General features: G+C 45.5%; 60 protein-coding genes and 1 pseudogene (1 of these 61 cut by a window edge). 27 read left to right on the top strand and 34 right to left on the bottom strand.

Annotated elements, in window-relative coordinates; genetic code table 11:
- Both QUB30_RS12290 and QUB30_RS12285 read left to right on the top strand, forming a co-directional pair.
- Positions 1 to 88, top strand: the end of a protein-coding gene (locus tag QUB30_RS12290; RefSeq protein WP_333333524.1) for a chromophore lyase CpcT/CpeT. The gene continues 512 nt to the left of window position 1, outside the view; 88 of the gene's 600 nt are visible here — the last part of the coding sequence; its start codon lies beyond the left edge, outside the window; it ends in the stop codon at positions 86 to 88.
- 99 nt (positions 89 to 187) lie between these two features.
- Positions 188 to 418: a CpeR family transcriptional regulator gene (locus QUB30_RS12285; protein WP_333241291.1), complete on the top strand. Its 231-nt coding sequence runs from the start codon at positions 188 to 190 to the stop codon at positions 416 to 418.
- A 128-nt stretch (positions 419 to 546) separates the two neighbouring features.
- On the opposite strand, the gene QUB30_RS12280 is transcribed toward QUB30_RS12285, so the two are convergent.
- Positions 547 to 1,137: a phycobiliprotein lyase gene (locus tag QUB30_RS12280; RefSeq protein WP_333333522.1), complete on the bottom strand. Its 591-nt coding sequence runs from the start codon at positions 1,135 to 1,137 to the stop codon at positions 547 to 549.
- Positions 1,138 to 1,288: 151 nt separating this feature from the next.
- On the opposite strand from QUB30_RS12280, the gene QUB30_RS12275 reads away from it, so the two are divergent.
- From QUB30_RS12275 to QUB30_RS12245, 7 genes are all read left to right on the top strand, one after another.
- Positions 1,289 to 2,137 carry a pentapeptide repeat-containing protein gene (locus QUB30_RS12275; RefSeq protein WP_333333520.1) on the top strand — a complete coding sequence of 283 codons (849 nt, stop codon included), beginning with the start codon at positions 1,289 to 1,291 and terminating at the stop codon, positions 2,135 to 2,137.
- Between the two features lie 436 nt (positions 2,138 to 2,573).
- Positions 2,574 to 3,821 carry a glycosyltransferase gene (locus tag QUB30_RS12270; protein WP_333333518.1) on the top strand — a complete coding sequence of 416 codons (1,248 nt, stop codon included), beginning with the start codon at positions 2,574 to 2,576 and terminating at the stop codon, positions 3,819 to 3,821.
- Between the two features lie 185 nt (positions 3,822 to 4,006).
- Entirely contained in the window at positions 4,007 to 5,362 is a 1,356-nt protein-coding gene (locus QUB30_RS12265) for a glycosyltransferase family 2 protein (RefSeq protein ID WP_333333516.1), read from the top strand.
- A 115-nt stretch (positions 5,363 to 5,477) separates the two neighbouring features.
- Positions 5,478 to 5,621, top strand: coding sequence for a hypothetical protein (locus tag QUB30_RS12260; protein ID WP_333333514.1), 144 nt, complete (start codon positions 5,478 to 5,480; stop codon positions 5,619 to 5,621).
- Positions 5,618 to 6,409 carry an ABC transporter permease gene (locus tag QUB30_RS12255; RefSeq protein WP_333333512.1) on the top strand — a complete coding sequence of 264 codons (792 nt, stop codon included), beginning with the start codon at positions 5,618 to 5,620 and terminating at the stop codon, positions 6,407 to 6,409. The genes QUB30_RS12260 and QUB30_RS12255 overlap by 4 nt, the downstream gene beginning before the upstream one ends.
- Positions 6,410 to 8,482, top strand: a complete 2,073-nt coding sequence (locus QUB30_RS12250) for a Wzt carbohydrate-binding domain-containing protein (protein ID WP_333333510.1) — start codon at positions 6,410 to 6,412, stop codon at positions 8,480 to 8,482.
- 173 nt (positions 8,483 to 8,655) lie between these two features.
- Positions 8,656 to 11,082 carry a sulfotransferase gene (locus QUB30_RS12245; protein ID WP_333333508.1) on the top strand — a complete coding sequence of 809 codons (2,427 nt, stop codon included), beginning with the start codon at positions 8,656 to 8,658 and terminating at the stop codon, positions 11,080 to 11,082.
- 56 nt (positions 11,083 to 11,138) lie between these two features.
- On the opposite strand, the gene QUB30_RS12240 is transcribed toward QUB30_RS12245, so the two are convergent.
- The 5 genes from QUB30_RS12240 to QUB30_RS12220 form a co-directional block, all read right to left on the bottom strand.
- Positions 11,139 to 12,362, bottom strand: coding sequence for an NAD(P)/FAD-dependent oxidoreductase (locus tag QUB30_RS12240; RefSeq protein WP_333333507.1), 1,224 nt, complete (start codon positions 12,360 to 12,362; stop codon positions 11,139 to 11,141).
- Between the two features lie 7 nt (positions 12,363 to 12,369).
- Complete coding sequence (locus tag QUB30_RS12235; RefSeq protein ID WP_333333504.1) at positions 12,370 to 12,738, bottom strand: aspartyl protease; 369 nt, start codon at positions 12,736 to 12,738, stop codon at positions 12,370 to 12,372.
- Positions 12,735 to 13,091 carry a hypothetical protein gene (locus QUB30_RS12230; protein ID WP_333241311.1) on the bottom strand — a complete coding sequence of 119 codons (357 nt, stop codon included), beginning with the start codon at positions 13,089 to 13,091 and terminating at the stop codon, positions 12,735 to 12,737. Before QUB30_RS12230 ends, QUB30_RS12235 begins: the two co-directional genes overlap by 4 nt.
- A 69-nt stretch (positions 13,092 to 13,160) precedes the next feature.
- Positions 13,161 to 15,071, bottom strand: coding sequence for a 1-deoxy-D-xylulose-5-phosphate synthase (gene dxs, locus QUB30_RS12225; RefSeq protein ID WP_333333502.1), 1,911 nt, complete (start codon positions 15,069 to 15,071; stop codon positions 13,161 to 13,163).
- A 440-nt stretch (positions 15,072 to 15,511) separates the two neighbouring features.
- Positions 15,512 to 15,745: a hypothetical protein gene (locus tag QUB30_RS12220; RefSeq protein WP_333333500.1), complete on the bottom strand. Its 234-nt coding sequence runs from the start codon at positions 15,743 to 15,745 to the stop codon at positions 15,512 to 15,514.
- Positions 15,746 to 15,879: 134 nt separating this feature from the next.
- Here QUB30_RS12220 and QUB30_RS12215 point away from each other — a divergent pair, with 134 nt between their 5' ends.
- The 3 genes from QUB30_RS12215 to QUB30_RS12205 are packed head-to-tail and all read left to right on the top strand — an operon-like array spanning position 15,880 to position 16,545.
- A complete protein-coding gene (locus tag QUB30_RS12215) occupies positions 15,880 to 16,092 on the top strand; it encodes a helix-turn-helix transcriptional regulator (protein WP_333139226.1) in 213 nt (70 codons plus the stop codon).
- A gap of 10 nt (positions 16,093 to 16,102) precedes the next feature.
- On the top strand, positions 16,103 to 16,315 hold the full coding sequence (locus tag QUB30_RS12210; protein ID WP_333333498.1) for a helix-turn-helix transcriptional regulator: 213 nt from the start codon (positions 16,103 to 16,105) through the stop codon (positions 16,313 to 16,315).
- A gap of 17 nt (positions 16,316 to 16,332) precedes the next feature.
- On the top strand, positions 16,333 to 16,545 hold the full coding sequence (locus QUB30_RS12205) for a helix-turn-helix transcriptional regulator (protein WP_333333496.1): 213 nt from the start codon (positions 16,333 to 16,335) through the stop codon (positions 16,543 to 16,545).
- A gap of 679 nt (positions 16,546 to 17,224) precedes the next feature.
- Here the strand turns inward: QUB30_RS12205 and QUB30_RS12200 are convergent.
- From QUB30_RS12200 to QUB30_RS12185, 4 genes are all read right to left on the bottom strand, one after another.
- Positions 17,225 to 18,187 (bottom strand): pyridoxamine 5'-phosphate oxidase family protein, encoded by a 963-nt coding sequence (locus QUB30_RS12200; protein ID WP_333333494.1) that lies wholly within the window; start codon positions 18,185 to 18,187, stop codon positions 17,225 to 17,227.
- A gap of 34 nt (positions 18,188 to 18,221) precedes the next feature.
- Positions 18,222 to 18,821 (bottom strand): glutathione S-transferase, encoded by a 600-nt coding sequence (locus tag QUB30_RS12195; RefSeq protein WP_333333492.1) that lies wholly within the window; start codon positions 18,819 to 18,821, stop codon positions 18,222 to 18,224.
- 154 nt (positions 18,822 to 18,975) lie between these two features.
- Positions 18,976 to 19,242 (bottom strand): SDR family oxidoreductase, encoded by a 267-nt coding sequence (locus QUB30_RS12190; protein WP_333333490.1) that lies wholly within the window; start codon positions 19,240 to 19,242, stop codon positions 18,976 to 18,978.
- Positions 19,243 to 19,465: 223 nt separating this feature from the next.
- Positions 19,466 to 21,580 (bottom strand): thioredoxin domain-containing protein, encoded by a 2,115-nt coding sequence (locus QUB30_RS12185; protein ID WP_333333487.1) that lies wholly within the window; start codon positions 21,578 to 21,580, stop codon positions 19,466 to 19,468.
- 127 nt (positions 21,581 to 21,707) lie between these two features.
- On the opposite strand from QUB30_RS12185, the gene QUB30_RS12180 reads away from it, so the two are divergent.
- Positions 21,708 to 23,282 carry an outer membrane protein assembly factor BamB family protein gene (locus tag QUB30_RS12180; RefSeq protein WP_333333485.1) on the top strand — a complete coding sequence of 525 codons (1,575 nt, stop codon included), beginning with the start codon at positions 21,708 to 21,710 and terminating at the stop codon, positions 23,280 to 23,282.
- Positions 23,283 to 23,753: 471 nt separating this feature from the next.
- On the opposite strand, the gene QUB30_RS12175 is transcribed toward QUB30_RS12180, so the two are convergent.
- Positions 23,754 to 23,975 (bottom strand): hypothetical protein, encoded by a 222-nt coding sequence (locus QUB30_RS12175; RefSeq protein WP_333333484.1) that lies wholly within the window; start codon positions 23,973 to 23,975, stop codon positions 23,754 to 23,756.
- Between the two features lie 1,052 nt (positions 23,976 to 25,027).
- Here QUB30_RS12175 and QUB30_RS12170 point away from each other — a divergent pair.
- The 5 genes from QUB30_RS12170 (at position 25,028) to QUB30_RS12150 (ending at position 30,259) form a co-directional block, all read left to right on the top strand.
- Positions 25,028 to 25,840 (top strand): PEP-CTERM sorting domain-containing protein, encoded by an 813-nt coding sequence (locus tag QUB30_RS12170; RefSeq protein WP_333333482.1) that lies wholly within the window; start codon positions 25,028 to 25,030, stop codon positions 25,838 to 25,840.
- A 53-nt stretch (positions 25,841 to 25,893) separates the two neighbouring features.
- Positions 25,894 to 26,763 (top strand): PEP-CTERM sorting domain-containing protein, encoded by an 870-nt coding sequence (locus tag QUB30_RS12165; RefSeq protein ID WP_333333480.1) that lies wholly within the window; start codon positions 25,894 to 25,896, stop codon positions 26,761 to 26,763.
- A 1,032-nt stretch (positions 26,764 to 27,795) separates the two neighbouring features.
- A complete protein-coding gene (crtA, locus tag QUB30_RS12160) occupies positions 27,796 to 28,632 on the top strand; it encodes a cyanoexosortase A (protein ID WP_333333478.1) in 837 nt (278 codons plus the stop codon).
- 169 nt (positions 28,633 to 28,801) lie between these two features.
- Positions 28,802 to 29,299 (top strand): 2TM domain-containing protein, encoded by a 498-nt coding sequence (locus tag QUB30_RS12155; protein ID WP_333333476.1) that lies wholly within the window; start codon positions 28,802 to 28,804, stop codon positions 29,297 to 29,299.
- Between the two features lie 564 nt (positions 29,300 to 29,863).
- A complete protein-coding gene (locus QUB30_RS12150; protein WP_333333474.1) occupies positions 29,864 to 30,259 on the top strand; it encodes a hypothetical protein in 396 nt (131 codons plus the stop codon).
- Positions 30,260 to 30,528: 269 nt separating this feature from the next.
- Here QUB30_RS12150 and QUB30_RS12145 read toward each other — a convergent pair whose 3' ends face one another.
- The 9 genes from QUB30_RS12145 to QUB30_RS12105 all read right to left on the bottom strand — a co-directional run bounded on the left by QUB30_RS12145 (position 30,529) and on the right by QUB30_RS12105 (position 36,977).
- Complete coding sequence (locus QUB30_RS12145) at positions 30,529 to 31,533, bottom strand: CHAD domain-containing protein (RefSeq protein ID WP_333333472.1); 1,005 nt, start codon at positions 31,531 to 31,533, stop codon at positions 30,529 to 30,531.
- Positions 31,534 to 31,959: 426 nt separating this feature from the next.
- The gene (gene petJ / locus QUB30_RS12140) at positions 31,960 to 32,298 is read right to left on the bottom strand and encodes a cytochrome c6 PetJ (RefSeq protein ID WP_333333470.1); all 339 of its coding nucleotides are present in this window, start codon (positions 32,296 to 32,298) and stop codon (positions 31,960 to 31,962) included.
- A 125-nt stretch (positions 32,299 to 32,423) separates the two neighbouring features.
- Positions 32,424 to 32,924, bottom strand: a complete 501-nt coding sequence (gene psbV2 / locus QUB30_RS12135) for a photosystem II cytochrome PsbV2 (RefSeq protein ID WP_333333468.1) — start codon at positions 32,922 to 32,924, stop codon at positions 32,424 to 32,426.
- Between the two features lie 154 nt (positions 32,925 to 33,078).
- A complete protein-coding gene (gene psbV / locus QUB30_RS12130; RefSeq protein WP_333035576.1) occupies positions 33,079 to 33,567 on the bottom strand; it encodes a photosystem II cytochrome c-550 in 489 nt (162 codons plus the stop codon).
- A gap of 145 nt (positions 33,568 to 33,712) precedes the next feature.
- Positions 33,713 to 33,904, bottom strand: coding sequence for a hypothetical protein (locus QUB30_RS12125; RefSeq protein WP_006633443.1), 192 nt, complete (start codon positions 33,902 to 33,904; stop codon positions 33,713 to 33,715).
- A 383-nt stretch (positions 33,905 to 34,287) separates the two neighbouring features.
- Complete coding sequence (gene accD / locus QUB30_RS12120) at positions 34,288 to 35,238, bottom strand: acetyl-CoA carboxylase, carboxyltransferase subunit beta (protein ID WP_333333466.1); 951 nt, start codon at positions 35,236 to 35,238, stop codon at positions 34,288 to 34,290.
- Between the two features lie 129 nt (positions 35,239 to 35,367).
- Positions 35,368 to 35,589 (bottom strand): hypothetical protein, encoded by a 222-nt coding sequence (locus QUB30_RS12115; RefSeq protein ID WP_172185103.1) that lies wholly within the window; start codon positions 35,587 to 35,589, stop codon positions 35,368 to 35,370.
- 62 nt (positions 35,590 to 35,651) lie between these two features.
- A complete protein-coding gene (locus QUB30_RS12110) occupies positions 35,652 to 36,482 on the bottom strand; it encodes a prepilin peptidase (protein ID WP_333333463.1) in 831 nt (276 codons plus the stop codon).
- A 234-nt stretch (positions 36,483 to 36,716) separates the two neighbouring features.
- The gene (locus QUB30_RS12105; protein WP_172185099.1) at positions 36,717 to 36,977 is read right to left on the bottom strand and encodes a hypothetical protein; all 261 of its coding nucleotides are present in this window, start codon (positions 36,975 to 36,977) and stop codon (positions 36,717 to 36,719) included.
- Between the two features lie 88 nt (positions 36,978 to 37,065).
- Between QUB30_RS12105 and QUB30_RS12100 the strand changes: the two genes are divergently transcribed.
- Positions 37,066 to 38,643 (top strand): adenylate/guanylate cyclase domain-containing protein, encoded by a 1,578-nt coding sequence (locus QUB30_RS12100; RefSeq protein WP_333333461.1) that lies wholly within the window; start codon positions 37,066 to 37,068, stop codon positions 38,641 to 38,643.
- 140 nt (positions 38,644 to 38,783) lie between these two features.
- Here the strand turns inward: QUB30_RS12100 and QUB30_RS12095 are convergent, their stop codons facing one another.
- The 4 genes from QUB30_RS12095 to QUB30_RS12080 form a co-directional block, all read right to left on the bottom strand.
- Positions 38,784 to 39,293, bottom strand: a complete 510-nt coding sequence (locus tag QUB30_RS12095; protein WP_333333459.1) for an N-acetyltransferase — start codon at positions 39,291 to 39,293, stop codon at positions 38,784 to 38,786.
- A gap of 230 nt (positions 39,294 to 39,523) precedes the next feature.
- The gene (locus tag QUB30_RS12090) at positions 39,524 to 40,612 is read right to left on the bottom strand and encodes a tetratricopeptide repeat protein (RefSeq protein WP_333333457.1); all 1,089 of its coding nucleotides are present in this window, start codon (positions 40,610 to 40,612) and stop codon (positions 39,524 to 39,526) included.
- Positions 40,613 to 40,693: 81 nt separating this feature from the next.
- Entirely contained in the window at positions 40,694 to 40,957 is a 264-nt protein-coding gene (locus QUB30_RS12085; RefSeq protein ID WP_333333455.1) for a hypothetical protein, read from the bottom strand.
- A gap of 91 nt (positions 40,958 to 41,048) precedes the next feature.
- Entirely contained in the window at positions 41,049 to 41,339 is a 291-nt protein-coding gene (locus tag QUB30_RS12080) for a hypothetical protein (protein WP_333333453.1), read from the bottom strand.
- A 265-nt stretch (positions 41,340 to 41,604) separates the two neighbouring features.
- Between QUB30_RS12080 and QUB30_RS12075 the strand changes: the two genes are divergently transcribed.
- Positions 41,605 to 42,537, top strand: a complete 933-nt coding sequence (locus QUB30_RS12075; protein ID WP_333333451.1) for a LysR family transcriptional regulator — start codon at positions 41,605 to 41,607, stop codon at positions 42,535 to 42,537.
- 157 nt (positions 42,538 to 42,694) lie between these two features.
- On the opposite strand, the gene QUB30_RS12070 is transcribed toward QUB30_RS12075, so the two are convergent.
- From QUB30_RS12070 to ispD, 3 genes are all read right to left on the bottom strand, one after another.
- Positions 42,695 to 43,024, bottom strand: a complete 330-nt coding sequence (locus QUB30_RS12070; protein ID WP_333333449.1) for a hypothetical protein — start codon at positions 43,022 to 43,024, stop codon at positions 42,695 to 42,697.
- A 5-nt stretch (positions 43,025 to 43,029) separates the two neighbouring features.
- A complete protein-coding gene (locus QUB30_RS12065) occupies positions 43,030 to 43,692 on the bottom strand; it encodes a Uma2 family endonuclease (protein ID WP_333333447.1) in 663 nt (220 codons plus the stop codon).
- 209 nt (positions 43,693 to 43,901) lie between these two features.
- The gene (gene ispD, locus QUB30_RS12060) at positions 43,902 to 44,594 is read right to left on the bottom strand and encodes a 2-C-methyl-D-erythritol 4-phosphate cytidylyltransferase (protein ID WP_333333445.1); all 693 of its coding nucleotides are present in this window, start codon (positions 44,592 to 44,594) and stop codon (positions 43,902 to 43,904) included.
- Between the two features lie 169 nt (positions 44,595 to 44,763).
- On the opposite strand from ispD, the gene QUB30_RS12055 reads away from it, so the two are divergent.
- Positions 44,764 to 45,726 (top strand): glycosyltransferase family 9 protein, encoded by a 963-nt coding sequence (locus QUB30_RS12055; RefSeq protein WP_333333562.1) that lies wholly within the window; start codon positions 44,764 to 44,766, stop codon positions 45,724 to 45,726.
- A gap of 798 nt (positions 45,727 to 46,524) precedes the next feature.
- Here QUB30_RS12055 and QUB30_RS12050 read toward each other — a convergent pair.
- The 4 genes from QUB30_RS12050 to QUB30_RS12035 all read right to left on the bottom strand — a co-directional run bounded on the left by QUB30_RS12050 (position 46,525) and on the right by QUB30_RS12035 (position 48,691).
- Positions 46,525 to 47,508 carry an aldo/keto reductase gene (locus tag QUB30_RS12050; RefSeq protein WP_333333443.1) on the bottom strand — a complete coding sequence of 328 codons (984 nt, stop codon included), beginning with the start codon at positions 47,506 to 47,508 and terminating at the stop codon, positions 46,525 to 46,527.
- A 17-nt stretch (positions 47,509 to 47,525) separates the two neighbouring features.
- Positions 47,526 to 47,654 carry a hypothetical protein gene (locus QUB30_RS12045; RefSeq protein WP_445300487.1) on the bottom strand — a complete coding sequence of 43 codons (129 nt, stop codon included), beginning with the start codon at positions 47,652 to 47,654 and terminating at the stop codon, positions 47,526 to 47,528.
- Positions 47,655 to 47,681: 27 nt separating this feature from the next.
- Complete coding sequence (locus QUB30_RS12040; RefSeq protein ID WP_333333440.1) at positions 47,682 to 48,113, bottom strand: pyridoxamine 5'-phosphate oxidase family protein; 432 nt, start codon at positions 48,111 to 48,113, stop codon at positions 47,682 to 47,684.
- Between the two features lie 152 nt (positions 48,114 to 48,265).
- Positions 48,266 to 48,691: a DMT family transporter gene (locus QUB30_RS12035; protein ID WP_333333438.1), complete on the bottom strand. Its 426-nt coding sequence runs from the start codon at positions 48,689 to 48,691 to the stop codon at positions 48,266 to 48,268.
- 252 nt (positions 48,692 to 48,943) lie between these two features.
- On the opposite strand from QUB30_RS12035, the gene QUB30_RS12030 reads away from it, so the two are divergent.
- Positions 48,944 to 49,546 (top strand): glutathione S-transferase family protein, encoded by a 603-nt coding sequence (locus tag QUB30_RS12030; RefSeq protein ID WP_333333436.1) that lies wholly within the window; start codon positions 48,944 to 48,946, stop codon positions 49,544 to 49,546.
- A gap of 48 nt (positions 49,547 to 49,594) precedes the next feature.
- On the opposite strand, the gene QUB30_RS12025 is transcribed toward QUB30_RS12030, so the two are convergent.
- Positions 49,595 to 50,608, bottom strand: a complete 1,014-nt coding sequence (locus QUB30_RS12025) for a Gfo/Idh/MocA family oxidoreductase (RefSeq protein ID WP_333333434.1) — start codon at positions 50,606 to 50,608, stop codon at positions 49,595 to 49,597.
- A gap of 129 nt (positions 50,609 to 50,737) precedes the next feature.
- On the opposite strand from QUB30_RS12025, the gene QUB30_RS12020 reads away from it, so the two are divergent.
- From QUB30_RS12020 to QUB30_RS12000, 5 genes and pseudogenes are all read left to right on the top strand, one after another.
- Positions 50,738 to 50,977 carry a hypothetical protein gene (locus QUB30_RS12020; RefSeq protein ID WP_333333432.1) on the top strand — a complete coding sequence of 80 codons (240 nt, stop codon included), beginning with the start codon at positions 50,738 to 50,740 and terminating at the stop codon, positions 50,975 to 50,977.
- A gap of 160 nt (positions 50,978 to 51,137) precedes the next feature.
- Positions 51,138 to 51,437 (top strand): ferredoxin, encoded by a 300-nt coding sequence (locus QUB30_RS12015; protein ID WP_333333430.1) that lies wholly within the window; start codon positions 51,138 to 51,140, stop codon positions 51,435 to 51,437.
- Between the two features lie 452 nt (positions 51,438 to 51,889).
- A pseudogene (locus QUB30_RS12010) lies at positions 51,890 to 52,520 on the top strand (IS1 family transposase).
- Positions 52,521 to 52,592: 72 nt separating this feature from the next.
- The gene (locus QUB30_RS12005; RefSeq protein ID WP_333333428.1) at positions 52,593 to 52,823 is read left to right on the top strand and encodes a hypothetical protein; all 231 of its coding nucleotides are present in this window, start codon (positions 52,593 to 52,595) and stop codon (positions 52,821 to 52,823) included.
- Between the two features lie 160 nt (positions 52,824 to 52,983).
- The gene (locus tag QUB30_RS12000) at positions 52,984 to 53,283 is read left to right on the top strand and encodes a ferredoxin (RefSeq protein WP_333333426.1); all 300 of its coding nucleotides are present in this window, start codon (positions 52,984 to 52,986) and stop codon (positions 53,281 to 53,283) included.
- 262 nt (positions 53,284 to 53,545) lie between these two features.
- Here the strand turns inward: QUB30_RS12000 and QUB30_RS11995 are convergent, their stop codons facing one another.
- Together QUB30_RS11995 and QUB30_RS11990 are read right to left on the bottom strand one after the other, a co-directional pair.
- Complete coding sequence (locus QUB30_RS11995; protein ID WP_333333424.1) at positions 53,546 to 55,201, bottom strand: SpoIID/LytB domain-containing protein; 1,656 nt, start codon at positions 55,199 to 55,201, stop codon at positions 53,546 to 53,548.
- 402 nt (positions 55,202 to 55,603) lie between these two features.
- On the bottom strand, positions 55,604 to 55,825 hold a 222-nt coding region (locus tag QUB30_RS11990; RefSeq protein WP_333333422.1), incomplete at its 5' end, for a WD40 repeat domain-containing protein.

Here is a 55,825-nt window from a genome sequence, read left to right as displayed (position 1 = left end):
GGTTTGGGGTTCGACTGAGGGGCCTTTGCTGTTTGAAAAAGTAGAAAGTTTTGCTAACGAATTGCCTGTGGTCACATCAGTCATATGAAAAAAACTGAATGGTTAATATATTATGTTGCCGCCATTAGCTAAAAAAAAAATGGAGTGCTGGATTCGGAGCCGGCATTTGATTTGTTCGGGAAACTTTTTGATATTTGAAACGTTAGAATATCCTACTATTGAAAGTTTTGGGGAGTGCATTGAGAGTTTAGGGGGGACTTTTATTTGCGTTCATCCGATTAATAAGGTTTGGATTGGCAATCACCGAAAAGTTATTTTGTATCAAGCTAAGGCTAGTTTGCACGCTCCTGAGTACGAGCTCAAACAATACTGGATTAAATACGGTAGTTTTTATACTAGGTTTGATGAACGCTGTTAGGGAAAAGAGTTACCCCCTTGAAGATTCGGAGCTTGAAATCGCTACTGCACAAGCTCTCGTCCGAGCAGAGGCGGACTAAGAAATACAGGGGGTATTTAAGGCTAAGGCGGATTTTTTATTCCTTCTTTCTAATGACTGATGACTTTTTGTTGTTGAATTATTTGCTGCAAAACTTCGGGGGCGACGCAGCGGCGTTCGGAACTGTAAGTCATTAAGTTTACTCCGTTCATCATCCGCACTGTGCTGACGCGCACGCGGAAATCGTCGGTGATAAACCAGCAGCGTTCCTGACCTTGATTCTTTTCATATTCAGTGTCGATTGTCAATACTCCATCGGCAGCAAAATTGTATCTGCCGATAACTGGTATTCCTTCTACATAGCCTTGGTTGCGGAGGAATTTTCCAGATTGCGGATTGTTTGGCTCGGGAATATCTACTAGAATTGCTGCGTAATTTGGGTTTGGTTCTTTGTCTTTGGCGTCGAGGGTTGTCTGCCACATGAATGTAGCTCCGCCGACGGCTAGTGCTGGATCAACTCCTTGTTTGTCGCACAGTTCTTGGATTTTGGGGTGGTCTTTTTCCATGACTTGAATGATGAGATTTGATTCTCCTGACTCGTCTGCGGCGGCATCGAAATGATGGACTGAACGCTGCGAAAACCAGGTTCCTTCACTTTTGCGAAAGAAGTCCATCATTGTCATTGGCGGTTTAATTTTCATAGCGTTTGTGACCTCTGCTGATTTTTTACCAATTAGGTTTTCTAGATTTTACTAAATTTTATAAATTTTGATTGTAAAGTTTAGTAAGGGATGCCCAGAGTAGTTCTGGTCAAGGTATGATAATTTGAATTGAGGTATTTTTTTTAAAGAAATGGTTAATTTAAAGATCGATCGCACAAATTCCGATTCAGAGTTTTTACGGGCTTTGAAGTCGGGGCAAAGTTTGGCAGGGGCTGAGTTCCCGGACGCTGATTTGAGCGGGGTTGAATTGTACGATGGCGATTTGAGCGGTGCAAACCTCAGCGGTGCAAACCTCAGCGGTGCTAGTTTAATTGGCGCTAACCTCAGCGGTGCTAATTTGAGCGGTGCTAATCTGGTTGAGGCTGATTTGCGGGGCGCTAATTTGCAAGGTGCGATTTTGAAGTCTGCTGCTTTGCAAAACAGTTGTTTGTGCAGGGCTGATTTGCGGAATGCTAATCTGAGCGAGGCTGATTTGAACGGATCGAAATTGCAAGTTGCTCTCTACGACTCGCTGACAGTTTGGCCGTCGGGTTTTAGATACAAAAGTTGCGGGGCTGTGGGGCCGGGAGCTCTGTTGAGCGGGGCTTTTTTGAATACGGCTAATTTGCGGTTTGTGGATTTGAGCGGTGCTAATTTGCTGGGCGCTTACTTGAGCGGGGCTGATTTGACTGGTGCTAATCTGCAAGGTGCGGGTTTGAGCGGTGCTAATTTGCGGATGGCTTTTCTGACAGGTGCTTGCTTGCGGGATGCGCGGTTAAATGGTGCGGAATTGCAGGGAGTTGATTTTCGAGCGGCTGATTTGACTGGTGCTAGTTTCGATCACGTTACTAGCATTGAAGGTGCGGATTTTACAGGGGTTCGGGGACTTGGCGAGGGGGCGAGGGCGATGCTTTCTCACCGGAGTTCGGAGGAGTTGGATAGTTGGAATTCTTATACTAAAACTACTACTCGCGAAAGTTTGAATTGCGAGAGTGTTTAATTGTTTGGTATGTTGCCCTTGAATAGTACCCGATCGCAATTAAAGCTGAAATGAGGAGCGATCGCAAAAACCCGGTTTTATCAAAAAATCGGGTTTTTAGATTTGGCATTAATGGCGAGACTTGGTAGCGCGCCGACAACCAATAACACCTGCAATTGACACCAGCCTCAACGAGCGATAGTTTTCGACGACAAATATTCTGTAGGAAAAAAACTTGACATCAGCGGGTCATAGAAAGTAAGAATAAATAACAGCCATAAAAAAAAGAGGTTTTATGTTTGATTCGCGATCGGCGATCGGCAAGTATGGCATTAATAAGTTGCTATCCCTAAAACAATTTCGGCTAAAATACATCCGGTAAAATACGGAGAATATATGAGTTTTTTGCAATCTAAAATCTAAAATCTAAAATCTAAAATCTAAAATGGCATAACTCATGGCAACAGCTATTCTCGACCTGGAAATCTCGAAACTCCCGCCAGAAATTACGGTTGAGGAGCGTTACAGCAAAGCCTTAGTTTTAATTCGACTGCACGGAAAACCGATCGGCCAAGCTCTCTTATCCCTAGTCGGAGGTCGCATAGACGGTTCCCAATTGCGGGAAACACTGATAAATGCAGCGGGCGAGAACCTTTGGAAAAATTTGCTCTACGATGCCCTCGCATGGGACGAACGCGGGCCCGTGCAGCCAATGCCGATCGCCACAGTTGCGGTTTGCACGCGCGATCGCCCGGAAGATTTGCGGCGCTGTCTGGACGCCTTGATGCAGATGCCAGACGACGGTCAGGAATACTTGGTAATTGACAACTGTCCCGCCACGGACGCTACCAGGGAACTAATCAAAAATTACCCAAAAGTGCGCTATGTGCGCGAAGACCTACCGGGCTCCAGCGCTGCCCGCAACCGAGCTTTACGCGAAGCTAAACACGAATTCGTAGCGTTTACAGATGACGATGCCGCCCCCGATCCGAACTGGCTGCGATCGCTCTTGCGAAATTTCAGCGATCCCCGAGTTATGTGCGTCACGGGGCTGGTGATGCCCTTGGAACTGGAAACTGAAGCGCAAGAATGGTTCGAGCGCTACAGCCCCCACGGGCGGGGCTTCGAGCGCCGTTTTTTTGACGGGGCGCACTGCAACCCTCTGGTTGTCTATCTTGTGGGGGTTTCGGCGAGCATGGCTTTGCGCAAAAGTTCGATCGACTTTATTGGATTGTTTGACGAAGCTTTGGGCGTGGGGACGCCGGCTAAATGCGGGGAAGATCACGAACTGTATGCTCGGATTCTCACCGCTGGCTACCGCATTGTGTACGAACCCAGAGCCCTGAGTTGGCACCGCCACCGACGCGATTGGGAAGACTTGCGCAAAACTATGTACTGCTACGGAGTTGGAGTCTACGCTTTCTGGACGCGGACTTTGGTGAAAAATCGCGAATTAGGGGTGGTGCGATTAGCTTTGGGATGGCTGTATTCCAAGCAAATTCCTGAATTATTTGCTTCTTTGCGGAAGCAGCCGGATGCGATTCCGAGCGATTTGCTGTTGGCTCAACTGCGAGGCTGTGTGAGTGGGCCGATGGCTTATTTTGCTTCTCGGAAGTGGTTGCAGGAAGTTAAAGGAAAGAAGTCAATAGTCAGTAGTCCGAGGGAAGAAGTCCGAGGGAAAAAGTCCGAGGGAAGAGTGTTTTAAATTACCAATTACCAATTACCAATTACCAATTACCAATTATCACTTACCAATTATGTTTATTCACGACACGCAAGTCACGGATACACTGATAGCTGTTTTTTTCCTCTTTCTTCTTCCTTATTCCTTCTGACTATGAACTACTGACTAATGACTTCAACGTTCCAATTATCAATTACCAATTCAATATGAATAGAGAAAATCCTACAGTTAGCGTAATTATTCCCAGTCACAATCGATGTTCTTCGCTGCGGCGAGCTCTTGATGCTTTGCACTCGCAGACTTATCCGATCGACCTAATGGAAATTATTGTAGTCGCAGATAGCTGCATTGACGATACTTTGGCAATGCTGCAAGACTACAAAGCTCCGTTTAAAGTGCAGGCGATCGAGGTAAATTGCCGGAGCGCTTCAATAACCCGCAATACCGGAGCTGCTTCGGCTACCGGGCAATTGCTGCTGTTTCTCGATGACGATATCGAAGCAATGCCGCCTTTGGTGGAAAGCCACGTTCGCACTCACCGAGAGCGTCCGGGCTGTGCTGTCATCGGCCCCTATCCGCCTAAGTTGCAGGGAGAAACTAGATTTTTTGGGGTAGAAGTGCGGGCTTGGTGGGAAGACAAGTTCGATCGGATGAGTCAGCCCGGTCACCGATTTACTTATCAAGATTTGCTCAGCGGCAACCTTTCTTTGGATACAGAAATGTTTGCTCGTCTCGATGGCTTCGATTCGGCTTTCGGGAACTGCGGCGGGGAAGATTACGAGTTTGGGGTGCGTTTGCTGAAAGCTGATGTACCTTTTGCTGTAGCGGGGGATGCTGTTGGTTATCATTACGAACATGAAACGAATAATCTCGATCGCTCTTTTGCCCGAGCTCGTCAGGAAGGGCGATCGGATGTTTTGATCGGCCGCCGACACCCGGAACTTAGACCGATACTGCCGGTAGCACTCTACGAAACTGCTGACTCGTTGGTAGATAAAATTGTGGTGGCGGTCACGTTTTTCTGGCCTGCTGCTGTGGATTGGCTGGCCCTGGGACTGAGGAAATCTCTTGATTTACTCGAAAGCTTGCGGATGCGGGGAACTTGGCGGTGGTTGCGGCCAAAATTGCGCGGTTATTGGTATTTGCGGGGTGTCATCGATGAGTTGAAAACCCGATCGGCCCTTTCTAGTTTTATGCAAGAAGGAACGGCTAGCGGCGATTTGGACAGACATGAAATTGAAATCGATTTGCAGGAAGGTTGGGAAGCAGCAGAACGAATTATTGACGAGCAAAAACCCGATGGCATTTACCTGCGTTACGGTGAACTGTCAGTCGGTCACGTCACTCCCAAATTCGGTGTAGAGCCACTGCGGGGCGCTCACTTGCGATCGATTCTGGCGCTTGACTTTGCCGAACCCCTGGCTCGGGCGATCGCGGTTAAAGGTATGCCCAAAAGTGCTGCTCATTCTGAACCTAGCTTAGTTGACAACACCCTACTTCAACATCTACTGTTATTTACAGTATTGGACAAAAAACAACTGAAAAATTCTTCCTATAACTGACATAATTAGATTAGAGAAAAAACCGAATATAGAGGTGTAATTAAGTAAGCGTTTAATTGATCGTAAATAAAGAGTGAGTGAGAGTTAAAAGAAAGAGAAATTAAAAATGGTAATTATGGCAATAAAATTGATTGAAGCTAATTTTTTAGAACCAATTGCTGACAAGCTGACCCTGGTGCAGACCCAGAACTTGGTTAAGATTCAGCCCTGGGAGGCATCCGGGCCAGAACCTCAGATAGTTGCCGGAGGTGTGCGGTGAGAAATGCGGGAACGCTGCTTTATCGGCGCAAAATGGCTCATTGGTTCGATTTGCTGCGGGTGTTGGTCGATCGCGATATGAAATTACTTTACAAGCGATCGACCTTGGGGATTGCTTGGACTTTAATCAGTCCGCTGTTACAGTTGGCTGTATTTTCCTTTTTGTTTCGCTCTGTCGTACCGCTGAATATTCCCAAATTTTCTTCCTTTGCTTTCAGCGGTTTGTTAATCTGGAGTTGGTCTCAAACGGCATTATTTAAATCAACGGGATTAATTACCACTAATAAGGCACTAATCAGGCAGCCAAATTTCCCCACGGCAATTTTGCCGGTAGTCACGACGATGACTGGCCTAATTCACTTTGTGTTAGCTTTGCCGGTGTTAATTATCTTTCTGGCAATAGATGGCGTCCATCTCAATTCAGTGCTACTTTTGTTGCCGCTGCTGATGATTATTCAGTTTTTGTTGACAGTTAGTTTTGCTTATCCCCTTGCCGCTTTGAATGTCACTTTTCGCGACACTCAGCACACTTTGGGAGTAGTTTTGCAGATGCTATTTTACCTAACTCCGATTTTCTACGACATCAACAGCGTCCCGGAAAAATTTAAGATTTTCTATTACTTAAATCCCATGGTGTCGCTGATTGAAGCTTACCGCGCCATACTTCTCAAAGGTATGCAGCCGGATTGGCCGGCTTTGTTAATTTTGAGCTTGGCTGTGGCGGCTATTTTGCCCATCGGACTGGGAATTTTTAGACGGCAAAGCGATCACTTTGTGGAGGAATTGTAAATGCGTGAAGCAATTATTGTCAAGGGTTTGGGTAAGCGTTTTAACCGCTACTCTACCGCAAGACCTTATACGATTATGGAAGCCGCTTTGTCCGGTTGGTGGAAGCTGAAGCCGGAGGCGAGTTTTTGGGCGCTGCGGAATATAAATTTTACTGTTTCTCCTGGGGAAATGCTGGGAATTCTTGGCAAGAATGGCGCGGGAAAATCAACGCTGCTGCAACTTGTCGGCGGGATCGGTCACGCTGAGGAAGGAACTATTAAAGTTAACGGCAGAATTGGCGGTTTGTTAGATTTGGGTGCGGGTTTTCACACGGATCTAACCGGTAGAGAAAACGTGTTTGTGGGTGCAGTGGTGGCCGGTTTGACTCGCCGGGAAGTGGCGCGCAGGTTTGACGATATTGTGGAATTTGCAGAGTTAAAACAGTTTATTGACAGCCCGATGCGGACTTACAGTACGGGGATGAAAATGCGGCTGGCTTTTTCGGTGGCGGTGCATACAGATCCCGAAGTGCTGTTAGTTGATGAACATTTGTCGGTTGGTGATGTGGCTTTTCAAACTAAATGTTTGAACAAGATAACTGAGTTTAAGAATCAAGGATGTGCGATTGTTTTGATTTCTCACACTGCGTCGCAAATTCAGAAAATGTGCGATCGGGCTTTGTGGCTGAAATCAGGTGAAATCGTGGCTTATGGGGAACCGGAAGTGGTAGTCGGTCAGTATTTGTCAGAAATGCGATCGTCCACAGAAAATCGCAGTACCCTGCGTGCTGCGGAAGCTACAAGTAGCCAGTCACCACTGCTAGGTAATCAGAATCGGTTCGGTTCTTTGGAAGTAGAAATTACAGATGTCAAAGTGTTTCCGCATTCGGAAATAGATAGCGGTGATGCTATTAGCATTGAAATTAATTATTCGGTGTCCCAGGACATTTCGGCTGCTATTTTTGCCGTGACAATCAGCAGGGATGACGGTCAAAGTTGTTTTGAGACTAATACTAATCAAATGGGCAGACTGCTGCCGCTGGTGAAAGGGAAAGGGAAAATCCGGCTGCAAATAGACAGGCTGGATTTAGGAAACGGACAGTATTACGTGAATGCTGGGGTTTACGAGGAAACTTTGGCTTACGCCTACGATTATCATTGGCAGGTTTATCCGCTGTACGTGCGATCGACTGTAAACCAAAAAACGATTCTTTGTCCGCCGTACCGCTGGGAATTTGAGGGCAAAATGCCGCTTCTGGATTTAGCCGAACCACCCGCTGCAACTTACGATTTGGATAAGAATCATCCCGGCTACGCCAAGATTTTGACTCAGTTGGAAAACAAGCAAAAACCTGACTTTTTAATGATTGGTTCTCAAAACTGCGGCACGGAATCTCTATACAGCCATCTTGAAAGTCACTTGCAAATTATCAAAGAAGGTTCCCGGGATATTCACTTTTTTGATTTGAATTTTGAGCGCGGTATTGATTGGTATAACAAACAGTTGACTCGCAGTGTAACTGGTGAAAAGGTGTTGCTGTGGGAGATGACTCCTTACTATATTTATCATCCTTTGGTGGCGGAGCGAGTTTACAAGTGTTTCCCCGATGTTAAGCTGATTGTGATGCTGCGAAACCCGGTAAAACGAGCGTGGATGCACTATCATTTAGAAGTGGCGAATGGCTGTGAAAAGTTGGATTTTGAAAAGGCGATCGCTTCTGAATCTGATAGACTCAAAGGTGAGATAGAAAAAATCAAAGCAGATGAAGGTTATTACAGTTTTAATCACCAGCATTATTCCTATTTGGCGCGGGGAATTTATGTAGAACAAATCAAAAATTGGCTCGACTATTTTCCGAGAGAACAGTTGCTAATTCTCAAAAGCGAAGATTTTTACGCACGTACAGGCCAAATCTTTTCGGAAGTGTTAAATTTTTTGGATATTAGTGCGAGTGCAAGTAAAGAATATGAAATTAATCATGTCGATGAATACACCAAAATGCCACCGGAAATCGAACAAGAATTGACCAATTATTTCAAACCTTACAATCAGGAACTTTCTGATTTGTTGAAAGAAAACTTTAATTGGAGTTAGGAAAAAAACTTTTTGCCCGTATAGGAACAAAAAAGAGACAGATTTATCAATGATTTCTAATCTAATAAATAATACATGAATCATAGCTGTTTCTTCTCTTCATCTGTGCACTTAGCGCTCTCTGCTTTTACTCAAAAACAATCTAATTCACAAACCATTTATCAGTTATAAAAATGAAACGGATATTTTTAGTAGGATCTCCGAGAAGTGGCACAACCATGCTTCAAAGTTTATTGGCTGCTCATCCTGAAGTTATTTCTTTTCCTGAATCTAAGTTTTTTCACTATTTACTGTACAAGAAGTTTGCGGGAAAGTTGCCAGGTAGGCTGGAAGCTTTTTTTAAGGATGAGATTCATCGTCCTGAACTTTTGCAAGGTTTTGATGATAGTCAAAATGTAGGAAATAAAGTTAGTTGGTTTGTCGGAGTTTTGGATGGTTTGGCGGCGGAACAAAACAAAAGCATTTGGTTGGAAAAAACGCCGGAACACATATATTTTATTGATGACATAGAGCGATTTTTACCGGATGCGAAATTCATACATATTTTGCGAAACGGTATGGATACAATAGCTTCTCTGCATGAGGCTACTAGGAGTTCTCATGATTTGTGGGGGCCTGGTTGGGATTTAAACCACTGTATCGATCGCTGGAAACAGGCGATGTTAATTAGTCACAAATATGCTAATAAATCCAATCATATATTAGTCAATTATGAGGAAATTGTCGATAATAAGCTCAAAAAGTTAGAAGATATTTGTCATTTTGTGGGCGTTGAATATGACGCTCAAATGCTGGAAGCTTATCAAGAAACAGCAGCTAGTCTCAGTTTGAATTTACCTTGGCACCAAGGGATTGAGAGAGAGGTTAAAAGTAGTAAGGTTCACAAATATCATAAAATTTTTACGAGAAATGAAATTAAAGATATTTTAGATAAGATTAAGCGAGTCAAGGGTGAAATTGCCTGGAAAGTTACGGTAGAAGTGAGCGAACCAATTTCGGATATTTGCGCTCTTCCGCAAATATGCGATCGCCTGTGCTGTACGATTAAACTAGAAGGAATTAAACTCGGTATTGTTGAATTGCCAGTCTGCGATGGCACGGTTGCCGGTGCGGTGTTGGCGGATGCGATCGCAGCCCAGTTTGCTTGGCAAATTCTCGATCGCTTCTTTCAACGCAATCGCTGCGAAAAAGGCAATAGATTGTGGCAAACTTTGCTGGCACCATTGCACAAAAAAAATGACTGGACGCTATTTTTGCAAGAATTGTGGGGGCGTCCGCATTGGCATTTGGAGGATTTATACAAGCCAGAAATAGCCCAAGAAGTCCCAACAATTACGCTCACAAAAGATTTGATTGCTGTAGAAGTTAGCGAGGAATTTACTAATATACAAGTTGAGCTTTCTGAAATTTACGTGCTGGTGAAAGTAGGCGGTGTTGCTGTCGATATTGTCACTTTTGTAGTGGAAAATAATTTTGTTTCTGCTCAAAAATTGCGATCGACAATTACTCGAAATAGCGGGTTTGAGTTGTGCATCGCCACGGTGCGAGAAGCTTTGCTGGGAAAACCGCTCAGCGGCAAGCAATCGCTGCGATCGCGCTTAGCCTCTTGTGCTCAACAAAGGTCGGATTTGCCCCAGAGTTTGAATGCAGCGGGTGCTGGGGGCATTTACCCGCCAAATGCGGTGATGTTCGGCAGGCACGAGGGGGCGATCGGGACGAGTGTCAGCCGCCGCGCCTCACTCCCGGCGGCGGCGCTGCCGGAAATCAAGTCAGCCGCGGCAATCGCGGGGGAACCGACAATGCAAATTCCCCAAGAAAACGAGTTTCCAAAGCAAGTATTTTACGCACCGGAAATCATTGGGCGAAAATCGCCGTATAGAGAAGTTTCTCACTCAGGGAAACCTCAAGTTTGTGACACTCATGGCGTTACACAAAGGCTGCCGATTCTCGCCTACCGCCGCATTTCTCCGGACGGTTTAGACGCAGTTACTCCGCAGGTTTTGGAACAACAGTTGCAGTATCTCAAAGATCGCGGTTATTATAGTGCGAGTTGGGAAAAATGGCAAAGTGCGAAACGGGATAAAACTCCTTTACCCGGTAAAGCTGTATTGATGACTTTTGACGGTGGCTATCTCGACTTTTTCCAATATGCTTGGCCTCTGCTAAAACGCTTTGATTTTACAGCGACTGTTTTTCTTGTAGCGGAGTCGATAGGAAAGACAAATAGTTGGGAAAAAGCCGAATTTGAAGAAGTGCAGTTAATGGGATGGCCGGAAATTCGGCAACTGCGGGATGCAGGGATTGAATTCGGTTCTATGTCTGCTACTCATCAACCTTTGACTGCATTGTCGCCGACAGAAATTGTGCGGGAGGGGGCGAAATCCCGTGCTATCTTGGAACGGGGATTAGAGAAATCGGTTAAATTTTTTGCCTATCCCTACGGGGATGTCGATCCAATTGTAGCGCATTTAATTGGAGCGAGTGGATATACTTTTGGTGTATCATATAGGTCAAATTTTAGCAGTTTTGACGATGCTTTACTGTCCCTGCCGCGCATTAAAGTTACAGCAGAAAATTTTTTATGGCAATTAGGTTTGTAGGGTGAGTCAGCCAGCGAGACTTTTCCTTCTACTCAAAATCTCTCAACTGGCGCAGCTTACAAGTGAAATTGCTTAATCCATCCCTTGATTTTCCGCTGCAGATAACCCCCTAACCCTCGGGAAATCTTCTCAAACTTATAATAAAATAAAATATCCATAACATCTTCAGTTTTCATATACTTTAAATAAGAAATCATTTTATCGGTGAGTTCATCATTAACATCATCGATATACTTTCTCACCGCCAACCTTTCGGAAATATTCCATTTCTTATCAAACTTGCGGTGCATTTCCGTCTCATAATCCCGAAAATCTGAGATTTTACCCTCCAAATAGCTTTGAATATATTTCCCCGCTATTTCCGCACTATCCATCCCGTGTCTAATCCCTTCGCCGCCCAAAAAATTTACTGTCGAGACAGTATCACCGATCGCAATTATATTATTATTTTTACAATAAATATCCTTCAAACCAGGACTGTACTTCAGCGTCGAACCGTGTTTGTCAATAATTTTATAATTTTTAGACTTCAGATATTCATCAATCAGTAAATCAATATATTTTTTCAGCGGTGACAAATGCCTAACCGTTTTCGGATCTAAAAAAATGCGACCCGCACCAACTTTCAGCCTGTTTGGTTCCATTGGGAATATCCAGGAATAACCCTTGGGCATCCATTTATCGCCCAAAAAGAAGATTAAATCACCGCTGTATTTATTGTAAACTTCTGGCTCTACTTCAATTAAATATTCGATTCCGGTTCCCGACAAAAAATCTGGCTTATCATTCTCTTTTTCGTACATAACCGCCCTAGCAAAACCAGTAGCATCAACCAATATTTTCGTGCTAACTTTGATTATTTGACCGTCGGATAACTGTTTAAATTCTACTGTTGTTTCGCCCTTGGATTGTGAATGTCCGGTGTAGCGATAACCCAGCCAAACTTCACCGCCAAATCGCTCAACTTCGCTGGCTAGAAATGCTCTAAATTTAGCAAAGTTGAGAACAACTCCCAAGCTTTCGGGAGACTCCCAACTTTGACTGACTTTGCTAGTTTCAATAGTAAGTTTGTGCCAAAAACTGCCGATGACAGATTCGGGCAAATCGAATTTAGAGAGGGTTTCTAGAGGCGTGGCAGCGCTGGAAAAGTCATTTTTATTAAAGTTGTCGTTTTGCTCTGCCAGCAAGACTTTGCGGCCGGATTTGGCTAGGATTCTCGCGCAGTGGCCTCCTGCTGGGCCTGCTCCTACTATTACTATGTCAAAACTTTTTAAAGTCATCTTGCTTTTAACTCGCTTGCAATGTCAAAATACCTGCAGACATATCAACTACTAACCGCCGAGTTTTCAGCCACTGGCGGCCTATTAAAATTTCCGGTACTCCGTCACCCACATGAACCGGAATGTCAAATTCTTGCTCATCTATGCGTACTTTTCCTGCATAAAGATCGAAATCAAATTCTCCCTTTGCTGTCCGCATTTCTTGTCGCCTAATATAAATCCAATCAAGTCCCTCGAAATCTTGCTCGTCCATTGCTAACCAGCCAGAAAAACCTGTATCTAGCAGAGCATCAACAGGTAATTCTAAGCCGTTACTAGCAATCAATTCAACTTCAAAAAATAGCTCGTCCTCATCACCCAATCTTCCTTCAATCATATTGAGCCGCACGCCCCTGTATTGTTAATGCGGAAAAGGTAGGGGATAGCATTTGGGTGTTTCTGGCGGCACATTTTGGTAGCCGCCATATCATCCTTGTCGATAAAATATTCCCCGCTATCAGGTTCAACCGCCATGTACCAGTTGTAGTGAGTGTCAATTAATTCTGGTTTAAGGCGATCGAAAATTACTTTGCAACGCTTGCGAAATGCCGCTCTTTCGGCTCGCCACTGGGCTTTTTTTTCTTCTGACCACTGAATCTCTGGGAACAGTCTTCCCCGCCGCACGGTACGATTTGGTTTCACGTTAGTCATTGTTTTTTCTCCGTTGTCCTCAAATCTTCCTTCAATCATGCTGCTCTTTCACTGTCATAGATCGAATATCGAAGAGTAAGGTGCGCTAGGCGCACCCTACAATTCTAGCTATTTCACGCTAACGGGTGACTGTTTGCGGCTGAATGTTGCCAAAATGCGATCGACCATTTGCGGTGGAGTTAGCCCTAAACTTGCAAATGATTGCTCTGGCGTTGCATGATCTACTAATGTATCCGGTACGCCCAGCCGCATCAGCGGCACGAGGACATTATTGTCGAGCAAAGATTCGGCTACTGCTGAACCAAAACCACCCATCAAACAGCCTTCTTCTAAAGTGACAACTCGCCCGATTCGCTGTGCTAAAGGCAAGATTAATTCGGTGTCCAAAGGCTTGACAAAACGCGCATTGATGACCGTTGCTTCAATGCCGTGTTCGCTCAACATCTCGGCGGTTTGCATTGCCGGATAAACCATTGAACCGTAACCCAATATCAGCAAATCATCGCCGTTGCGGAGGATTTCGCCTTTGCCGATCGGCAATTCTTCCCAACCTTCCTCCATCAGAGGCACGCCGTAACCGTTGCCGCGCGGGTAACGCATGGCGATCGGGCCGCTGGTGTGGTTGATTCCCGTGACTACCATCCGCTGCAATTCTGCCTCGTCTTTGGGTGCCATAATTGTCATATTTGGCAGACAGCGCAAGTAGGAAATATCGTACATTCCTTGGTGGGTGGGGCCGTCAGCACCGACAATGCCGGCGCGATCCAAACAGAAGAAAACGGGCAAATTTTGGATGCAGACATCGTGAATTATTTGGTCGTATCCCCGCTGCAAAAATGTCGAGTAAATTGCTACAACTGGGCGCATTCCTTCGCAGGCTAAACCAGCCGATAAAGTTACGGCGTGCTGTTCGGCAATGCCGACATCGATGTATTGTTTCGGCAGTTTTTCCTGAAGTTTGTCAAGGCCTGTTCCGGTTGCCATTGCAGCGGTAATTCCGACAATTTTTGGATTATTTTCTGCTAGTTTGACCAGGGCGTGGGTAAAGACTTTCGAGTAAGCTGGAGGCTTGGGTTTGGTGGAGGGAATGCCTTTGCCGGTGGCTAAGTTAAAGGGATTTTGGGCGTGATATCCTACTTGGTCTTTTTCGGCGATCGCGTATCCTTTGCCCTTCACAGTCACAACGTGAACTAGCACCGGGCCTTGGATGGTATGACCTTGTTTGAAAGTGGCAATTAACTCTTCCAAATTGTGCCCGTCTACCGGGCCCATGTAGGTAAAGCCCAATTCTTCAATTACGGCTCCTACTTTGGAAACTGCCAAGCGTTTCATGCTTTCTTTGAGGCGTTCCATTTCTGGGGTAAAAGTTTCGCCGACAAAGGGAATGTGTTTGAATTGTTCCTCTAAGTTATCTTTGAGAAATTGCACCGGCTGCGAGAGTCGCATCTTGTTCAAATAGCGGGTAATCGCGCCGACATTGGGCGAGATTGACATCTCGTTATCGTTGAGCACTACCATCACATTGGTTTTCGGCATATGGCCCGCGTGGTTGATTGCTTCGAGTGCCATGCCGCCAGTCAATGCACCGTCGCCGATGACTGCTACTGTTTTAAAGTTTTCGCCTTTGAGGTCGCGCGCCATCGCCATTCCTAATGCAGCCGAAATGCTCGTAGAAGCGTGGCCAGCACCAAAATGGTCAAATTTGCTCTCGCAGCGCTTGAGATAGCCTGCAACGCCGTCTTTTTGGCGCAGGGTGTGGAATTGGTTGTAGCGGCCGGTTATCAATTTGTGAGGATAAGCTTGGTGGCCGACATCCCAGGTAACTTTGTCGCGATCGAGGTCGAGTGTTTGGTAGAGTGCTAAAGTCAGTTCCACTACACCCAATCCGGGACCGAGGTGGCCGCCACTGGCAGCTACAGTTTCTAAATGCTTTTCTCGAATTTGTCGGGCAATTTGTTCGAGTTGATGAATCGAGAGGCCGTGTAATTGGTTTGGGTGAGTCAGTTCGCTCAGATGCATATTTTAAAATCTTGCTCCTGTGAATCAGGACGAATCCTTAACAGATATAGGTTGTGCCTGCGACGTTGGGGACGCGCAAACGTTAGAATAGTTTAACGGTTATTTGAGAAAAACTGTTAGCCGTAAGATTTTTGTTATTTTTGACCTGGTAATTATAGTTAATAAATTGTGCGCCGTCAAGATAAAAAAAGCTTATGTTGTTAGTTGCTAATGGCTTGTTGTTAGCTGCATGGAGATTCTTAAGCATTTAAAGCTAATTAAGCCCACTAAAAAAAATAGAATACTCAGATACCCCACTTCTTAAAGAAGTCGGGTATCTAACAGAAGAACGTTGACGTTTAATTAGAGCGACTTACTTTCTTTTTGTCAGGAAGGGACGAGATCCCTTTTCTATTTATCGGTTTTCCAGTTAAAAGAAAAAAGGATCTCGCTCCCATCAATTACAACATTCGTTCGCAATTAGCCGATCGAACTTCTGGCAATTTCTCGGCCCCAGTCGTATCAAATACGATCGCGTGTTTGGCCGCCGGCAACAACCGCCGTAAAATTTGCATATATCCCTCAGCATCGCCCCGGCGGTGGAACCGAGCAACTACCAATCGCTGCATATTCGGCAATTGCCGCACGATACACCAGGGATGAGTGTTTAATTTGGGCTTTGATGTTGGTATCATAGGTTAATCCTTCCCCGTGTTTGCGGGGTGTGGTAGAAAAGGCGATCGCCCTTAAGTTTTCGAGGCTAGGAGGGCGATCGTTTTCAGTGTACAGAGATATTGTCGGGTATATATGCACCGATGTCAAGCCAAATATGGGCTACGTTAGACTGCGGATTCGAGAACTAGCTGAGCAAAGAGGTTGGACGTTCAAAGAAGTTGCCGATCGATCGGGAGTGAATTACAACACGGTAAAAAGCTACGGGAGGCGGGATGCTTTGAACACAGTCGATCTGTCTGCTGTCTACAAAATAGCCCGCGCCTTCGACGTGACGATGGAAGATTTAGTTGAGGTTTTGGAAGATTGAGGGCGCACAAATGGGGCGAGTTAGACTAAAGATTCGAGAGTTGGCAGAAGAAAAGGGCTGGACGCTGCAAGACGTGGCCGAGCGCTCAGGGGTTAATTACAATACGCTGAAAGGGTACGCTAGACGCGATGATGGGATGAGTATGGTATATCTGAGTGCCGTTCAGAAAATCGCCCTTGCTTTTGACGTAATGATTGAAGATTTGGTCGAGTTTTTGGAATAGTAGGGGCGATCGCACTAATGGGCTACGTTAGACTGCGAATTCGAGAACTAGCTGAGCAAAGAGGTTGGACGTTCAAAGAAGTTGCCGATCGCTCGGGAGTGAATCACAACACTGTTAGAAGCTACGTTCAGCGCGATGCTTTGAACACGGCCGATATTTCTGCTGTCTACAAAATAGCCCGCGCCTTCGATGTAACACTGGAAGATTTGGTCGAGATTTTGGAAGATTGAGGACTCTTATCAATTCCGGTTAGATCGGAATGATTAAACCACAGAGGGCACAGAGGACACAGAGAAAGAGATGAGAGAGATAATAATTCTGATGTCAACGGATTTGATATTACAAAATACCCAGCGGGTGCGGAGCCATCGCAGATATTCAAATCAGCTCGATAATCTCATAGGCCAATACTCCGGACAGTTTTTGGAACGATACTACAAGCCTTACAGGGCAAGCATCATAAAAAAGTCGAATTAAATGCAAGTCAGGGGTAGAGGTGACATTGATTTAATTATCCACGCTCGCCTCAAAGTCAAGCGGGAATAAGCCATTGGGCCATAGAAAAAGTGTCCGGACTATTGTTCCATAAAAGTTTGTTGGTAGGTTAGTTAATCAAGATTGCTTAATGTCACGAAGTTTTCGCCACTGGTAAAATGCAATTTTGAAATACTTTTGCTATAAGGCTTTAAAAAATCAAACTTCTTGGTGGCTAAAAAATAAAGACACTAACAAGATTAGACCTCTTGCAAAATAATTTTATGCTATAATCAAAAGTTTGGCTTAAGTGGAGCAGATTGTAGGTTATATCAGCACTTGACAATTATGAGTTAGCTCTCAGGTCTAAAACTCAAAGCGTTTAATTGTAACATAGATTTTTTTTGCAAGAGGTCTATTAAATAAGCCATTCCCTCACCAGGAACCGGTGCCATCCAAGAAAGGTGACAATGCTGGGGATGACCAGCGCAGCGGGAGGCTGCCCTCTACCCGATAGCCGCGATCGAGGTGGAAGCGAAACAATCGCTCTGCTCCCTCGTAGTCATTGATTTGGGCACCTTCCCAAATCACTTCGGCTGTGCCTGTGAGATAGAGCAGGTTGCCCCGGTCGAAATCCACGAATAGCAGTCCTGCTCTGGGATTCAACTCTAGGTTGCCAAAGGTATTAAACTGACAATTGCCAGAGAAGTCAGGAACGGTCAGCGTACAGTCATCATCGAGCCGCACAAAGCCTGGTTTGCCACCGCGATGAGAAACATCTACCCCGCTAGCAATGCCTGCCGATGTATTTTGATAAGCAGTTGCAATGAAGAAGGTATCAGCGGCAGAAATCGTGGCACGTTCTTCGGCTCCGAGCATTTGGAATTGATGGATCGATTGCGGCGCTGCTGAATCTTGGTCAATTAGCTCAAACATCCGAGTTTGAATATATTTAGGACAGTTGCCAAAGCTTTGTCCCACTTGCACTTCAAAGCGATCCGAGTCAATTGCTGTGACAGTACCGTTCACACGATTGCGACGGCGGGTATGGAGCTCAATTCCGAGCAAGCCGATATCGATGCGCTCGGCAAGAGTATTTGTGAAAGGATCGCCAAATAGGGGTTTAGCGGCAATCTGTAAGGTACGATCGTCTGGCGAAGATAAAAAGCCCGGTTTCCCTACCAGGATGGAAGCCCAGGGGCAGCCTGTCACATCCACCGTACCCACAATTATGTAAGGAAGTTGGGGGAAGAACTGCCGAAACTGATCGGGCAGGTATTCCCGAATCATTTGTCGTCCTTGCCTATCCATCTTCGCCTGTGTACCCATTCGACCTTGAATTGCTAGTTCGCCCGCATGAAACGGCGATTCGGTTCTTGTCCAGCCTGGGATTGCCATATGTTACCTCTGTTTTTAAGCTATGTTGGTTCACCTACAGTCCTGCCATTGGGATATAGCCAGGGAGTTGTTTGATGCGATCGATCCAAGTCCGGACGTTGGGATAGGGTGCGAGGTCAATCTTGCCATCGTTCGCCAGAGCAACGTAGGGAAAGACAGCGATATCCGCGATGGTGGGGCGATCGAATTCTAACCAGTTGCGCGTACTCAAATGTCGATCTAATTGAGTCAGGATATTCTCTGCTTGCTGGTGTGCCCGTTCGATATTGATACTGGTAGCCCCGAACAAATAATAACGTCGGGCATTTTCGGGGCCCTGGCGAATTTCTCCAGCAGTTGTCGATAGCCAGCGAACGACTTGAGCCAACGGGAGTGCATCCAACGGCAGCCAACTATCGCCGCCATACTGCCGTGCCAAGTACACCAAAATAGCTTGAGCATCCGCTAATTTGATATCGCCATCGATCAACAAAGGAACCTGTCCAAATGGGTTAAGTGCCAAATATTCCGGCGACTTATGTTCGCCTTTCATTAAGTCCACTTTTACCCATTCATATTCAATGTTTAACAGTTCCAGCAATAGTCTTGGTTTGTAACTGTTACCAGACATTTCGTGACCGTAAAGCTTAATCATGATGTTTCTCCTTGTGAGTGTAAACATGATTGATTGAGGACTGCTACCTTCCCTAATTCACATACAGCTTTGGCAATTTCATCGGGCATACCGACTAATCATAGCTGAATGGTGACGGCTTGATTGTCCACAAATTTCTGCGCCTGCTCTTTGCTCACACCCAAACAGGTGTAGCCAGGGGCGGGAAACACGCAGGACTAATCGCATTGACTCGACTTTTGCGTTCTTTGAGGTTGAGTATCCAATTGTGGGCAAACGATCGCACGGCAGCCTTGGTCGCGCTATAAATACTAAAGACTGGGGTGCCTACGGTAGAAGCTATCGAGGCGTTCAAAATAAGAGAAGCGCCCAGGGGCAGCAGAGATAATGCCTTCTGCACGGTGAATAGCAAACCTTTGATAAGTAATGGGATCGAATTCATTACACGCTGATTCTTTGCTAATTTTTTACTTTCAATAGTCCGGACTATTTTTAGATATAGGGTCGGAAACCCTTAATTTTCTGTTAGGAACTCGATGGTGCAATCACCTTGAAACCCTTATTCTACGGTTGGTAATCAAAAACTGTCCGAAGTCTTGATAGGCGACGCACCATACAAAATGCGTCGCCTGAAAACTAAGATTCTCGTAAACCCGCTCCCCGTGCTATACTCGCGTTTGACTTTGCAAGATTTCTGCCAACAACCGCTCTTGACTTTTCGCCGGTTCCTTGCAAGTCAAACACTCGCAAACTAACCCGATAACACCTTCAGGCAAATCAGCCTCAATCTGACAGACAGCAGTCGGATAATACTGCGAAATCAACCCAGCAATTTGATCGGGAGTCGTGCGAATCAGGGTAGAATGCTGATACCAGTCGATCGCCGAAAGTAGACTCGGACAAGCTTGCGGAGCATCTTGTACAATACTGCTGAAAGCTTGCAAACCTTGCTCCGCGCGATCGAGATATTCTAAATTCGGGCCCAACAGTGCGAGGCGAACCAAAGAGGCGATCGCAATTCCATTCGCCGCCGGAGTTGCATTGTCTATATAGCTGCGTTCCCGCACCAACAAATCTCCGCTAGCATCCTTAGCAGTATTGTAATATCCTCCCAATTCCACGCTCCACAAAAACTCATCAAACTCTTCTTGCACCTGCACAGCTTTCTCCAACCAAAACTGAGAATTCGGCAACTGTTTTGCCTCTTCCCCATTGCCTAAAGTCAAACTCGCTTGGTGCAAATCCAACAAAGCTTTCACAAACAAAGCATAATCTTCCGACTGCGCGGTTACAGCAGATTGTCCGTCATAATTCAACCGCTGAAACCGCCCATCCGTCCACTGATTATCTAAAATAAAATTAGCAGTTGTCACAGCTAATTCCAGATATTCCCAATTTCCAAAAACAGCCGCAGCGCGGGCTAAACCAGAAATCATTAAGCTATTCCAAGCAGCAATCATTTTCGTGTCAGTAACGGCGGGAATTCTACCCGGCCAACTGTCGTTTTTAGCTTCTTGATTGTTGCGGGCTGGCGGAAAGGTTTTTACAGTATCGGGATTGCCACCGTAGCGAACTTGAAAGAGTTTAGCCAAAGCCGCTTCTACCGTGTCGCTCAGTTTTCCTGGATGGCGGCGCTGCAATACATTCTTGCCTTCAAAATTGCCGCTGCGACTAACAGTAAACTGTGCTTTAATTTCCGCCAATTCCTCAGCAGTTAATAGTTGTTCCAGTTCGGCATAACTCCAGACATAAAACGCTCCTTCTTCCGGTTCTGACCCCCCCGTTGCCCCCCCTTGGTAAGGGGGGGTTGGGGGGGTAAAGCTGTCCGCATCCTGTGCAGCATAAAAATAGCCTGTTGGCGCAATCATTTCTCGCTTCAACCATTCTACTGTCCCCGCGATCGCAGTTTCAAAAGCGGGTTCTTGTATTCCCGCGCTCCACAAATTTGCTAAATACTCAACAATCTGACCGTTGTCATAGAGCATTTTTTCAAAGTGTGGCACAGTCCAAGTCGCATCAACCGTATAGCGGTGAAATCCGCCTCCTACGTGGTCGTAAATGCCGCCCAATGCTAAGTCTAATCCGCGCTGAGTGCAGACTTGTTTGCTGTCGTGTTTTGATTCAAAATTAAATCGCGTTCCCCGCAGTGCTAGCTCAGCATAAGGTATCATCGGAAAACTGGGGCCGGGGTTGCTGCCCGCAATAATTCCGGTGTTGAGTTCTAAGCCTTTTTGAAAGAGTTCGCGATTTAATTCGGCGGTTACTCCTGACAGCGCTGCCGACTGTTGGAGGTTGCCTAAAATCTCTGCTTTGAAGGCTTCTACTTTGCCTTTTTCTGTGTCGTAAAAGCGGCGAATTGCTTGCAAAACTTCTAAAAATCCGGGTCGTCCGTAGCGAGGTTCTACGGGGAAATAAGTGCCTCCGTAGAAGGGAACTCGCTCGTCTGGAGTGAGAAAAACGTTGAGCGGCCAACCGCCTTGGCCTGTCATCATTTGCAAGGTTTGCATATAAATGCTGTCGATATCCGGGCGTTCTTCACGATCGACTTTTATCGGTATAAAATGCGAATTCATGTATTGGGCGATCGCGCCATCGGAAAATGCTTCTCCTTCCATCACCGTACACCAGTGGCAGCTAGAGTAGCCAATTGACAGGAAAATCGGTTTATTTTCGCTTCGGGCTGTTTCTAGGGCTTCGTCGCACCAAGGCCACCAGTCGATCGGATTTTCGGCGTGTTTCCGCAGGTAAAGGCTTTGGGATTGAGCAAGACGGTTGACCATAATCAAATCCACTTTAACTCGTGCTGAGTAAGCTTGTCAGTTCTCTAGCAGTTTAGCGCGAGATGTTTTAGTTGAGTTGTTGCTGATAATTATGTTTTAATATTATGGCTGATTATCTCGATCTAACATGAGTTTATCATCTCGGAGAACCTTCAATCAACAGCTCGGACAATTTTTGCTGAGTGCTGCTGTTCCTCCTGCTGTTCTCAAACTGAGCCAAACTGAATCCTCGGAACAAGCTTTATTAGAAACTAATCTTAACAACTTTCTGGCTAAAGCAGACCCTGAAATAGAATTATTAGTTCCGACATTTTTAGGTAATGACAAGCGCCGTTTCTACGGCAGAGGTGTTCCGAAAAGCTTGAAGTTAATCGACAAATTTCAACTCGGCAGCGGCCGGACTTTTCTGGGAAGGCGGTCTGTAGTTTGGAGCGGTGCCGGTTGGACTGGACAGCCGACTATTACCAGGGACGGGGGAAAAACTTATTTAATTATAGGTGCTTACGACCACAATTTGCGAAAAATAGATATTGCTACAAATAAAGAAGTTTGGCGCTATAAATTTGACGATATAATCAAAGGCTCATCAACGATTTATATCGATGAAAAAGCTAGCGCCGAAAACAGAATTGTGGTTTTGCAGGGAAGCCGCAGTGGCGGTGGTGGCAAAAGTGTCGTGCCGAGTTTTAGGGCAATATCTTTTAGAACTGGCAAGGAACTTTGGAAATTGGACATCAGGAGAACGCCCAGCTACAGCCGCGATAATGACAGCAGCGCTTTGGACATCGGCGGTGGCGTTTTGTTCAATGCGGGGGAAAATGCGATCGGCTATTTTCTCGATAGTTCCACAAGCAATGCAAAAATCAAACAAGGCATCAAGCAGCCAAATATCTTGTCGGAAGTACAGCTTTATGCAGCAGCAGATATCAGCAAGCACCGCGGCAACTTGGTAGCGGAATCATCGCCATCAAGGCTCAAAGATAGAATTTTTATAGCTGCTGGTTCCGGTCATATTTACGGTATTAGCATTGCAACTAAAAAGATAGTTTGGGATTTCTATACAGGTTCAGATTTGGATGGAAGTGCTGTAATTTCTAAATCAGGTAAACTGTTCTGTGCCATTGAAAAACAATACATTCAGGGCAACGGCGGAGTGCTGAAGCTGAATCCAAATAAAGAACCTAATGCCAGCGTCGAATGGTTTTTGCCTACCGGAAATCGCCGACTTTCTAGCTGGGAAGGCGGGATAATTGGCTCGGTGGCGTTGAATGACGAGTACAATTCAGGGGAGTTTCCGGCGCTGTTTGCCACAAATGCGATCGACGGCAATTTGTACATCGGTTCCCAAGATATGACTACAGGCAAAAAAATTGCTGTACCTTGGCGAAATCAGTCTTACGATACTCCGGTAATAGTGTTTAAAAAAGCGATTGGTTCTTCAATTTCTACTCCGATTTTTACCGATGGCAGTAAACTGATCAGTGCGGGATACAACGGTGTTTATTTGTTCAATTTGAATTGGGAACGAGCGAAGTCGGGGGATCAGAATGCTTTGAAAAATGCTAAAGGGGAGTTTTACCGTTTGAAAGTAATAGAATCGGGGAGATTTAAGCCGGGTTTGTCATTTGAGGCGACGCCTGTAGTTTGGGACGGAATTGTGAGGATTTGTGCGAGGGATGGCTGGATGTATACTTTGGGTTAGTTATTGGTATTTTGTACCTCTATCGGGAACAGGCAAGATGCCTGTTCCACAATAAGTAGACTCTGTTGTCGAACAGGCATCTTGCCTGTTCTTAAAAGGGTGTTGAAATCCGCCAATGCCACTACCTGGCGTTTAACTGCGCTTATATCTTTCATATAAAGGATGTCAGGAATTATCGGAAACCTGTTATAGCAATCCTCGCATCATTTGTGAATTTCTTACTCCCTAGCAAGCGAGTTCATTGAAATAAAAATCGGTTTATTTTCCCTCCGGGCCCTCTCTTAGGCTTCGTCGCACCAGGCCAACCAGTCGATCGGATTTTCGGCCTGTTTTGGCAGATAAAAGGTTTGGGATTGAGCAAAACGGTTGACCATAATCAAATCCACTTGAACTTTTGCTGGGTAAGCTTGTCAGTTCTCTAGCAGTTTAGCGCGAGATGTTTTAGCTGAGTTGTTGCTGATAATCCTGTGTTCAGACGATCGCTGATAATTTAGATGTCAAATGAGTCGATCGTCTCGGAGAACCTTCAATCAACGGCTGGGAAAATTTTTGCTGACTGCGGCGGTTCCTCCTGGTGTCCTCAAACACTGCCAAACTGAATCTGGGAATTGACGGAGTGAGAAAGCCGCTGAAACCTTGATAGTTAGAGGGTTTAGGCTCTTGAACCTCCCTCAAGAGAGTAATAATTATCACAAGTTAATTGACCATTTTGATGGTAGCGAACGCGAACGATCGTGATTAGACCCTGCAGAAAGTCTAAAAAATAGCGATCGCACGCACACATTTTTTTGATGACAAGCTACTCAAACCTTTACTGCGTCAAGTATTTCTACTTGCTTATCACCCGTTAAATCTTGGAATCGAGCTTTTTCGGAAAAATAATATTAACCAATTTTTAGCGAAAGCATACCCAGAAATAGAATTATTAGTCCCAACATTTTTAGATAACGACCACCGCGCCTTCTACGGTAGACGCAGGACAGTTTCATTCTCTTGTAGGGGCAGCAAAGAGTGGCTGCCCCAATCCCACCAAATGCCTAACAAATCCTGGATGGGTCGGGTCGGCATTCTTGGCACGACCCGTACAAAAGGCTGGTTTTCCTGAGAATGAAACAGCCCTGACGGTAGAGGCGTTCCGAAAACTATGTCCCAGAAAGTCGAGTCGTCCCTTTAGTCGGTCAAAGTTCCGGCGTCACAGATAATAACGACCACCGAAACCATTGGTCTCTAAACTCAGATGTTGCACCACGATCGATAAGCCTGTTTTGGGCGGGATCTCCTGCCCAACCCCTACTGCCCACAACAAAACTCATTCTTTGTGGAACGGGCCGGAGAGCGCCTTCTTAATAATGGTGCAACATATAAGTCTAAATGGCGCTTTTTGCTGAATCGGAAAGCGAGAATCGACGCACCTAATACGATCCAAGATTTTTTCCTGAGTTATAGCCGACATTCGGCAGCTTCAACTGTCACCATCGGTTTTTACCTATTTTTACCCAGCAATCAAGCTATCACTTAAACTTTTATACCGTACATTAACGTATAAAAAACTTTTTAAGGGCATAAATTAGAGCTTTAAAACACTTTAATCAGTAATTATGCTGTGTAAAACCCCTGTTTAGGAATCTGACTTATAGCTTTTTTAAAGAGAGAAAAGTCAGGACTAAAATCCGGGTGGTAGCACCCCTATTTTTTGATGTACGCAATAGCAAATAGCTAGCTAGAGACCATCTATCTAGGCATTTTTGCTAAATCAAATCAGCGTATTCTCAATCTTCATCGAATCTTTATCAAACCTACTTGCATTAACTTGTGCTTCGGTTTACATTGAATATGTGAAGGGAAAAAACCTGCTTCCAGTCAACATAAAAATAAAGGTGTCAACCATGAAATTCCAATTAAACTTAGTCAAATCTATTTTAGCTGTTGCCGGTGTCGCCGCTGTTAGTGCAGTATCCGCAGCACCTGCCTCTGCCTTCAGCTTTGGTAATATCGTGGGTGGGGATACGCCGGGAGATGCCTATGTAAATAGCTTTTCATTTGACGTAATTGACCAGGGTTCATCAGTTCTTTTTAACATCGTCAACTCTGGAGATGCGGCAGCCTCTGATATGTTTATCAGTAAAGTTTTCTTTGATGATAATGAATTTCTGTCTGGTGTAGCTAACATTTATAACAATAATGACGTAGCTTTTAGTGGTGGTGCTAGTAACGATCAGTTGCCTCAAGGTGGTAATGGCTTCACCACAGACTATGCTTTCTCCAGAAACACTGGTGCTGGTAATAAATGGGGTATCCAAGGTGGCGAAACTTTGGGATTGAGCTTTACTGGTGATTATAATAACGTAATTTCCGGTTTGACTAGCGGTGCCTTAAAATTAGGTTTGCACGTTCAAGCCTTACCCAATGGTGCAAGCGATTCTTACATCAGCAGCAGCAGCAGCAGTAGCAACACTCAAGATACTCCTGAACCTTTAACAATGCTTGCTGCCGGAGCTGCTGTTGGGTTTGGTACTATGTTCAAAAAGCAACGCGCTCAGGCTCAAAAAGCTGAATAGACGATCGTTTTAACTGGTTTTTCATCATGGCATGACGCCACACTAATTATTTTATGAGAGATATAAAAACCTGGTTTCAGCCTGAACCCAGGTTTTTATATCTCTTATTTAAAGCTGTAGAAGAGGGCAGTATCTTCATCAAATCTTCATCAAACCTAATTGCCTTAACTTTTGTTTCGGTTTATATTGAAAATGTGAAGGAAAAGAACCAAATTCCACTCTACCTAAAAATAAAGGTGCCTAGGATGAAATCCCCATTAACTTTAGTCAAATCCCTCTTAGCTGTTGCCGGTGTCGCTGCTGTTAGTGGAATATCCGCAGCACCGGCCTCCGCCTTCAGCTTTAGTAATATCGCTGGTGGGGATACGCCGGGAAATGCCTATGTAAATAGCTTTACATATACCGTAGAGAACCAGGGTTCAGCAGTTCGTTTTGACATCTATAACTTGGGAAATCTCGCAGCTCCTAGTATGTTTATCAGTAAAGTTTTTTTTGATGATGATAATAATAATAACTATCTGTCTGCTCCCTCGCTTTACGGTACTAACATTGGTGAGGTAAGCTTTAGTGGTGGTGCTAGTAACGATCAGCTGCCTCAAGGTGGTAATAACTTCACCACAGACTATGCCTTCTCACGTAACCCTGGTGGTGGTAATGGAGGGGGTCTCCAAGGTGGCGAACGTTTTCCAGTGAGCTTTCGGGGTAATTATAATAACGTAATTGCCGCTTTGAATAGCGGTGCCTTAAGAATAGGTTTGCACGTTCAAGGCTTACCACATGGTCAAAGCGATTCTTACATCAGCAGCAGCACTAGCAACACTGAAGCTACTCCTGAACCTTTAACAATGCTGGCTGCTGGAGCCGCTGTTGGGTTTGGTACTATGTTCAAAAAGCAACGCGCTCGGGATCAAAAAGCTGAATAGGCGATCGTTTGAACTCGTTTTCGATCCTGGCTTGATGCCAAACTAATGATTTTATGTTCAAGCTAAAAACCTGGTTTCTTGGTGAAACCAGGTTTCTTAGTATCTGATAGCGCGCCACCGTGAAAACCTCGGACTTGGAAGCCTATCTCAAGGGAGCATCTCATATTTGTAAAAACACTTCTTCTGGCTCCTTCCTTTTTCCTCTTTCCACCTGCCTCCCAACTCCAATTTCTAGCTTGTCTGCTTTCATTGAGATGCTCCCGTCAAATCGCCCCTAGACAGCACATTTAAGAACTACCGCAAGACCGTTTCTGAAGCATTTCCCATATATAGCAATCCTTGCAGGAGTCGTAAATTTTTTACCCCACCCTAACCCTCCCCGAACCCGCTCGCTCGGAAGTAAGAAATTCACAAATGATGCGAGGATTGCTATAAAGACACTGAGATTTTTGAAAAGCAGATAATCACCATTGAGCATGGCTCGAACTCTAACTCGCTCAGCCGTATTTACTCGAACCTCAGTGTCACACCATGCGCGGTGGTAATTGCGTCTACTCTCAAGAAATGCAAGCTTCATTAAGGCTACTTATTTTTAATTATTGTTGATTCACTTCCTTTTTAGTCTTTGCTTACAGCGGCTGAGTAAGCAAGTGCTAGACACCCAACCAATCATTTCGAGTAGCTGTCTTTTCACTAGGTGTCCTAATGCTGAGCTATCCGTTGCATCTGAGTTTCACCACCCATCAAATTGCCGAGTGTCTACTAACATCATCTCCAAGATTTACGGCCTTTAAAATCCTCCGATTCCTTTCCGTAGGAGGGGTTCAAGCTACTGAGTCGTCCACATCCCCTACTATTTTTATGATACGATCTAAGAATAGTCTGGACTGTTTTTAGTTCGCAGTCTGAAACCCTCGATTTTCCGTGGGTACTTTGATTCCCGAATCGCCTTGAAACCCTTATTCTACCGTTGGCTATCAAAAAATGTCCGAAGTATGGCTCTCATCAATCAACTAATAACTAATATCTAAAATGTTCAAGAGAAAACTTTTTTGGCTCATCATTATTGCCACAGCTTTAGTAACTCTGAATATGACACTCCTGTGGAAACTGGGCGATATTGCTCATTTTTGGATGAGTATAGTTTTTTGGTTCGCTGTGGGTTCCCTGCTTTGGGACAACCAGGATATTCTCAAACAGAGTGAGATAAAAAGTGACCTATTATCGAGAGTAGCAGGGACGCTATTAATAGCTTTTATTTTATTTAAAAGTGCTGTGGTTTCCAGTAAATTAGATCCTTTTTTAAGACTTGCACCTTTTTTGTCTGGTTTAGGTTTGAGTCTACTTGCGGTAGGTTTTCATAACTTAAAACTATATTGGCGTGAATTGGTAATACTATTTTTTCATGGCACCCCCAGTGTAATTACGTTACCTTTAGTTGATTTTATTACCTCGCTTACTGCTAAATTTGCTTATTATTCTTTGTGGTATGTCGGTTTTAATGTAACACGTGACGGTAATTATGTTGCTTTACCGACAGGAAGGGTGTTGGTAAATGGGGGTTGTTCGGGTATAGAGGCAATGAATTACTTATTAGGTTTAGCTGTAGTTTGTTTGTTGATGTTTCCTACTAAACAAAATAAGGCTTTGGTAATAGGTGTCGCTGTCATTTGTGGTTTTCTTATTAATGTTTTTCGAGTGGCGGCAATGGCATTGTTAGTTGCATCTAATCGCCTAGATTTGTTTAAATATTGGCATGAGGGTGAAGGTTCTTTAGTTGTGGGGATGATTGCGGTGATTTTGTTTGGGATATTTTATCAATTTATGTTGAAACGAGATAGCAAACTTAGTCAAAGTTCGGGAAATTAATTAGTTGCAATTTGAGGTAATATATCGGTTCTTCGATTTCCCCTCCAATAGTCAGGAGTCTCGCTCACTCAAATGTCCGGGTGTTGAAATCCGCCAAGGTCACTACCTGCCGTTTAATAGCCCTTATATCTATCATAGAAAGGATGTCAGGAATTATAGGAAACCTGTTATGGCGACAAATGAAAGTCAAATAAATCAAATTTACGGTTCAGAGGATGCTCAGGGTATTTTACAGCTTGCGATCGCGCGGCGACAGGATGAAGGGGAATTATCCAGAGTGCAGCTTTTCGAGATTGCAGCGGAATTGGGCATTTCCGAACAGGATATTCTGGCGGCGGAACAGCAATGGTTAGCAACTAGAGGAGAATTCCAAGAAAAGCTGGTTTTTAACTCTTACCGCCGTCGCAAATTACAGAAAAATGTGACCAAGTACGCAATTATCAATACTTTTCTAGTTTTGTTTAATCTAGCAGCATCGCACGAGCTTTCTTGGTCGCTGTTCATTTTACTAACGTGGGGACTGGGATTATCGCTAAATGCTTGGAATGTTTATCAAACTGAAGGGGAAGAGTACGAAAAAGCGTTTGGCCGGTGGCGGTTGAAGAAACAAGTCGGAGAGTCTATTGGTACTGCGACGAATAAGTTTATGAAGTGGTTGCAGTCGTGATCCCCAGTCACTTGTAGGGTGCGCCCGACCGCGCACCTTACTACTTAAATCTCATCTTTCCTGGCGAGAATATATTGACATTATTAATATTGACATATTTAAAAAATCTACGTCTAAAATTATAGAAAAGTGCGACCTCTCTAAGGTGGATAAAAAAAATTATTTATTAACTTTATTACCTAATACCTCCGAGAATATTTTCCATAATTCCGAGGCAACCTCTCTAAAATGACTCTCGCTACGATGTAATTGCTAAGCACTTTTTGGGTATTTCTGACGTGGTTAAGTACATCGCAATATAGCCTGTTGCACGTTATCGAGGTGTTTTCCAGTCTTAGTGAAAACTAGGTTGTCGGCAAATTTTAAAATTTATTTAGATTCCATCAAGTTGGTAGATGTCGGGATTTTAACTCTTGTATCGGACAAATTCCTACACTACCGACATTTTCCGACTTTTCCCACCTACGGGAGAGGAAAAATTATGTAAAACGGCAGACGTTTTCCGACCCGCAAAAAGAAACTTTTGGCATATAATGTTTAGATGAAGATTTCCACTAAACAAGTATGAAACGAATTCTAGGTGGTTTTTTTGTTCTAGGTCTCAGTATTTCTACTCTTGCTTTTAACCTCACAGTAAATGCCCAAAGCGCTCAAGGTAGTGGAACTACTGGTGAGCCTAGTGGTGATGCTGGTAGCGATGTCGGTGTTTTTGAAAATCCAACGGAAGGAAACAATATTCCCGTTGATGCAGCAATAAAAGGTGCTGATGGGCGAAGTCCTAGGGCACGTCAGCAAGGCGCAAATGCTTTTTGCCAGTCAAATGGATATACCCAAGCGTTAGAAGGTTTTCAGTACAAACGTGGAAGTACCATCGGTACTATGCAGTGGGATCCAAAAACTAATAGCTGGGAATTTTGTGCAAACTGTGGAATGTACCTGACGAAAGTAAGGTGTAAGTAAGTAAGTCGATTATCAAGCTAGTGAAGCTACAACTAAGTACCGTCCTTACATAACACTTTGTTGCAAGAAAGCTACTTTTCTCTTTCCCAGGGGTGAAATAGGAGAAAAGGCAAATGGATCGCAGCGATCGCCCAATATTCGTAAAGTGTGATCGCCCTTTATTTTACGTCATACTCAAAAGCGATCGCCCTTTTCCTTCCCAAGGCGCGATCGCACTTTAAATCCCCGACTTTTTTTATAAATCGGGGATCTGCGCGTTATAGTTACGGCTAATCGAGCTTAGCAGCATCTTCAACCACAGGATGAATTAAAGCAGATCGCAAACCTTGCCGAATTTCCGAACTCAAATACCTGCGCTGCAAAATCTGCCATTTTTGCCAAGCTGCGTAGCGATTTTCGGCTAACAAATCAGCCAATTTCGGCAACTCTTTTTTAAGACCGCGAGCGACAAAATCTGTCAGAAACTCGCCTAAAACTTCACTGTCTTGAATCTCGCCCAAACATTCCTGAACAGCTTTCACATCTTCGACATAAACTTCGTAAGTCTCGCTGTAAAAATCCCCAAACAGATTCATCAAATAGCGAACTCGCTTAGCTTGCTTCCGCAAATCGTGCAGAATAGTTCCCTCCGCTGCTAACTTCTCTTCGACAGCCTCAGCATTCAAATCATCAGCAACTTTAACTTTGCCATCCTCATATTCTGTACCCAACAGCCAAGCCGGATGCAGGAAAAACTCACTGACTTGAGGTAACAGTAAATCTGGCAAAACCTCACCAATTGGCAAATGTTCGATCGCCCCATACTTCGGTTTTTCCAACCAATCCTCGATCGACTGCTTTAGCAATTCGTAGCTTTTGTGCTCTAAAATCGCCCTCACCCCTTTCAAAGCCCGGTGTCGCTGTTTGAGCAAATTCAACAAAGCTTTATCCAAAACTTCCTGTTCTTCAGTCGGCAAATTCGGGTAATAGCGGTTTTGGAGACTTTCGAGCATCACATCCAAATCCCTGAGAGTTCCCAGAATCCGCCCCACCTTACCAATTTTACGTTCAGAAGCCTGTTTTGGCCAATCTAAAACCGGAGCAAAACCAGTCACAGCCGATCGCAAACGTCTCAATCCCACGCGCATTTGATGAAGTTCTTCCGCGTCTTGGTCTTTGATAACTTCAGCCTCGTGCGCTACACTTTTGCGGAAATATTTCTCAATCGCTCCAGATGCAGCGTCTCCGAGAGTTTTAACTTGAGTTTTAACTTTTGCTGATGTTTTTACGTTCATGGCAGGTGTAGATTCCACTTTGCTGATCGACTTTAATCTCGATTTCAAAGCTTTGCTAATAAGGGGTTATATCCTAGCACATACTTTAATTTATGAAGCGCAGCCACAATAAATCTTAATATAAAGTGCTTGACAATTTCTACAAAATCAGCATCTAGCAATCTTCAAATCTTCAAATCTTCAATTCTTCAATTCTTCAATTCTTCAATTCTTCAATCCAAAATCTAAAATCTAAAATCTAAAATAAAATGTCCCTCTCTCGCCCTTGGGCCGATAAAAATCGGATTTCTGGCGCGCTTTCCCAAACAGGTTAAGAGCGCTGCAAACCGACATTTATTCGCCAAAAAGTGAGAGAGGGTGCGTGAGGGAGGACAAGTTTTAAATTAAATCAAGCCCGCCCAGCTTGTCCGACTTCAAAGAGGCAGTTTAGCCTTTCCAGTCTTTCTCAGATTGCGAGAGCACGTAGGTTGCTACATCCTCGATTTGTTCGGGCTTCAAGCGGCCGGCGAAAGCAGGCATAGCATTTTTGCCCTTAGTTACCTGAGTGGTAATAGCTTCCAGAGAATTCATGCCGTACTTCTCAAGAGCCGTCTTTTTCAAGGTTTTCTGCGCCATAACCACGTTGCCGCCACCGATGTGACAAGCAGCACAGTTCGCGCTAAAGATTTTAGCTCCGTTAGCAGCATCACCTGCCAAAGCAGGGCGGCCAAAGCCGACGGTAAAAATTGCGATCGCTAACAGGGCGATCGATAAGAGTCTTTTCAACGCAGTTCTCCTCTAATGGACACGTAAAGGGTGATTCTTTAGATATTTTACCTGTTAAAACAGGCGCGATCGCACACTCGTATCGCCTTCTCCCGAGTAATTTACCACTTTTTGGCAGTGGCAGTTCAACTCTCAAAATTCTCCACGCCCCAGCCCGGAGCTTTCTGAGCAGCCCGGATCACAAAAGCGGCTAAATTTTCAATCTCAGCCTGCGGCATCCAGCTTTCCGGCACTTGGCGGCACCAAAAAGTCTCCTCAGTACCGTCATAAGTCATCGGTTCTCTCAGATACGCCACCAGACTATTGATGTTGTTGCGGGGAGGCGTTGCCCCCTGGAGGTCAGCCAAAGACAGAGATACAGTCGGATCGGGCAAATTAGCACCTCCGACGTGACAATTCAAGCAATTTTGCTCGAACAAAACTTTGCCCGCAGACAACTCCTGAGCCGAAAACAAGCGAGTATGTCCCTCAGAGTCCAACTCCAGAGCCACAGGTTCGCTGGCTTGTAAATACCTATTCACGTAAGAATCGGCAGCAGCCAAAACAGGTTGAGGAGCCAACAGCACGAGCGGCAAAATAATTAACATCCCCAACAGAAAGCAGACAAAAGCACCACGACGCAGCATGAGGGACTACAACCTTTTGCGATAATCAATGAGCAGGAGGTAAATTTTAGATTTCAGATTTTAGAGCGAAAAACGACCGGCCAGCAATTCTTGCCCAACTTCAGCCCTCTCCAAATCCAAAATCCAAAATCTAAAATCTAAAATCTAAAATCGATTAGCGAGCGCCTTTGCCGCCAGCCCACTGCTTGGAGACAATTTTCGGCTGCAACAGAATGTGACCGGCAATCGCGTACAAATCGTCATCCGAGAGATTTCTCATCTCAGCGAAAATATCCGCGCTCTTCATGCTCGGATGCAGTTCCGAAATCTCCTCAAACCCGTCATAAGTGGTGGGATTTTTCATAAAGTCCACCAGCGACTCAATATTATTCCGGGGCGGGTTGGCTAAAGCCAGAGTTTCCGGACTCAAATTCACGTTGGGGTCAGTTTTCGTCATGCCCGCAGCGTGACATTGAGCGCAAGCCGAATTGAACAGGCGTTTGCCTTGCTGAACTTGTTTGAGGCTCAGCACCACCGGAGCACCCTTGTCATTCAAAGTCACAGTGCGAAGTTCAGGACTCAGTTCGACAGCCATCGCACTGCTGACAAATAACTGAAAGCTCAAGAATACAGCGGTCAGAGCAATGAAATATCTTTTAAGCATGGTTCTCCTTAAAAAAATCCGGCAAATTATTGAACGCTAAGAGATCGTACCTGGCAAACAGATTTGTGTTCACAATTCCCTGATTCTGCAACAACTGGCGAAAGTTTGTGCAGCTATACCTTTAAAGGTAGAGGAATTTTGCGAGCTAATCTGCAAGAAGTTTTGAGTCGCGCCTTTTTTCGAGAGTGGACATAATTGCCTTAACATCCTCCAAAGCCAAACGGGTTTGAGGGTGCTTGTAGGCAATTTCCAACTCGTCGCACAAGCGGATCACGTCTTCAACAGGGACGTTGAAGTCCTCTGCTATTTCTGCGATGGACAGGTCTGCAAAACCCATAATTTTTAGGTCGCTGACAGGTCAAAATTGAGTTGACGGCTATTAACTGAAAGCCGGACAATTTTAGAAAGCGCTGTTAGCTTGTTGTGTTAGTTTGTTCTGAGATTTTGTTTGATCTATCGCAAGCTAACTAACCGCTAACTGCTACTAGGCATTTTTGCCCAGCCAAACTCCAGGGCCAATCAACTTCCGATCAATATCATCCCACTGCTGCGTCGTTATTACCAATAGGACTTGCGCGCGCGGGGCTCAAAAGCCGGTGTCTGCGTGAACGTCTCGTTACCAAACTCAATATTGTTGGTAGAAGCCGGGTTTTTCGCAATTCCTCAGCAATTTCCTCTGTGTCCCGCACTCACCAACAGACAATCCTCCGGCGCGGCAGCTTAGGGAGAAAGTTTGAAAGCGTGAGTCTGCGGGGGCAAAGCGTGGTTGTCGCTGCCATTGAGGGCGGGGAATTCCGAGCCGGCCAAGAAAGGCTGGGGCTGGTGGAGGCTGATGAGCTGACCGAGAGTTTTCTTTAATTGAGTCCGGGGTACAATCAAGTCTACAAAACCGTGGGCGAAGGAGTATTCGGAAGTTTGATAATTTTCCGGCAGCTTTTCGCGCAGAGTTTGCTCGATTACCCGGCCGCCCGTAAAGGCCACAGTAGCTTTTGGCTCTGCAATTATAATGTCTCCCAGCATGGCAAAACTGGCGGTGACGCCGCCGGTGGTCGGGTGGGTCAAAATCGGGATGTAAAGCAGTCTCGCTTCCCGGTGGCGTTCCAAAGCCCCGGAAATTTTAGCCATTTGCATCAAGCTGAGCATTCCTTCTTGCATTCTTGCACCACCGGAAGCGCAGACCACGATCGCGGGCAAGCGTTCCCGCGTGGCGTGTTCGATGAGGCGAGTCAGCTTTTCTCCGACAACTGAGCCCATGCTGCCGCCGATGAACTGAAATTCCATGACTCCGAGGGCGACTGGCAAATTTTCTAGTTTGCCGATGCCTGTTTCTACGGCGTCTAAGTGGCCTGTTTTTTCTTGAAATTCTCGGAGTCGATCGCTATATTTTTTTCGATCGCGAAATTTCAGGGGATCGGTGGCGTGCAGTCCTTCGTTAATGGGTACCCAGGTATTGGGATCGATCAACTGCTCGATGCGATCGTCACTGTAAACTCTGATATGATGCCCGCATTCCAAGCAAACCATTTGATTTGCTCGCAGGTCTTTGGTATAACTGAGGGCACCGCAAGCTTCGCATTTATTCCAAAGTCCGTCCGCAATTTCTCGTTCCGGCCGTTCTTGGGAGTTCGGTACTGATTTTCGTCGATTTGCAAACCAATCAAATAGAGACATTAAAACTTGGTAATTGGTAATTGGTAATTGGTAATTGGGAATTGGTAATTGGTAATTAGTAATTGTTAGTTGTCAGTTGCTAGTTGTCAATTGCTAGTTGTTTAGTGACTAATGACTAATGACTAATGACTAATCACCAGATTCTGGCTCATCTTCAACGGGACTGATGAGGAGCGATGCAGTTCGCTGGTGTTCTGGAAGAACTTGCAGGGCTGTAGCACTTCCAGCCCCCAAATAAGATGCTATGCCCAAGTCTACAATCCGGGCCGGGATTTGATGAGCAGCCAGGAGCTGCTGCATTAATTCCGCTTCCCAGCGAAAGCTAGTGGTTTTAAGTGTAATCCAAGACACGGGACAATTTTACCAATTTATGAACCGATATTATGAAGTTCGATCGCTAGACTAGCTGCCGATCAGAAACTAAAATTCGGGAAAAACAACTGCAAGTAAGTAGATAAGATGGCTTCGCCCCACAGAGCAGTAATTGCTGCACCGAGAGCCAGAAACGGGCCGAAAGGCATGGGTTGACGCCGATCGAGCAACCCGAGGGCGATCGCCCCGCCACCGGCAAAAGCCCCGGCTACACAGGCGATGAATCCCGCTAGCAGCAAGTATTTCCAGCCCAGCCAAGCTCCCATCAAGGCGGCCAATTTGGTATCTCCGGCCCCCATCGCATTCTGCCCCAGGCCGATCGTCCCGGCGAGTCCGATGGCGTCAAACAGCCACAACCCCACAACTGCTCCCGCGATCCCGTCGAGTACGAGATAGTGTACCGAGTCGATCGGACTAAATGTCGGCCACCAACCTTTCGCCACCTGGAAAACCAATCCGACCACCAAACCCGATCGAGTTAAAGAATTAGGCAAAGTCATTGTATCGCAATCAATCAAAGACAAAGCCAACAGCCAGGTAAACAAAGCCCAAAAACCCAGAGTTTGCACACCCGCCCCAAACCGCCAGAAGATTAGCAAAAACAGCAAACCCGTAGCTGCTTCCACCAGCGGATAGCGGGCCGAAATCCGACTGCGGCAGTAATTGCAGCGTCCCCGCAGCCACAGCCAACCGAAAATCGGTATATTTTCGTAAGGTTTGAGTTGATTTAAACACTTGGGACAGCGAGAAGGAGGGTGTATCACCGACAAACCCGCAGGCAACCGATAGACTACCACATTTAGAAAACTGCCAATAGCAGATCCGACAATAAAGACGATCGCCGTGACAAGGCAATTAAAGAGAATTTCCATTAATTTGTCTGTTGACTGTTCATTGTTGACTGTGGTTATGTGTCACTTGTTAGTTGTTAGTTTTTAGATCGTGTACGGTCAATTACCCATCATAAAAGGTGTTAACAGTCAAAAATGCAAATTTTCATAAAATCCTGAAAACTTAGGCCTGCACTAGAAATTTATTTTATTGCGAGCGTTCGAGCGGACATAATATTAGTTACGAATGATTGATGACCAATTACCAATTACCAATTAATACATTTGAGATTCAATTTCGTCAAAAGTAACAAAACGTTCACCGGGCAACAAAACGGGCTGCGAAGCAAAAATTAGCTGACCTCGATCGCTTCCTTGACTGACAACTACACCGGCCGGACGCTGCATCTGGTCGGAATGCACTTTTAGATACATACCATAGGCCGATCGAGCAGCTTTGATCAAATCGGGAGCTAGCAAACTGTGACTTTCGGAAGTTTCTATCGTGGGTTCGGGGTTTGGTTGGTATGGGTTCACTGGAAACTTATCATAATGGTATTAAGTCGAGCTATTGGTGTTGCCTCTAGAGCGATCGAACTTACCTTATTTTTTAAGAATAAACTAGGTGGAAATTATTAATAGATTAACCTACAATCCTCCCTTAGCTGCGATCGAACTGCGGCTGCGAGCGCTCCTTTCTGCCCAACTGTACGCTGCTGCGTGGGTAGATCCGTCCCCCGCAACGCTCATGGGAGTTTTCGAGCACCTGCGCACTCTCCGGTACATCCTCCACGACTACGTGCCCAGGCCCGTGTCCGAATCTCCGCCCAACCCGGGCGAGGTGCGCTACCAGTGGCAAACAGGCACCTTGCTGTTCACCGATTTGGAAGGGTTTACGTCGCTGTTGGAAGCGAACGCGGCCCAAGGGCGCAAGGGAGCTGAAACGCTGCTGGGCGTGATTAACGACTATTTTGCCTCGATGATTGAAATTGTCAGCAAATCGGGCGGCGATTTGCTGGAGTTTACCGGAGATGCAATGCTGGTGCAGTTTCTGTCAGGAATTCACCAAGAGGATACAGCCAGGGCGGTGCGGGCTGGTTTGCGGATGCAGCGGGCGATGGCTGAATTTGCGAATATTGAAACGGCGCGGGGTGTTTTGTCTTTGAAGATGCGGGTGGGCATCCACTGCGGCCGCTACATTAGTGCTGACATCGGTACCCCGCAGCGGATGGCTCACGTACTGGTGGGACATTCAGTCCAGCAAGCCAAGCAAACTGAGGGTTCTGGGAGTGTGGGGCGGGTGTGTGTGACTGAAACCGCTAGAGAGTCTTTGGGAGAGCAATTTCGCTTTGAACCCGGGAAACAGGGTTATTTTTTGGTGGCGGACGATTTCACGGACGATCGACTCGGAGAGTATGATATCACTTTGACTGGGCGGCGGATGCCGAGTTCGGTATTGCTCGATCGCAGCGTAGCGGGTTTGGTAAAAGAAATCGGGGAATCTGTGAAGCGGCTTGAACCCCTTGCTAGTTATATTCCCAAAGCGATTCTGAGACTGCTGGTGGAAAATGCAGACAGGCGGAAAATTCCGCCTGATTTTCCCGAACCGACGGTGATGTTTGTCAACTTGATTGGTTTACCGGAGTCTGTGGACAAAGCTTCGCTGGAGGAAGAAGTCAATCTGGTACTGGGTTTTTCTCGGGTGTTTGCGTCGATTGATGCTGTAGTGTCAGCTAAAGGGGGCGTGTTGCAAAAAGTAACGGCTCACTTGAACGGTTCGGATATGCTGATTTATTTTGGCGTGCCCGACGCTCACACGGATGACGCCAGCCGCGCGGCTAGTGCGGCGATTGCGATCCGAGATATGATTGCAGGTTTGCCTCTGGTAATTATCGCGGGCGAAGAAGTAAAAGTAAGCTGTCAAATTGGGCTGTCCCGGGGGCCGGTGTTTGCTGCTGAGGTTGGGGAACCGCGAGGGCGCAGGGAGTTTAATATCCTCGGCGATACGGTGAATACGGCAGCTCGGTTGATGAGCAAGGCGGGGGAAAACCAAATTTTGATTGCTGAAATGGTGTTTGAGTCGATCGAGCTAAACTTCATTTGCGAGGCTTTGGGAGCTGTTGCTCTGAAGGGGAAATCTGCTCTGACTCCGATTTTTGCTTTGCAAGGTGCAAAAGGGGAGAAGGGAAAAGGGGGCGTTTAAATAACTTTGCTGGGCAATAGTTGTGCAAGTTTTATGCTTCACAAAGGCAACTACAGTACAACAGCTTTCCAGTCTGACTCCTAAATGTCAATTGTGTAATGTTGGTTGTACGATACATCATAATAAAAACCGCCGCTTCGTCACTCGCATAGACTAAACTCCGATCGATACTTCACCGTTCCGCTGCAATCCTGCAAAGCTCCACTTTCTAACTCCAAAACCATAAAAGCCTCATCTGGCACATCATATTCACATTTCAAGCTTTTTCTACTAGCAGGAATGAACCCAAAACGCGAATAGAAATCGGGATAACCAAGCACAACCACTACCTGAAATCCCGATCGCCTGCACTCTTGTAAACCGTGCTGGATCAGCAGCGTTCCTATACCTTGGCGCTGGTATTCGGGAAGAACTGCGACTGGTGCCAACCCCAGAATCGACAAATTGCTAGAACATTTTCCTGCGACAACAACCGGACTGAAGAAAATGTGTCCGACAATGCGATCGGGTTGGACGGCAACGAATGAATATGTAGCTGCTATTCCCCGCAATCGATCGACTAAGTTAGCCTCATTTTCTCGCCCGAATGCCGCAATATTAACTTGGCGAACGGTCTCTAAATCTTCTGGCTTTTCGGTACGGATATCCATAGCTTAGATTAATGGTTGTGCTGCCACTCTGGCAGACGTATTACTACAGAAACTGTTTCTATCTTTCGATCGCGATATTAATCAAATTATAGATCCCCTCAAGCCTTTTTCCTCTTTTTGAGCCATGTATTTTTGGCAACACATGATGCAACCACTGACAGATTACTGCCAAATGGCCAAAGTCCATCTCTTCCAATCTTCACCCGAGAGGCCGAACCGCTTAACTTTCATTATTGCGGCACAAGCTGACCGGAAGACAATCGCTTAATACCCTCCATCGCTGTAGTTTCTCCGGCTTTATCGCCGCCCTCACGAGCAATTTTTAAAGCTCCTTCGTAGGATTCAAGAGCTTTAGCATATTGACCGATACTTTCATAAATCGCGCCCATATTGTTGAGCAAGCGTCCAATACTTGTCTTGTCGCCGATTGCTTCTAACATTGGTATCGCTTGCTGAAAATAGATCAGCGCTTGAGTATCTTTACCGAGTTTGCGAGAGGTAAGTGCCATGTTGTTGAGGAGGCGGCCGACGCCAGCCCTGTCTCCGATTTCCCGGCGAATTGCTAAAGCTTGGTGGTAAAATTCCATCGCTCTATTAAAGTCGCCGATGTTGTAGTAGACGCCGCCCAAGTTATTGAGGGTACGGCCTAAATCGCGGCGATCGCCGGAGGTCGTGCGAATCGTGCGCGCTTGTTGGTAAAATTCGATCGCCTTGGCGTAATCTGCCTGTTCTCCGTACACTGCGGCGATGTTGTGGAGGGATTCTCCAATTTCAATTTGGTCGTTGGCACTTTTGGCAAGTTCCAAAGCTTCTTGGTGCAGTTTCATCGCTTCGGAAAAATTGTCCGCAATGCGGTTGACAAAACCGATGAGATTGATAGTGCGCGCGATACGACGCCCTTCGCCGATTTCTCGGTGAATGACTAAAGCTTGCCCCAAAACTTCCAAAGCTTTGGGCCTCGAACCCATTTCGGCATAAACTTCCCCCATATTGTTGAGGGTTTCTCCAATTCCGGGTTTGTCGCCTAGTTGCTTGCGAATTGCCAAAACTTGCTCAAAAGTCTGGATTGCTTCTTGAAACAAACCCTCGCGGTGCTGTTTTACTCCTGTTTCAAAGAGTTGGTCTGCTTGCGTTTTGGGGTCTGTTGCCTGAGCGAGTGAAGCGAAGCTATCCCGTAAGGAATCGCTCGCTTGGGCGCGCCTCGCATTGATAATTGGGACATAAGCCCGGGCGTCTGAAATTGCCAGCAAGCTGAGTGCGGGCGATAAGACAATACTTATAGCTGCGAGATAGCTGAAGTGGTAAGAGCGGCAGTGCACCGATCGAGTCCTCCAATAGCCAAGTTATAACTATTAAGATAGAGCTTTTTGGGATGTTCCTGCCGAATTTTTTCTCAATCGCTAAGTTCTGAGTTGGTTTTTGTCTTGCCAGACTGCCAGAATTAGCGGCATATTGTTGAGTGCGGAGATGACAGCAAAGTTTTTGCTGGGTGGAAGCGATGCTTTTTCATGGCTTTGCAAGATGATGTCCTGTTTGTCAACCGTGATCCAAGCAGTTCCTGACAAAACTTGAATTTCTCGATGAGTTTGAGGCAATCTGTATACCTCGTTTTCCATCAGCATAATGCGATCTGGCGCTGCCAACTCGGAAGATATTTGAAGCATAGCATCTCCTACTTGGTAATTGAGAATTGGTAATTGGGAATTGCTAATCGAAGACTGTCTTTCACTTCATTTCCACACCACCGACAATCGACTATTGGCAGTAACGCCGAGCGATCCAATCGCGCATTTCATCATCAGTTGCCCCGTCGATAGAGCGACCTGTAGCTCGATCGCAACCGTGCCACCAAGTGTTACCATCATTATCTGAGGTCTGCCAAATTCTCAGCTCGTCTGGGCCATCGGCGGCGAAGAAAAACTGCCAAATTTGATTCACAACCCAAAATACAGATCGTCCTTGATGTTTTTGGGATGGTTTAACTCGATCGGCAATCGAAACAATTTTTATTTTGGGAGGATCGATCGGATTTCTGCAAGTAGACATAGCCCACACCTTCAAGTTATAATTTCAACAAAAATTGCATCCATAAAATTACAAACAATAGCGTAACAATGCAATATTTTGATGGCAAATGCCGCCTAATATTGTTGTCGTGCAACTTTTGTTGAAGTCTATCTGTTACCTGATAAATTAACCTTAACTCTGCGGCAATTGACAATCAAAGCATTGCTTGCATAGGTTGTATGAATAAAATCGATAGATTGATAGAAGCCCTTGTGACAATTTGGGTACTACTGGCACACACGCTATGAACGAAATCAATACGCGGCGGATGAAACTCTCTCAAATTCAGGCTTTGCTAGCAGTAGCAGACTGTGAAAACTTTAGCGAGGCGGCTTTGCAATTGGAACTGTCCCAGTCCGCAGTCAGCCACGCCATCGCCTCTTTAGAAACAGAATTGGGAGTGCAACTGTTCCACCGGGGGCGACACGGTGCTCAACTGACGCCGGTGGGGCAAAGGGTAGTGAGTCACGGGCGTCAAATAGCCCGCGCCTTAGAAATGATGGTCAAAGAAGCGGATTTAGAAAAAGGTTTGCAGGGAGGCCAGGTACGGATAGTTACTTTTCGGAGTGTCGCAACTCATATCCTACCGGGTATTATTTCTAAATTTCGCAGTTGCTTTCCCAAAATTGCGGTCAGCATTGCCGAAGTTTATTATACGCAAGCTGTGGAAGAGGCTTTGCGATCGGGCAAAGCAGACATCGGCTTTGTATCTCTTCCCATCTCCGATGAATTTGAAACGAGGGAAATTTTGCGGGATAAATATGTTGTGTTGCTGCCGCCGAATGCACAATGTAAAAGTGCTCAGATTACCTGGGAAGAATTAGCGAAGTATCCGCTGATTTTGCAGCCGGCCGAAAATCCTTGTTCGATGCCGCTGCGCAAGTATTTGACAACAGCGAAATTTCCCTTAAATATCGCTTACGAACTCAGTGAAGATTCAACTATTGTCAGTATGGTGCTACAAGGTTTGGGTACAGCAATTCTTCCCCGTTTGGCGGCGGAACCGATACCTACTTCGGTGAAAGTTTGCAGTTTGCCTGCGGATTTTGAGAGGGTAATTGGGGTGGCTGTTTTGAAGGATGGGTTGTTGATTCCGGCCGTGTTTGCATTTTTGGATTTAGTTAAAAGTGTGGCAGAGGTTGATAGTGAGGGCGATTTTCCGATTAATCCTTCATGAGAAACCTAAGTCAGTTGTTATTGGTTATTGGTTAGATTGGGATTTTGTTACCGCAGATATCACAGATGAACGCAGATGAACGCGGATGGGATTTTATCTGCGTTCATCTGCGTTCATCTGTGATTTAAAAAAATCGCATAACCAATAGTACGATCGCTTATTTACTGCTAATGCGCTTAGCCACAAGACTAGAACTATCGCCTTGGTGGAATTTGACTCGACCGTCTACCGAGTTTTTATCCTTTAATTTGAGCCAACCGCTACCAGATGCAGGATCGTTCTCGTCATTACCGTCCCATGTAAACTCAAATCGCCGATCCTTTCCATCTTGTACGACTTCGCCGTCAATTTCACCTGATACTAAACCGAATTGAAATTCTCCTGAACCTGTTTGATCGATCTCGATATACGCTTCAACTTCCATGTCCAAGTAATCACTATCCCACAATTCCATCTCCGCGATCCGCCATTTACCGCTATATTCCATTGCTTTCATCCTCCACTTGTATTAATATTCGTCATCTCTCTCACCCAGTTGCGTAAATTCACCTCCGCTTCTACTTCATCTAGCTGCGCTGCTGCCAAAAATTCGTACAGCTTGGACTTCGGAAGTATTGCAAAAGTGGGGCTGACCGATACTTCCAAATACTCATCGTTCTCCAGCTTATAAATTCGCCATTCTCTACCATCGTACCGCCAAAACTCCGGTACTCCCATACTGGCATAGAGAGCAAGCTTGTTAATATCGGTATGGGTGATATCTACTTCTACGACTAAATCGGGTGGCGGATCTGTGGCTAAATCTACTGTGCGACCGGCTACGAGGGGCTGATTTTGGATGTAATAGGCATTATCTGGTTCTGCACCGCGCTCTAAGTCCGATCGATCGAGGGTTGTCGAACCCATTGTTTTGATTTTTAAACCTAGCTCTACCACCAAAATCCGAATCAAAAGTTCGATTAAGCGTGCCGAAAATTCGTGTTCTTCTAAAGGCATGGTTATTTCTAAAATCCCTCGATCAAATGTCAATGTAGCCGCTCGTTTATCACCCAAAATCTGTAGCAGTTGTTGATAACCCTGCCAAGTAATATTTCTAAACACTACCCGCTGTTCGCCTATGGGTAACGGTGGTGCGATCGGCGCAACAGAAATCATATTTTTTACTTCCAGCTATGATATTTCTAAAATAACATAAGGAACAGGCAAGATGCCTGTTCCACAAATCACAAATTATTGATTGTGGAAGGAACAGGCAAACAGGCAACAGGCAGAACAGGCAACAGGCAAGATGCCTGTTCCACAAATCACAAATTATTGATTGTGGAACGGGCATCTTGCCCGTTCTTAAAAATAGTCAACAAATTCTATTTACTCTGAGCTTTTCTCTGCCGCAAAATAAATTCTGCTATTGCTAAATCAACCGGCGTTGTGACTTTCAAATTCGTCTCTTCTCCCTCAACAATTTGCACTGGTAAACCGCATTTTTCAAACAAAGCCGCATCGTCTGTAACTTCCCAACTTTTCTGTCGCCCTTCTTCGTGACACTGCTTTAACAATTTCACTTCAAATCCTTGGGGAGTCTGAGCGGCCCACAAATTGCTTCTGTCTGGGGTGTCTCGCACGATCCGACGCTCATCTACGACCTTAATCGTATCCTTGACCGGGACGGCGACAATCAAGCCCGGACAGCTCAACAGGGCCTCAGCAGATCGATCGAACAATTCAGCAGTTGCCAAACATCGGGCCCCGTCGTGAATCAACACTCGATCGGCATTTGGTGGCAAAGCCTGCAAACCGTTGTAAACTGACTCTTGCCTGGTCGCGCCACCTTGAATCAGTTCCACGGGCTTAACCAAAGATAAATCGCTCAGAATTGCTTTAAAATCAGGAAAATCGTCTGGCTGACCCATGATGCCAATCCAGCTAATGTGCTGCGAAGCTTCAGCAGCAGCCAAAGTCCAACTCAGCAAAGGTTTTCCCAGCAAAGTCAGCAGCAGTTTGTTCCGCTGACTCCCCATCCGTCGCCCCGAACCCGCCGCAGGAATTAATAAGTACATTAACTAACCGTTCTTAACCCAACTAGGTATATATTAAGAGCGTCCTGTACTTTTGGGTCAGTTGTTTAGCTGTCAGCCAGTAGCTTTTAAAGTCTAGAAATACTATAAGCTGATAGCTGAAGGCCGATCGCTGAGAGCTACCTCGATAGATAATAGCCGAGCGTTTATGATGCGAATACTAGCACTTGTCCCTGGCGGGATTGGCGACCAAATTTTATTTTTCCCCACCCTCGATGACCTCAAGCAGTCTTATCCAGAGGCGCAAATTGATGTCATCGTGGAACCGAGGGCGAAGGGCGCTTACCGAGTCTGCAAATCCGTCAAAGAAGTCTTGACGTACAATTTCAAAGACCGCAACGCTATGGCAGATTTGGGCAATTTACTGGGCGTAATTCGCGATCGCGAATACGAAGCAGTGATTTCCCTCGGCCAGCGGTGGACTGTAGGACTTCTGCTGTGGCTGACCGGCATTCCGCAGAGAGTTGGCTATTCGGGAACCAACGGCGCTCGATTTCTCACCGCTGCCGTACCGCTGAAAACTGAACAGTACGCGGCTTCAATGTACCACGATTTGCTGCAAGGATTCAACATTACAAATCCTTGTCCGGCACTGGCAATTAATGTACCAAAACAGGACATTCAGTGGGCGGAAGCCGAACAGCAGCGGTTGGGAATCAAAGAGAGCGGTTACATTCTAATTCACGGCGGTTCCAGTCAATTAGCTGTGTCTAAAGGTATTGACAAAATTTACCCTACAGGAAACTGGAAGCAAATCATCGAAGACTGTCAGCAGCGGCAGCCGAATTTGCCCGTTGTTGTTGTGAAAGGCCCCGAAGATGCAGACTTCGTGACAAAGTTAGTCGAGTTATGTCCCAAGGTAAAAGTTATCTCGCCTGATGATGTCGGCAAGTTGGCTGCCACCATTGCTGCTGCTAATTTGATGATATGTACTGACAGTGCGCCGATGCACTTAGCTGTGGCGGTTCAAACTTATACAATAGCTTTGTTCGGCCCGACTGAACCGGCGAAATTGCTGCCAAAGAGCGATCGATTTTTGGGCATTAAATCTCCTACTGGCAAAATGGCAGACATCTCTCCTCAAGAGGTTTTAAAGAAAGTTTGGGGCGGCTAGAAACTAGGATATCTAAGTCAGGACACGGCGCGGTGCCCTGTCCCTACAATTTAGCTGGTTTCCAGGCTCTGCCTGGGAACCCATATCTAGAGGCTCTGCCTCGCTTGTCTGGGCTTCACAAGAGGCATAGCCTCGCTTGTCTGCGTCCCCAGGCAGAGCCGGGGGACGAGGAAAGAAGTCGGGTATCTAAAACTCGATGTTAGTCTTCCCAATCATCCATCATCCTCATGTAAATACCAAATTTACATGAAGTTGCATAAATAATTCACAGTATTCCGATCGGGTGGCATCTGGATATTTATCGACTATCTGAGCAAGTTGAGCAGAGTATCCGTCTAACTCACTTTTCATCGTGCCACCCTATTTTTCTGGTTGTACATAACCTTTTATTTTATTTGGTTTCAGTAGTCTCTGTACAAAAGCTTTACTCACATCAAATTGCGTGGCTAATTTTCAATTGATGTATTTTCTGACTCGTAGGCTTTGACTACTTTTTATCCCTCATTCGATGGAGTAAAGTTTGATTTTACCCGTTCGTGTACTGACATGAGTGTACTCTATCTACCTGCAATCTGCTGTAGCTACTGACGGGTGTTCCCCAAACCAAAAGTTTTGACACGATCGCTCCTGAATCAAAAATTTAGCCGTAGTTAAGAATACTTGGCGTTGCTTAATACAGGAATGAATTCAATAGTTCGGAATTGCCATCAGCCCTCGGAGGGTGAGTTTTGTAACTTCCGAAAAAATTTTGTTCGTACCGTTAATCAGCAACGCCGAATACTTTACTCGCGCCAATTCCTAACGATTGACGCTGCTCATATCGGGGTAGCGATCGCCCGCCGCAATTCCTAATGGTAGCGCTTTCCCGAGCTGGTCTAGTTCTGCTTGAGTCAGCGTCACAGCGGCTGCGGCAATGTTTTCTTCTAAATAGGTGCGGCGTTTGGTGCCTGGAATCGGCACAATGTCTTCGCCCTGCGCTAAAACCCAAGCCAGTGCCAACTGTCCAGCTTTGATGCCCTTAGCCGCGGCCATCTGCTCAATCTGCTCGACTAGCTGCAGATTTTGCTGGAGATTATCGCCTTGAAAGCGAGGGTATCGTTGTGCTCGATAGTCTCCGTCAGATAACGTGTCGAGGCTCTTGATTTTGCCTGTGAGAAACCCGCGCCCCAGAGGGCTATAAGGCACAAATCCAATCCCTAACTCTCGACAGGTGGGCAAAATCTCGGCTTCTGGCTCGCGGCTCCAGAGCGAATATTCAGTCTGGAGTGCGGAAATAGGATGCACTGCTTGGGCGCGGCGGATCGTGGCGCTCGCGGCTTCGGAAAGCCCAAGGTAGCGAACTTTCCCGGCTTGGACGAGCTTCGCCATTGCGCCTACGGTTTCTTCGATGGGAGTGTTTGGATCGACTCGGTGCTGATAGTAAAGATCGATCGCATCTACGCCCAGACGCTTGAGACTGGCATCACAGCAAGAGCGGACATATTCGGGTTTGCCATTCACGCCCTTAAAGCTGCCGTCGCTACCGCGTACATTGCCAAACTTGGTGGCGATGATGACTCGATCGCGATGCCCTTTAATTGCTTTGCCAACCAACTCCTCATTGTCACCTACACCATACATATCAGCCGTGTCGAGCAAAGTCACGCCTAGCTCTAAGGCGCGATGAATGGTGGCGATCGCTTCTGACTCATCGGCTATGCCGTAGAACTCGGACATCCCCATACAGCCGAGTCCTAACTCTGAGACTACTAATCCTTGATTGCCGAGTTTTCGCTGTTTCATGATGTTTTCCTATTAGTCTAAAGTTCTGGACGTGTCGGACGGACGATCGTTTCATTTACATCAAAATCACCGGGCTGCTCAATGGCATAGGCGATCGCACGGCCAATGGCATCTGCATCAATGGCGATCGCATAAAATTCATTCATGCTAGAACGTTTGAGCTATCTCGGTTCTTAGCGACTGCTGACTCCATCAGTCGTGCGTCCGCTCATTTCACTCGCGTCGATGCGGTAAATTGCGATCGTTTCTGAACGTCCTTGAGCGTCAATCCAGGTTCGATTGATAGCAGGTGACAGCGTTGGATTGCGTTCTTTGATCGAGTGCATTGCCCGATCGATGTCTTCCTGAACAGTGAGGCGGGAGGCTCGACCATTCACGATCGCGCTGCGCCAATGAAGCGCATCGTGTATTTCTTCAACCTGCAGACAGATTTCGGGATTTGCATCTATGTCATGAGTCTTCATGCCTTCGGTTGTAAACAGGTAGATGTCCGAACCTTCGAGATAATAATTCATTGGCATCACGTAGGGTTTGCCTTCGTGTATGCAGCCCAGATGACCGTATCCTACTTGTTGTAGCAGCTCGTGTATTTCTTTTGAACTCATTTCATCAATATCTAACATTACTATTCTCTTAAAATTTCAGTTGATTGGTAGTATTGAACAGAAATAATCCCGGCTTTACATCTGTCGTTGGATGGAGTCGATATGTGAAAGTCAATGCTCAGAGTCAATAGCCTGTTAAGAAAGCGATCGCCTCACAAATCTTCTGCCCGCTTAATTGATGCTTTTTTACCCGCAGCTACGCTAGCAACAAACAAACAGGCCGTGACTAGGGCGATCGGCTTCAGGGTTTCACCAAGCAAAATTGCCGAGGCCAATATCGTCAAAAATGGTTGCAACAACTGAATTTGACCTACCCGGACAACTCCACCAATTGCCATACCATGATACCAGGCAAAAAATGCGATAAATTGACTAATAACACTCACATAAGCAAAACCGATCCAGGCGATCGGTGAAGCTATCAACCCTTGTTTTAAAACCACAAATATTGTTGGCAAAACCTCGAAAGGAGCTACAATCACCCATGCCCAACTGATAACTTGCCATCCACCTAACATCGGAGCTAATCGCCCACCTTCACCATAGCCAAAAGCAGCCGCAATTACCGATCCCAGCAACGCTAAATCTGCGAGCTGAAGATGTCCAGCACCGCTAATTCCAAAACAGACAACCGTTGTGCTACCGGAAATACTATAGCCATCCTAAATGATTTGTGAGAAAAAACCATAGCTAAAAAGCTTGGTAAGGTCAAATATTATGAAAGTAGCAAAGCTGCTCTTACTCGCAAATGCTACAATAATAACTTGTGAACTTCTCTTTGTTTGTTAACTCTGCGTGTTTTGTGTTCTCTGCGATATAAACAAGTGCTTATGAAACTATACGAATATTCGCTCTCTGGGAATTGCTACAAAGTCCGCTTGCTTTTAAATCAACTGAATATTTCGTTCGCTAGGATCGAAATTGATATTCTCAAAGGAGAAAGTCGAACTCCTGAATTTTTAGTCAAAAACCCGAATGGGCGTATTCCTGTTTTAGAAATAGAACCGGATAAATTTATCTTTGAATCCAATGCGATTATATTTTATCTGAGCGAAGGAACTAAGTTTTTCCCCACCGAGCAATTTGAACGAGCTCAAGTCATGCAGTGGTTATTTTTTGAACAATACAGCCACGAACCTTTTATTGCGACTTCTCGGTTTTGGTACATGACAGGAAAAGCTGAAGAATATCAAGAAGCACTGCAACAAAAACAAGCACCCGGTTATGCTGCTTTGGGGGTGATGGAACAGCATTTAGAAAAACATGACTTTTTTGTTGGTGATTTTTATACTATTGCTGACATCGGTTTATTTGCTTACACTCATGTTGCGGGCGAAGGCGGATTTGATTTAACCAGATTTCCAGCAATTCAAACTTGGATCGATCGCGTAAAAAGTCAGCCTCGATATATCAGCATGACACAATTAACTTAAAATTAGTAAGGTGCGGACTCCGCACCCGTGTCTGTAGATAAATTAAATTTATGAATTGCTAAGGGCTACATTTTGCCTAGTTTCGCTCGATCGCCTCGCAGCATCTGCCACCTTCAAAGCGTACAAACTACTGGCATTATTCACGTACAAAGGTGTACCGTTTGACAAATATTCCAACACCATATCGGTGTCTTTAGCAAACAAGCCGCGCCGCGTTCCTACTTTGATGGTTTGCCGATTGTCTCCCTGAATTAATTGACCTGATTCTGGAGTGAAAATCAGCGTTCCCTCTTCCCCGTAGATAGTAAAAATGTTTTCAGACTGCCAAAAAGTTTCGCCTTTTCCGTAAACAGCTTCAGCGACAAGGCCGTTGGCAAAGCGCAACTGTGCATTGCACAAACAAGCTTTGTACAAATCCGGCTGAGTGTCCCAAAATTGAGCTTGACAGTTAACGCTTGTGACTTCCCCGAATAAATCGGTAAATCGGTGCAGTCGCGAAATTGCACCAACTAACGGAAACCCAAAGAGGGAATGTTGATAAGTCCACCGCTGCGGGGCTGGATGTTGAGGATTAACAGTCAGGTAGCGGGCGTAAAATACTTTACCGATTAATGGCAACGATTCTTTGATTGCTAGGTGCAAACCGCCTAACAGTTCGATGTGTTCGATGTGGAGGAATTTTTGCTTTTGGGCGGCAAGTTCGATCGCCCTTTCTGCCTCAGATACTTCTAAAGATAGAGGATATTCGACCACAACGTGCTTGTCATTTTCTAATGCCGCCAGGACGATTGCCCCGTGATCCCGGTTGACCGTACAGACCATTACCAAATCTAAATCGTCTCTTTCTACCAGCTTGCGCCAAGAAACAGCAGCTTCGGCCCCGAATCCCTGACAAAATGCTGCCGTTTTCTCAGGGGTGTGGCCAGCAATCGCTACTAACTGCGATCGCCCATCAGCTTGAACCGTCTGGGCTCTCAACTTAGCGGCAAAACCAGTACCCACAATCCCCACGCGAATTGGAGAATTAACTGAAAAACCAAAGCGAGTATCAATATTAGTCATAGAATTTTAGATGGGATATTTTAGATAGTTACAGACTTGCGGTGCAAGGGTTTAGGTTGCCATCGCCCAGATTTTAAGCTGTGGTTGTGGTGCGATTTATTCGATCGATCCTTCAACACCCAAGTCTGGATGCGATCTAACTATACATTTCACCGCCTGCTGGGACTTGCCTTGCAGCAAGTATTGCGGAAACTCGATCGACGTACCGCAAACCAAAAAGCGGGTTTTTGGGCTGTATTTAGCGACTCAAAACAGGATTTTTCCCAAAAACCGGGTGACTGGGCGCAAGCCCGGCAGCAACAGTATCGCACCGCTGAACCCAACATAGGTATAAGCAATCAAGATGAAATTAGAAAAAGTTATAACTAATCCCATTCAAATTTTTGGTAAAGGAGTGTTGCAACCTTGCTTCTTTCCCCTACTATCATAGAGGTAACGAACCTAACAGCTAACCTCAGAGCTAATAAAGCCTTGAAGGTTGCATTAGGAAAACTTATAAATTTTGTTGAATTTTTGAGAGGATTAGTGCATGGCAACTTACAAAGTTACCCTCATCAGCGAAGCCGAAGGACTTAACCAGACCATTGACGTTAATGACGATGAGTACATTCTCGATGCTGCCGAAGAAGCAGGACTCGACCTTCCCTACTCTTGTCGCGCTGGTGCTTGCTCCACCTGCGCCGGCAAAATCGTATCAGGCACAATTGACCAATCCGACCAATCTTTCTTGGACGACGACCAAATCAAGGCCGGATATGTCCTCACCTGCGTCGCCTATCCCCAGTCTGACTGCACCATAGAAACTCACAAAGAAGAAGAGCTCTACTAAGAAAGGACGCTCCGCAGGATACCCTCAGAAACCCGGTTTCTAGTTTCTCAAATTAAGCTGAAATAGCGCAATTACGTTAAGAAACGGGGTTTCTGAGTCCAAGACTGCAACAAAGCCGCCAGCGGTCTGTCACTCCCAGCTATAAATTCCTAGCTGTTTGAGCAGATAGCTGACCAAATAATTTTAGATTTTAGATGGCCGATTTTAGATTAACTGTGAAACCAATCTAGAATCCAAAGTCTAAAATCTAAAAATTTTAGGACTTACGCCAGAAATCGGAAAAATCAGGGATTGAAATAGTAGAGTCGCTGCTGGCGATCGCCAAAATCAATCATTTTTGTGCAAGTCCTAAATTTTTGCAGGTTAATTACCAAATCCAGGCTTTCTAACCTCTTTATTCGGGGTTGTACAGATGCGGTATGATTGAAGATGAAAGTCTATCAAATTTGAATATAATTTGTCCTCAATGTCCGTCCGTAAACCTCAATAAAAATGGCTGAAAAAGGGGAAAACTTGCACTATATTTGCTCCGATAGCGAGCGTCAATTTATAGAAATATATGCGAAACTAGGTTATTCAGCTATGGGTCAAACGGCATTGTTGACATCTCTATGTTGAAGGCAATGGATTTAGGCGGATAGAACGTCTGACGCGAGAGTGAATCACAACACGGTGATTAACTGGGTAACAGCCGTGGGGAATAGCCTGCGATCCGAACCCGATGATGAAGAGATTCCCGAAGTGGCCCAGATTGATGAGTTACAGACTTAACAAAAGGTAAAAACCAAACAAGCTGTGGGTCTGGACTGTTCTAAATAAGAGCCTTCCAGGTATTTTAGCCCGAGTTGTTGGAGATCGATCGTCTCCAACATTTAAATTTTTATGGACTATTATTCGGGTTGGCAGTTTTTTTTAGGTCAGCGATAGTTATCTAGTTTATCCCCAATTCAGTGACGATTGTGACGATATAGTCAGCAAAATCTTGCTTGACGAGGGTGGAAGAAAATACTCGTTTGAGGTATTGTCTAGCTCGCCTACACTGTTAAAACTTTATGTTATTCAAAATCATTAGAAATGTTATAAATTTCCCTTCGGCTGGTTGTTGGCGATCTAAAACACAAGACTGTGCCTCTCTCTGGTTGAATCATCCCTCAATTGTGCAACGCCCATTTCACCGTCGGCAGGGACTTGCCTTGCAGCAAGTATTGCGGAAACTCGATCGACGTACACCAAAAAGCGGGTTTTTGGGCTGTATTTAGCGACTCAAAACAGGATTTTTCCCAAAAACCGGGTGATTGGGCGCAAGTCCGACAGCAACAGTATCGCACCGCTGAACCCAACATAGGTATAAGCAATCAAGATGAAATTAGAAAAAGTTATAACTAATCCCATTCAAATTTTTGGTAAAGGAGTGTTGCAACCTTGCTTCTTTCCCCTACTATCATAGAGGGAACGAACCTAACAGCTAACCTCAGAGCTAATAAAGCCTTGAAGGTTGCATTAGGAAAAATTATAAATTTTGTTGAATTTTTGAGAGGATTAGTGCATGGCAACTTACAAAGTTACCCTCATCAGCGAAGCCGAAGGACTTAACCAGACCATTGAGGTTGATGAAGATACTTACATTCTAGATGCTGCGGAAGAACAAGGACTCGACCTCCCCTACTCTTGCCGCGCTGGTGCTTGCTCCACCTGCGCCGGCAAACTCATATCAGGCACAATTGACCAATCCGACCAATCTTTCTTGGACGACGACCAAATCGAGGCCGGAATGATCCTCACCTGCGTCGCCTATCCCCAGTCTGACTGCACCATAGAAACTCACAAAGAAGAAGAGCTCTACTAAAATGGGGGCCGCCAGCAATCTCCTCTAACTCCAAGCTATTGATTAATAGCAGTTTGAGGCGATAGCTGACCGAATAATTTGAGATTTTAGATAGCAGATTTTAGTTAACTCGTAAAATTCAGCCTAGAATCTAAAATCTCAAATTTCAAAATTTTAGGACTTGCGCTAAAGATTCGGAAAAATCCGGCATTGAGATTGCATTGCTCCTGCTTGCATTCGATAGTTTTTACGCAAGTCCTCACTCAATTTTGGGAGTTTAATTTTATTGGCCCCAAAATGTAATGTTATCGCTGAGCGGCACAACTTGAGCGCCGGGAAAATAAAAGCTCAGAATTTGAGATCCGTTCCAGCCCAAATTAGCTAAATTGTAAGAACCAGTCTGACTCATTCCCACTCCGTGTCCGAAACCGCCTCCGACAAAAGCATAACCGTTGAGAGTTTTGTCGGGATTGTAAATTGGTTCTAGGTAAAAAAGCGTGCTAATCGGCGGGTAAAAAGCATTGCGAATCTCGTCTTTGTCGATATCGATGGGGCCCAAGTCAGTTTGAACCTTCATTTTCAAAACTCGACCTGCCGGCGACCTTTCTACCACTTCCACTTGAGTCACAGTTTTAAGATTAGCCAGCGGGTGCTGTTTCTTCTGAAGATACTGTTTGAGAAATCCACCAATCGCTGTCAAAGAAGCTGGTTCGCGCCACCGAAAAGTGTCTTCTTTTTCTTCATTAAACCCTTTTTCCAAACTGATAAAGCGGCGGAGGTTGTTTTCATCAGACAAACTCTGCTTGGACAAATCCCAGACATTATTAGGGGAATCGACGATCGATCGCAAATATGGACGTTCCGCGCCCTGCCACACATCGTTAAAAGAGGCTGTCACGCCACCGCTAGACGCAGAATAGAGCGCGTCTACTAGCTGATTTTCGTAAGTTAGCACCAAACCGCTCGTTTGGGCGATCGCCTTATCACTTTGCGGGTAAACCTCGGTCAAACCTTGATAAACTTGGCAGTTAACATCAGCGCACAACTCATAATTATCCACAGCAAACCGGCGCAAATTTCTCAGGGCGTAGGTTCTCGCTAAAATAGTTTGAGCCACAATCGCAGCGTAAGGCGAAAAAGCCCCTATTTCGTGAGGAACAACACCCCGCAAATAAGTTTCCGTCAGCACCTTATTCACCAAAGTATAAGTGCCGTAAGAATTTTTTTGCAGGTGCAAACTGCCGCCATAACGGCGAGTTTGTTGAATAGCTTTTTCGGGTTCAATAGCTGTCGCCTCTTGGGTAGTTTGTTCCAATACCTCAATCACATTTTTCCCCGCCGTCACATCCAACTCATTGCGGTTGAAGCGAAAGCCGTTTAAAACCCAAAATGCCTGGGGTACTTGTTTAAAAACTTTGGAATCCAAAAAAGCTGTTGTGTTGCCTCGTTCTTGCAAACTTTGCAACAGCCAGCGCCGCACCAAAGGAGAGTTGTAAGTATCTCTTTTCGCCCAAACTTGCCAGCGCAAAGGTTGAGCAATTTCTACTTCTATTCCCTGGGCGCGCCACTGATTAGCGCTGTCTTCCGCACTCTCGAAACTGCGGTGAGAACTTAGTACCACTCGTTCTTCTACTGCCGGCGTTTCCAGAGGTTTCGGGGCTATTTCTAACTTGACGCTAGCAGCCGTTTTGGTTTCTATGCCTTGAGGAGTTTTGTAACGCAAAGTTAAGCTGTCGCCCGGTAATGCTTTCAGCGTCAGTTTGTCGGTTGCTTTGGTACCAAACCGCTGCACCACGCCAATTTTGATCGGTCTATTTTGGGGAGTTTGGGCGTATCCCGCAGCGCTAAAAATGGGCAACAGGCACAATGCGGTGAAAACAGTGCTAGAAATGCAGCTAAACCATTTGTAATTGGGAGTTGGAGGTGCTTGAGCGAACACGGTTATCTGTCTCGCGATAGTTGAAATTGGGGGATTTTTGATTGTACGTTAGCACATTTTGCCGCTGCTATAGGGGAATTCCGGAAGAGAGGCTGGTTTAGTTGCCAGAATTCTGTTAAGTCAGGACTTACGCCAGACCAAAGAAACCGGGTTTTTTACGCCCGTGTGCGTGCTGCAACTGCTCTTTTCGTACCCCTGCGGTAAATCTGTCATTGCGAGTGAAACGCAGGAATAGCAAAAGTTGCGATCGCTTTACATTCTGTTACACGCTAAGGTTTATAGCAAACACCAAAACGGTTAGGACATTCTTAATCGCTGAAATCCTTGCTAATTCTTCCTTCTTCCTTCTTCCTTCTTCCTTCTTCCTTCTGCTATATTTGCACCTACCGACTGATTGGCTAATCATTTATTCTGAGCACTAATCTCATCGCAGAGGTGTTTCTCGCTTTCATCAGCATTATTCTGCAAATAGTCGTGCAGCCAATCGCAACCTTGGATCAGCATTTCATCTAAACTTCTGATTCGCCACAACCTGGCTGTTTTGTCATTTGATGCCGTAGCGATGTATTTGCCGTCGGGACTAAAACTGACACTCAATACCTCATTTTGATGTCCTTGAAATTC

This window comes from Microcoleus sp. BROC3 (assembly GCF_036702515.1).
Classification (GTDB): Bacteria; Cyanobacteriota; Cyanobacteriia; order Cyanobacteriales; family Microcoleaceae; genus Microcoleus.
Note: the sequence above shows the minus strand (reverse complement) of the source record. Positions and strands in the feature narration are given on the sequence as shown.

What these genes read in the sequence shown, in the direction of transcription:
- QUB30_RS12180 (WP_333333485.1), top strand. Translation starts at nt 21,708, where the DNA reads ATGAGTTTATCATCTCGGAGAACCTTCAATCAACAGCTCGGACAATTT.
- ispD (WP_333333445.1), bottom strand. Translation starts at nt 44,594, where the DNA reads ATGTACTTATTAATTCCTGCGGCGGGTTCGGGGCGACGGATGGGGAGT.
- QUB30_RS12020 (WP_333333432.1), top strand. Translation starts at nt 50,738, where the DNA reads ATGCGATCTAACTATACATTTCACCGCCTGCTGGGACTTGCCTTGCAG.
- QUB30_RS12000 (WP_333333426.1), top strand. Translation starts at nt 52,984, where the DNA reads ATGGCAACTTACAAAGTTACCCTCATCAGCGAAGCCGAAGGACTTAAC.
- QUB30_RS12280 (WP_333333522.1), bottom strand. Translation starts at nt 1,137, where the DNA reads ATGAAAATTAAACCGCCAATGACAATGATGGACTTCTTTCGCAAAAGT.
- QUB30_RS12025 (WP_333333434.1), bottom strand. Translation starts at nt 50,608, where the DNA reads ATGACTAATATTGATACTCGCTTTGGTTTTTCAGTTAATTCTCCAATT.
- QUB30_RS12055 (WP_333333562.1), top strand. Translation starts at nt 44,764, where the DNA reads ATGCGAATACTAGCACTTGTCCCTGGCGGGATTGGCGACCAAATTTTA.
- QUB30_RS12015 (WP_333333430.1), top strand. Translation starts at nt 51,138, where the DNA reads ATGGCAACTTACAAAGTTACCCTCATCAGCGAAGCCGAAGGACTTAAC.
- QUB30_RS12030 (WP_333333436.1), top strand. Translation starts at nt 48,944, where the DNA reads ATGAAACTATACGAATATTCGCTCTCTGGGAATTGCTACAAAGTCCGC.
- dxs (WP_333333502.1), bottom strand. Translation starts at nt 15,071, where the DNA reads ATGCATCTGAGCGAACTGACTCACCCAAACCAATTACACGGCCTCTCG.
- QUB30_RS12245 (WP_333333508.1), top strand. Translation starts at nt 8,656, where the DNA reads ATGAAACGGATATTTTTAGTAGGATCTCCGAGAAGTGGCACAACCATG.
- QUB30_RS12095 (WP_333333459.1), bottom strand. Translation starts at nt 39,293, where the DNA reads ATGGATATCCGTACCGAAAAGCCAGAAGATTTAGAGACCGTTCGCCAA.
- QUB30_RS12200 (WP_333333494.1), bottom strand. Translation starts at nt 18,187, where the DNA reads ATGGCAATCCCAGGCTGGACAAGAACCGAATCGCCGTTTCATGCGGGC.
- QUB30_RS12040 (WP_333333440.1), bottom strand. Translation starts at nt 48,113, where the DNA reads ATGAGTTCAAAAGAAATACACGAGCTGCTACAACAAGTAGGATACGGT.
- QUB30_RS12270 (WP_333333518.1), top strand. Translation starts at nt 2,574, where the DNA reads ATGGCAACAGCTATTCTCGACCTGGAAATCTCGAAACTCCCGCCAGAA.
- accD (WP_333333466.1), bottom strand. Translation starts at nt 35,238, where the DNA reads ATGTCTCTATTTGATTGGTTTGCAAATCGACGAAAATCAGTACCGAAC.
- QUB30_RS12065 (WP_333333447.1), bottom strand. Translation starts at nt 43,692, where the DNA reads ATGATTTCTGTTGCGCCGATCGCACCACCGTTACCCATAGGCGAACAG.
- QUB30_RS12215 (WP_333139226.1), top strand. Translation starts at nt 15,880, where the DNA reads ATGGGCTACGTTAGACTGCGGATTCGAGAACTAGCTGAGCAAAGAGGT.
- QUB30_RS12145 (WP_333333472.1), bottom strand. Translation starts at nt 31,533, where the DNA reads ATGAACGTAAAAACATCAGCAAAAGTTAAAACTCAAGTTAAAACTCTC.
- QUB30_RS12220 (WP_333333500.1), bottom strand. Translation starts at nt 15,745, where the DNA reads ATGATACCAACATCAAAGCCCAAATTAAACACTCATCCCTGGTGTATC.
- QUB30_RS12070 (WP_333333449.1), bottom strand. Translation starts at nt 43,024, where the DNA reads ATGGAATATAGCGGTAAATGGCGGATCGCGGAGATGGAATTGTGGGAT.
- QUB30_RS12110 (WP_333333463.1), bottom strand. Translation starts at nt 36,482, where the DNA reads ATGGAAATTCTCTTTAATTGCCTTGTCACGGCGATCGTCTTTATTGTC.
- QUB30_RS12085 (WP_333333455.1), bottom strand. Translation starts at nt 40,957, where the DNA reads ATGCTTCAAATATCTTCCGAGTTGGCAGCGCCAGATCGCATTATGCTG.
- QUB30_RS12165 (WP_333333480.1), top strand. Translation starts at nt 25,894, where the DNA reads ATGAGAGATATAAAAACCTGGTTTCAGCCTGAACCCAGGTTTTTATAT.
- QUB30_RS12205 (WP_333333496.1), top strand. Translation starts at nt 16,333, where the DNA reads ATGGGCTACGTTAGACTGCGAATTCGAGAACTAGCTGAGCAAAGAGGT.
- QUB30_RS12045 (WP_445300487.1), bottom strand. Translation starts at nt 47,654, where the DNA reads ATGAATGAATTTTATGCGATCGCCATTGATGCAGATGCCATTGGCCGT.
- QUB30_RS12150 (WP_333333474.1), top strand. Translation starts at nt 29,864, where the DNA reads ATGAAACGAATTCTAGGTGGTTTTTTTGTTCTAGGTCTCAGTATTTCT.
- QUB30_RS12080 (WP_333333453.1), bottom strand. Translation starts at nt 41,339, where the DNA reads ATGTCTACTTGCAGAAATCCGATCGATCCTCCCAAAATAAAAATTGTT.
- QUB30_RS12235 (WP_333333504.1), bottom strand. Translation starts at nt 12,738, where the DNA reads ATGATTGAAGGAAGATTGGGTGATGAGGACGAGCTATTTTTTGAAGTT.
- QUB30_RS12050 (WP_333333443.1), bottom strand. Translation starts at nt 47,508, where the DNA reads ATGAAACAGCGAAAACTCGGCAATCAAGGATTAGTAGTCTCAGAGTTA.
- QUB30_RS12195 (WP_333333492.1), bottom strand. Translation starts at nt 18,821, where the DNA reads ATGATTAAGCTTTACGGTCACGAAATGTCTGGTAACAGTTACAAACCA.
- QUB30_RS12125 (WP_006633443.1), bottom strand. Translation starts at nt 33,904, where the DNA reads ATGGGTTTTGCAGACCTGTCCATCGCAGAAATAGCAGAGGACTTCAAC.
- QUB30_RS12250 (WP_333333510.1), top strand. Translation starts at nt 6,410, where the DNA reads ATGCGTGAAGCAATTATTGTCAAGGGTTTGGGTAAGCGTTTTAACCGC.
- QUB30_RS12260 (WP_333333514.1), top strand. Translation starts at nt 5,478, where the DNA reads ATGGCAATAAAATTGATTGAAGCTAATTTTTTAGAACCAATTGCTGAC.
- QUB30_RS12210 (WP_333333498.1), top strand. Translation starts at nt 16,103, where the DNA reads ATGGGGCGAGTTAGACTAAAGATTCGAGAGTTGGCAGAAGAAAAGGGC.
- QUB30_RS12275 (WP_333333520.1), top strand. Translation starts at nt 1,289, where the DNA reads ATGGTTAATTTAAAGATCGATCGCACAAATTCCGATTCAGAGTTTTTA.
- QUB30_RS12190 (WP_333333490.1), bottom strand. Translation starts at nt 19,242, where the DNA reads ATGAATTCGATCCCATTACTTATCAAAGGTTTGCTATTCACCGTGCAG.
- crtA (WP_333333478.1), top strand. Translation starts at nt 27,796, where the DNA reads ATGTTCAAGAGAAAACTTTTTTGGCTCATCATTATTGCCACAGCTTTA.
- QUB30_RS12240 (WP_333333507.1), bottom strand. Translation starts at nt 12,362, where the DNA reads ATGACTTTAAAAAGTTTTGACATAGTAATAGTAGGAGCAGGCCCAGCA.
- psbV (WP_333035576.1), bottom strand. Translation starts at nt 33,567, where the DNA reads ATGCTTAAAAGATATTTCATTGCTCTGACCGCTGTATTCTTGAGCTTT.
- QUB30_RS12155 (WP_333333476.1), top strand. Translation starts at nt 28,802, where the DNA reads ATGGCGACAAATGAAAGTCAAATAAATCAAATTTACGGTTCAGAGGAT.
- QUB30_RS12230 (WP_333241311.1), bottom strand. Translation starts at nt 13,091, where the DNA reads ATGATTGAAGGAAGATTTGAGGACAACGGAGAAAAAACAATGACTAAC.
- psbV2 (WP_333333468.1), bottom strand. Translation starts at nt 32,924, where the DNA reads ATGCTGCGTCGTGGTGCTTTTGTCTGCTTTCTGTTGGGGATGTTAATT.
- QUB30_RS12075 (WP_333333451.1), top strand. Translation starts at nt 41,605, where the DNA reads ATGAACGAAATCAATACGCGGCGGATGAAACTCTCTCAAATTCAGGCT.
- QUB30_RS12185 (WP_333333487.1), bottom strand. Translation starts at nt 21,580, where the DNA reads ATGGTCAACCGTCTTGCTCAATCCCAAAGCCTTTACCTGCGGAAACAC.
- QUB30_RS12265 (WP_333333516.1), top strand. Translation starts at nt 4,007, where the DNA reads ATGAATAGAGAAAATCCTACAGTTAGCGTAATTATTCCCAGTCACAAT.